Source organism: Streptosporangium sandarakinum (genome assembly GCF_050942225.1).
GTDB classification, from domain to species: domain Bacteria; phylum Actinomycetota; class Actinomycetes; order Streptosporangiales; family Streptosporangiaceae; genus Streptosporangium; species Streptosporangium nondiastaticum.
Window position 1 is genome coordinate 3,631,459 of record NZ_CP192034.1, and the last position, 55,201, is coordinate 3,686,659.

Genomic DNA, 55,201 nt, shown 5'->3' on the forward strand with positions numbered 1-55,201 from the left:
CCGGTGCGCCGTGCTCCCGTGACCGGTGCGCCGGTTTCGGCGCGTCGGTTTCGGTGCGTCGGGTTCGGTGCGTCTCCCTTCGAGGAGGGAGACGCACCGGCCACCCCTACCTCATCCGGCCCGCACGGCATGGGCCGCGGTGAAGGCCAGGAGGGAGGCGGCGGTCCGCTGCGGATCCTCCAGGATGGGGGAGTGCCCGAGCAGGTCGATCCGGATGACGCGGTAGTGTCCTGAGTCAGGAGTTCTGTCCATATATGTAGGCTGGGTTCATGACGTGTGATATTCGCGCATACCGAGGCCCAGATGACGCCACAGCGACCTTCGATGTCTTCCAAGCCGCGATTCGCCAAACGGCCTCGTTGGTTTACGGACCGCGCCAGGTGGACGCATGGGCTGGCCCCGCTCGCACCGACCTGAGCGATTGGGACAGGCGGCGGCAAGAAGCGTCGACCCTGGTGGCAGAAGTTGATGACACTGTCGTGGGGTTCACGGACCTGCTGCCGGACGGCTTGGTTGACATGCTGTTCGTTCATCCACGATCAGGGGGCAGGGGTGTTGCACGCGCCCTGCTCACTGCCATCATGCGCGAGGCGCGTGCCCGTGGGCTCACCGAACTGCGGACCTTGGCCAGTCGGAGTGCTCAGCCTGCGTTCGAACGCCTCGGATTCACTGTGGTCGCCCATCGCCCGGACAACACGGTCCGTGGGGTCGTCGTCCCCAACGTAGAAATGCGTCGCCGCCTCTAGCATCCTGAGTCAGGAATTCTGTTCATAACTCTATGCTGGTGTCATGGCGAGTACGGGGCGGCCGAAGGCCGAGCTGGTGTTGTCCGAGGACGAGCGGGCGGCGCTGGAGGGTTGGGTGCGGCGCAGGTCGACGCCGCAGTCGTGGGCGTTGCGATGCCGGATCATCCTGGAGTGCGCGACGGGCGCGACGAACAAGGACGTCGCGCAGCGGCTCGGGTCGATGCCTCACGCGGTCGGGCGGTGGCGGGCCCGGTTCGTCGAGCATCGGATCGCGGGCCTGGGTGACATGCCACGCTCGGGCGGGCCCCGGTCGGTGACCGACGAGCAGGTCGCGGCACTGGTGACCAAGACCTTGGAGAGCACACCGAAGAACGCGACGCACTGGTCGACCCGGTCGATGGCCAAGGAGATCGGCATGTCGCAGTCGACGGTCTCGCGGGTCTGGCGGGCGTTCGGCCTGCAACCCCACCGGGTCGAGGAGTTCAAGCTGTCCACCGACCCGTACTTCGTGGACAAGGTCCACGACGTCGTCGGGCTCTACCTGGATCCGCCCGAGCGGGCGCTGGTGTTCTGCGTGGACGAGAAGTCGCAGATCCAGGCGTTGGACCGCTCCCAGCCCGTGCTGCCGATGATGCCCGGAATCCCGCAGCGCGTGACCCACGACTACGTCAGGGCCGGCACCACGACCCTGTTCGCCGCCCTGGAGATCGCATCCGGCAAGGTCATCGGGTCCCTGCACCGCCGTCACCGCGCCGAGGAGTTCAAGAAGTTCCTGATCACCTTGGACAAGCAGACCCCCGCGGACCTGGACATCCACCTCGTGCTCGACAATTACGCCACGCACAAGACGCCCGCGATCCGCACCTGGCTGGTCGCCCACCCGCGGTTCCATCTGCACTTCACCCCGACCGGGTCGTCCTGGCTCAACCTCGTGGAGCGGTGGTTCGCCGAGCTGACGAACAAGCAGATCCGTCGCGGCGTGCACAAGTCCGTCCAGGCCCTGGAGAAGGACATCCGCGACTGGATCTCGACCTGGAACACCGAGCCGCGGCCCTACGTCTGGACCAAGACCGCCGACGAGATCCTCGAACGCCTCGCCGGATATCTGAACAGAATTCCCGACTCAGGACAGTAGGAACCGGTCAGCAATGGGACCATCGGGTCCCACGAGCGGGTCGAGGAGGCGGACCCGTGGATGAGCAGGAGAGCGGGAGCGTCGCGGGGGCCGTCCTGACGCACGTGGATGTCGCCGTCGTCCAGGGACAGGATCGACCTCGACGACCTGTGGGGGCGGGAGGCGGCGCGGATCCTTGAACGGCTGGGCGAGGTCTCCTCGTGGGAGGACCGCTTCGCGCTGATGGACACGCTGCTCGCCCGGCGGCATGCGGCGGAGGCGTCCGTGGACCCGGAGGTGGCCTGGGCCTGGGAGCGGATCGTCGCCGGTCGCGGGATGGTCCGGATCGACGGGCTGGCGGCCGAGACCGGATGGAGCCGCAAGCGCCTGTGGTCCCGGTTCCGGTCGCAGATCGGCCTGTCGCCCAAGCGCGTCGCCAAGCTGGTCCGCTTCGACCACGCCGCCCACCGCCTGGTCGCGGGTGAGAGCACGGCCGGGGTCGCGGCGGAGGCCGGCTACGCCGACCAGTCCCACCTGCATCGGGACGTCATGGCGTTCACCGGGGCGACCCCGGCGGCCGTGGCCGGCGAGCCGTTCCTGGTGGTCGACGACATCGCGTGGCCGGGGGCTCATCCCGGCTGATCAGCCTCCCCGGAGTCCGGCCCGCCGGAGCCCGTCCGGCCGGCGTCCGCCCCGTCGGGATCCGCCTCGCCGACGCCGAAGGGCAGGGCGTCGAAGTGGACGACGACCTGGGCGGTGTCCGGCGTGTCACCGGGGCGGTCCCGGGCCCGCTTCCGGTAGGCGTCCAGGACGGCGGAGACCTCACCGACCAGGTCGGCGAGTTCCTGGCGGGTGAGGCGCATGCCGCTGCTGGAGGTGACACTGGCCTCGATCCACGCCCGGGGCGTGGTCCGTGACTCCTCCAGCCAGCGGGTGAGCTCGGCCCCGCGCTGGCGGACCACCTGGGCGAGCACCATCTCGGCGGCCTGGGCCGTGTCGGGGTCGCGGCGGAAGCGGTCGCCGTCCATGGAGAAGCTGCCCGCGCGCCACCAGCGTTCCTTGCCCCTGCCGCGTCCCGGGACGTCCTCGATGAAGCCGTACCGTTCGAGCTGTCGCAGGTGGTAACTCGTCGCGCCGGTGTTCTCCCCGGTCAGGGCGGCCAGCTGGGTCGCGGTCGCCTCGCCGCGCTGCTCCAGGAGCTCCAGCAGGCGCAGCCGGGAGGGGTGCGCCAGCCCTTTGAGCGCGGCGGCGTCGATGGAACGGGTCTTGTCATCCGTCATGTGCAGCCATATCTTTGCAAAGAATCGTTTGCAAACTTCTCTTTCCACGATACCGGGAGCGCACATGACCGGACGACCCTTCCGCCGGCTGGTGGCCGCCTCCGGCCTGTCGAACGTCGCCGACGGGATCACCGTCGTCGGCGTCTCGCTGGTCGCGGTGACGCTGACCCGCTCGCCGGTCCTGGTCTCCCTGGTCAGCGCGGCGGCCACGCTGCCGTGGCTGCTGCTCGCGCTGCACGCGGGCGCCCTGGCCGACCGGCACGACCGCCGCCGGATCATGGTCGCCGCCAACACGCTGCGGGCGGCCGCGCTGGCCGGGGTGGCGCTGACCGCCTGGCTGGGACTGCTGAGCCTGCCGGTGCTACTGGCCGGGGCGCTGCTGACCGGCGTCGCGGAGGTCCTCGCCGACACCTCCGCGCAGTCGGTGCTGCCGATGGTCGTGCCGCGAGAGCGGCTGGGCGAGGCCAACGGCCGGCTCGTCGCGGTGCAGACCGTCGGCAACAACTTCCTCGGCGCTCCGGTCGCCGGGGTCCTGGTCGGGATCGGCGCGACGGTCACGCTCGGGACGCCCGCCCTGCTGTACGCGGCGGCGGCCCTGACGCTGCTCGGCATGCGCGGGCGGTTCCGCGTCGAGACCCCCTCCACCCGGCCGCTGCGCGCCGACATCGCCGAGGGTCTGCGCTACCTGTGGGGTCACCGGGTGCTGCGGAGCCTGGCCCTCTTCTCGGGCGTGCTCAACTTCGCCAACGCCGCCTACTTCGCGGTGTTCGTGCTGTGGGTGGTCGGCGAGGAGTCCCGGGTGGGGCTGACCTCCGCCGGGTACGGCGTGCTCACCGCGGCGCTGGCGGCGGGCGCGGTGGCGGGCTCGCTGGTCGCCGACCGGCTGACGCGCCGGGCCGGCCAGGTCAGGACGCTGATCGTCGCCGACCTGGTCAACGGGCTCCTGCTGTTCGCGCCGGTCCTGCTGCCCACCGTGCCCGGTATCGCCGTCACCGCGGTCCTGCTCGGGGCGACCAACGCCGTCTCCAACGTCGTCATCGTCTCGCTGCGGCAGCGGATCGTCCCCGGGGCGATGCTCGGCCGCATCAACGCCACCGCCCGTCTGATCGGGATGGGGGCCACCCCGCTGGGCGCCGCGGCGGGCGGGTTCCTCGCCGACCGGGCGGGGCTGCCCGCGGTGTTCTGCGCCGCGGCGGCGCTGTGCGTCGTCGCCGTCGCCGTGGTCTCCCGCTCCGTCACGACCGCCTCGGTCGCCGCGGCGGAGGAGGCGGCCCGTGCGGCGGAGACGGCCCGGGTGGAGGAGATCCAGGCGGCGGAGACGGCCTGAGCGGCGGGGACGACTTCGGAGACGACCTCAGGACTCGATGATGTCCCGGTGGATGTCGGTCAGGGGGACGCCCCCGCGCCGCAGCCGCCGGACCGCGTCGCCGACCATGGCGGGCGGGCCGCAGACGTAGACCTCGTGGCCGGCCCAGGAGGGGAAGCGGTCCAGCACTTCGCTCACGGTGCCCCGCACCCCGTCGTGGCCCGGCTCGTCGGAGACGACCGGCAGCACCCGCAGCCAGGGGAACTCCGACTCCATCCGCACCAGGTCGGGCAGGTCGTACAGCTCCGCCGCGCGGCGCGCGCCGTACAGGAGGTGGATGCTGGACCGCCGCCCGGAGGCGATGACGTGCTCGATGATCGCCTTCAGCGGGGCCAGCCCGGTGCCTCCCGCGACGCACAGGACGTCGCGGCCGGAGGCGGGCGGGGCCATCGACCCGGACGCCGGGCCGAGCATGAGGGTGTCGCCGACGCGGGTGTGCCGGACCAGCGCGCCGGAGACCCACCCGCCTCGCACCGCGCGGACGTGCAGCCGGACGGTGCCGTCCGGCCGCGGGGCGTTGGCGATGGAGAAGGGCCGCCACACGCGCGGCCAGCGGGAGGTCTGCACGCTGACGTGCTGTCCCGGCAGGTACGGCAGGGGCTGGGCGGGCCTCAGGGTGAGGACGGCGACGTCCGGGGTGCGCAGCTCGTGGCCGGTGACCTCGGCCAGCCACCAGGCGGGGGAGACGCCCGCGTCGGCCTCGGCGGCCTTGATCATGAAGTCGGCGGCGACGGCGTACGCCGCCTCCCACGCCCGCTCGACCTCGGGGGTCCAGACCTCGGCGGCGAAGTGCCGTACGGTGGCCAGCAGCGCGTCGCGGACCACGGCGTAGTGCTCGGTGAGCACGCCGTACTTGCGGTGGTCGCGGCCCAGGCGGCCGAGGAACGGCGCCATGCCGTCGGGGCCGTCGATGCTCCAGACGATGCGGGTCAGCGCGCCGAACAGGCGGTCGCGCTGGGCGTCCATCGCCGGGGGGAACATGCCACGCATGTGCGGATTGGCGGCGAACAGCCGCCCGTAGAAGTATGCCGCGGCCCGGTCCGCGACGGGCTCGATGACGGCGAAGCTTTCCTTGACGAGACGCGGATTCAACGACATGTGATCGGACCTCACCCCACCGACCGGATCAAAGTCCGATCACGCAGACCACCTCCATGACGGTTCCGGGTGATGAGCGCCCGGTGACCCCGGCCCGCCGGTTCGCTCAAATTGAATTCTTGCAGTTTCCCATAGGCGTCACAACCGTTTCTCTGGAATATGGTGCGAAATCTGGCCTTCCGTAATTGCGAGGGCGTCGCGGATAATAACCTCTTGGTGGCCAGGTGTGCGGAAAATGAGGGATATTCGTAATATTTCGTATTTAATGTCGTGTCGAACCGTCCAGTCGGCTCTCGGGCCTTTTCCGGGGCATCTCCGGCAGGTGGATCGTTCCATCGCACCGGGACACCGCCGGCGGATGGAGCGCTCCATTCCCCAGGAGGGGACCGCCGCGGCGGGTTCGCCGTACCGGGCCGTTGAGATCTGATATGTGTGGCATAACCGAAATGGCGCGCAGCATGATAGGGATGTTGCCGAAAGACGGGACAGGTGCCGTCCGGGAACAGGGCGCCGCCTCCCGCACGGCCACTGGAGAGCCCATGCCCCGACCTCTGATCGGCATCACCTCCTACCTCGAGGCCGCCCGCTGGGGCGACTGGGTCCGCGAAGCCGTCCTGTCCCCGCCCGCCTACGCCCGGGCGGTGGAGCGGGCGGGCAGCGTCCCGGTGCTGCTCCCGTCGCTCGGCCCGGCCGTGGCCGCCGAGCACGCGCGTCACCTCTCCGGGGTGATCCTCGCCGGCGGCGGCGAGCTCGACCCCACCCTGTACGGCGCGGCCCGCGACGAACGGCTCGGCGAGCCCCAGCCCCACCGCGACCGCTTCGAGCTGGCCCTGGCCCGCGCCGCCGTCCAGGCCGGCCTGCCGCTGCTGGGCGTCGCCCGGGGCATGCACGTGCTGAACGTCGCCCAGGGCGGCAGCCTTATCCCGTGGCTTCCCGACGCGGTCGACAGCCACGAGCTCCACACCGGGGGCGGGCACGTCGTCCAGGTCAGCGTGTCGAGCAGGCTGGGCGAGGCGGTGGGCGACCGCGTCGAGGCGACCGCGCCGCACCGGCAGGCGATCCGGCGGCTCGGCGCCGGCCTGACCCCCGTGGCCTGGGCCGACGACCAGATCGTCGAGGGCGTCGAGCTGCGGGACCACCCCTTCGGCGTCGGGGTCCAGTGGCACCCCGAGCGCGGCGACGACGACCGGCTCGTCGCGGCGCTGGTCGAGGCCGCGGCGCGGTCCGGACCACGGTCCGAAGCCCGTCCCGGGGCGCGGGACCTGCCCGGCGCCGCCGCGCTGCCGCAGGAGGCCCGGCGATGAGGGGATACGAGGACTACGAGAAGCTGAGGATCGACTGGGCGGCCGACGGGGTGCTCCGGGTGACGATCAGCGAGCCGCGCAGGCTCAACGCCGTGGACACCGTCGGCCACCGCGAGCTGGCCGGCGTCTGGCTCGACGCCGACCGCGACGACGCCGTGCGCGCGGTGCTCGTCCGGGGCGAGGGCGAGGCGTTCTCCGCCGGCGGCGACCTCGCGATGATCGAGGAGATGACCCGTGACCACGCCACGCGCATGCGCGTCTTCACCGAGGCCCGCGACATCGTCTACAACGTGATCAACTGTTCCAAGCCGATCGTCTCGGCCGTCCAGGGCCCGGCCGTGGGCGCGGGTCTGGCGGTCGCGCTGCTGGCCGACGTCTCGGTGGCGGGCCGTACGGCGCGCGTCATCGACGGCCACACCCGCCTCGGCGTGGCCGCCGGCGACCACGCCGCCATCGTCTGGCCGCTGCTGTGCGGGCTGGCCAAGGCCAAGTACCACCTGCTGCTGTGCGAGCCGGTCACCGGGGAGCAGGCCGAGGCGATGGGGCTGGTCAGCCTGTGCGTGGACGACGACCAGGTGCACGAACGGGCACTGGAGATCGCCGTACGGCTGGCCGCGGGCTCGGCCGAGGCGATCCGGCTGACGAAGTACGCGCTCAACAACTGGCTGCGCCTGGCCGGCCCCTCCTTCGACGCCTCCCTTGCCATGGAGTTCCTCGGCTTCACCGGCCCGGACGTGGCCGAGGGGGTGCGGGCCGTACGGGAGCGCCGCCCGCCGGAGTTCACCTGACGGGCCGGGCGGCCCCGCCGAACCGGTCCGGGGCCGCCCGTCCGGGACACCCGGAGGCCGGTGTCAGCCGACCGGTTCGGCGCCCGCCGCGGGGCGGTGCCCGGCGTGCCGCTCGCCCAGGGCCGCCAGGCCGGGCGCGAAGATGTACCGGACCATGTTCCTGGTCACCTTGGCCTCGTCCGCCCCGCCGTCCGTCTCGAAGGCCGCCGACCACTCCACGAACGCCCGGCCGGTGTCGGTGACGGGGTGGACCCGGTAGACCGCCCGGTACTCCCGGACCGGCAGGGGGCTCTCCAGGATCTCGTAGGTCGCCGAGCGGGAGTCGTCGTCGAGGGTGAGCAGCCGCTCCCGGAAGAGCCCGCCCGCGCCCTCGATCCGGCGCACCGTGCCCGGACCGCCCTCGCCCTCCTCGAACACGCAGGAGGAGATCCCGGGCAGCCACTCGGCGAGGTTCCCGAAATCCCTCAGGTAGCTCCACACCTCGTCCGCGGAGGCGTCGATCACGGTGCTGGCGTAGGCGGGCATCGGCTGCTTCCCCTCGTCGCTGGTCTCACGCTCTTCGCCGTCGTCGGGCCCGGCGGTGATCGCCGGGCCCGAGGGGAGTCTGCCCCCCGGGACGGCTCCGCAACCGGGTCAGAAACTCCTGGGCAGTCCCAGCACCCGGGTGGCCAGGTGGTTGAGCAGGAGCTCCTCGGTGACCGGGGCGACCTTGCCGATGCGGGCGTCGGCCAGCAGCCGCGCCACCGGGTACTCCAGCGAGTAGGCCATGCCGCCCAGCGTCTGGAAGGCCCGATCGGCGGCCTCCCACGCGGCCTGGGAGGCGGCCAGCTTGGCGATGCCGGCCTCGGTCCCGCAGGGCAGCCCGGCGTCGAACAGCCAGGCGGCCTTGTGGACCATCAGCCTGGCCAGCTCGATCTTCGCCTTGACCTGGGCGAGGGGGAAGGCGACGGCCTGGTTGGCGCCGATCGGCCGGCCGAAGACCTCCCGCTCCCCGGCGTAGCGCACCGCCACCGACAGGGCGACCTCGGCGGCGCCCAGCCCGCCGGCGGCGAGCAGGATCCGCTCGGGGTTGAGGATGTCCCACAGCACCCGCGACCCCTGGTCGACCTCGCCCACCACGTTCGCCGCGGGCACCCGCAGGCCGTCGACGAAGACCGTGTTGGAGGGGGTGGTGTTGGCGCCCATCTTCGGGATCGGCCGGTAGGACAGCGATCCGGCGGCGACCGCCTCGGGCACGTTCACCAGCAGGACCGTCAGGCCGTGGCTGCGCGGCTTCGCCTCGGCGGCCGGGACGGTCCGGGTGACCAGGAGCATCCAGGTCGCGCGCTGCACGCCGGTGATCCAGACCTTCCGGCCGTCGACCACGAACTCGTCGCCGTCGCGGCGGGCGAAGGTGGAGATGCTCAGGGAGTCGGACCCGGCGTCGGGCTCGGTGAGGGCGAAGCAGGTCTCCACCTCGCCGGTGGCCAGTTTCGGCAGCAGCTCCTCGCGCTGCCGGGGGCTGCCGTGCCGGGCCAGGGTGAGGGCGCCGAACCCGGGGGTGAGGACGTAGGTGAACGCCGAGCCGCCGGCCGCGCCGGACGCCGACAGGGCCTCGGTGGCCACGGCCAGCTCCAGCAGGCCCTGGCCGCCCCCGCCGTACTCCTCCGGTACGGCCAGGCCGAGCCAGCCGCCCCGGGCCAGGTCGTCCCAGACCTCCTGCGGCCAGCGTTTCTCGGACTCGCAGCGCTGCCAGTAGCCGAGGTCGTAGCGGGCGCAGACGTCGGTGACGCCGCGCTGGACGGCGAGCGCGCTCTCGGGAAGGGTGAAGTCCACGGGCGATCAACTCCATTCCGGTCGCGCGATCTTAGAACGAGGTTCTGTTCCCGATCCAGTGTCACGCCCCCGCCGCCCGTCTCCGCCGCCTCGGAGCCCGTGCCCGCCGCCCGCCCTCCGGGCCGCGCGCCGCCGTGCGGACTCAGCCGGGACGGCCCGCCTCGGCGGCGGGGCGCGGCCGGCGCGCGTGGTAGACGAAGGCCGGCGGCAGGTTGCCCCACACGGTCCGGCCCGTCACGACCTCCTCGAAGGCGTTCGACAGGCGCCGCCGGAAGCGCCGGGCGGGCGGCAGGTGGCGGGCGAAGCCGTAGGCGAAGGTGGTGAAGGCCGCGTCGGGCCCCATGACCGCGCGGACCGCGTCCAGCAGCCCCACCTGGACATCGTCGGGGAACGCCGCCCACGGCAGGCCGCTCACCACCACGTCGGCGCCGGTCAGCCCGCGCTCCCGCAGCAGGAAGGGCAGCCGCGCCGCGTCGGCGGCGACGACGTCCACCCGGGGATGCCGGGCGGCGAGGAGCCCGGCCATCCGGGGGTTGATCTCCACGGCCAGGTGGTGCCCCCGGCCGCCGAGCTGCCGCTGGATCTCCGCTGTGAACACGCCCGTGCCCGCGCCGAGCTCCACCACCACCGGGTCGCCCCGGCGGGGGATCGGCGCGGTCACCGCCTCGGCGAGCCGGCGCGAGCTGGGGGCCACCGCCCCGACGGTCGCCGGGGAGCGCATCCACTGCCTGAGGAAGAGTGCGGCGTCACTGCTCATGCAGTGCACCATAGGTGTTGTGAGCTGGGAAAGCGCCCCATCGGGCGGCCGGACCCGGCGGCCACTTGGAGGAGGCGGCCGTCCTTCCGGAGGAGGGACCTCCCCTCCTTGGGGCCTATACCGTGCTGTGTATGCGACTGCGTGGCGTGCCACATGAGATTCCGTGACCCGTCCGCGGCCCCGCCGTCCCGCGGCCCGGCGCCGGGCGTGGGGCGCCGCGGCTGGGCCGTGGACGTCTGCCTGGCCGCCGCGGCGGTCGCCCTGGACCGGCTCATCTCGGGCGGCACGTATTCCGGCGGAACCGTCCCGGCACTGATCACCTGGGGGTTCGCCCTGCTGGCCGGGGCGCCCATGGGGTTCGTCCGGCGGTTCCCCCTGACGGTCTGCGCCCTCCTGGCGGCCGTCCTCGTCGTGTGCGACCAGGTCGGCGCCTACACCGCCAACACCGCGCAGATCCTGCTGTCCGTCGCGGCGGGCGTGGCCGCCCACCGCGGCGGCCGGCGCCGCGCCGCGGCCGCCGCGGTCCTGACGGCGGCCGCCACCGCGGTCAACGTGGCCGACCCCGGGATCGCCCTCACCACCGCCTCCTGGTACGTCCCGGCCGTGGCGGGCGTCATCCCGGTGGCGGTCGGCCGCTACCTGCGCCACCCCATCGAGCCGATGGCGCTGGTGGAGCGGCGTCCCGGCCTCGACCTGCTGCTCGCGGGCGGTGGGGTGGCCTTCATGGTGCTCGACACCTGGACCAAGTGGCACGACGGGCCGCTGCCGGTGTGGGGGGCGGGCTGGTTCACCATCTGCTGCGGCCTCACCGCCGGGCTGGCGCGCACCCTGCCCGGCACGGCCTTCGCCGTACAGGCGCTGCTGGTGCTGATGGCCGACCGCACCGCCGGCTTCGCCGTCGGACCGATGCAGGGCCTGTTCCTCGTCACGCTGGGCGTGTTCGCGATGCGGGCCTCCTGGTCGTGGACGGGCGTCGCCTACGTGACCGCCTCCATCGTCACGGCGCTGAGCTTCGTGGGCGACGAACTGTCCCGGATCACCCCGCCCAGGGTGATCGCGCTGCTGGCGATGGTCGCCGCGCCGGTCGCCATCGGCCGCTACGTCGGCATCCGCCGGGCCACGACCGAGCTACGGCTGGCGATGGCCGAGGAGGCCAGGCTGCTCACCGCCGAACGGGCCCGGGCCGACCTGCTGGCCGAGCGCGAGCGCATCGCCCGCGACGTCCACGACATCGTGGCCCACCACGTCGGGGCCATGGTGCTGCGGGCCGGAGCCGCCCAGTACGTCGCGCCGTCGGGCCCGGTGGCCGAAGCGCTGGCCGACATCCGCGCCACCGGCCACCAGGTATTGGAGGACCTGCGCGGCCTGCTCAGCGTGGTGCGCGACCCGGACCTCGGCCACCCGCCGCTGCTCGACCCCGAGGACGTCGTGCGCGAGGCGGTGGAGCGGATGAACGCGGCCGGGCTGCGGGCGGAGCTGCGCCTCGACCCCGAGGTGGGGCGGCTGCCCCTGGTGAGCCGGGCCTCGGCGGCCCGGATCGTCCAGGAGGGGCTGACCAACGTCCTCAAGCACGCCGGCCCCGGCACCTCCGTCGCCGTCGAGCTCGCCGTGACCGGCGACGGGCTCGCGGTGGACGTGGTCAACGGCGCGCCCCCGGACCCCCGCGACGGTGCTCTCACAATCTCCCGCGACGGCGCTCTCACGGCCTCCTCCGACGGCGCGCCCCCGCGCCCCCCGGCGCATCCGGGCGCTCCGGAGCCCCCGGAGTCCGGGGCCCGGGGGCTCCGCGACGCCCTGCCCGGCGCCGGGCAGGGCGTCGCGGGGATGCGCGAGCGGGCCAGGGCGCTGGGCGGGCGGCTGTCCGCCGGCCCCGACGGGGCGGGAGGATGGCGTCTGGCGGTGACGCTCCCCGCCGACCCCGCGGACCCGGCGGCTCTGGAGGGACGGACCGGCCGGCCGGGATGGACGGGCTGGAACAGGGTGTGCCATGAGGACCGGACGGTCCCGGAGGAGGCAACGTGATCAGGGTGGTCGTCGCCGACGACCAGGCGCTCGTGCGCGCCGGCGTGCGGATGCTGCTGGAGGCGGCCGGTGACATGGAGGTCTGCGGGGAGGCGGTGGACGGCGCGCAGGCCGTACGGCTGGCCGAGGGGCTGCGCCCCGACGTGACGCTGATGGACCTGCGCATGCCCCGGATGGACGGCCTGGAGGCCACCCGGCGCGTCCTGGCGGCCTGGCCCGCGGCGCGGATCGTGATCCTCACCACGTTCGCCGAGGACGAGAACGTCTACGCCGCGCTGCGCGCCGGGGCGATCGGCTTCCTGGTCAAGGACGACGAGCCCGGCCGGATGGTCGACGCGGTGCGCCGGGCGGCCACCGGCGAGCCGCTGCTCGCCCCCTCGGTGCTGCGCCGCGTCGTGGAGCGGGCGCTGGCCGCCGAGGAGCAGGCCGCCGCGCACGTCCCGGCCGGGCTGACCGACCGGGAGCTGGAGGTGCTGGCGCTGGTCGGGGCGGGCCTGTCCAACGCCGAGATCGCCGACGCGCTGCACGTGGGCGTCACCACGGTCAAGAGCCACGTCTCCACCGCCATGGACAAGCTGGGCGTGCGCAACCGCACCCAGGCCGCGGTGGTCGCGCACCGGATCGGGCTGGTCGACGCCGGCTTCCGTCCGGTCGGGTATCCGCCCCGGGGCGGATCGGCGCATCCGCCCCGGGGGTGACGACGCGGCGGCCCCTGCTCCGCCACGATGTGTCCCGAATCGTTCATCCGAGGAAGGACACCTCTCATGCAGGAGGTCATCACCCGGCCGACGGCGGACGGCCGTCCCGTCCCCGCCGGCCTGTTGTACGGCCTGCGCGTCCTGGTCACCGCCCAGGCGGCCGGCCTGATCGTCGCGGCCTCGTTCGCCGGCCAGGCCGTACGCGGAGGGGAGGCACTGGCCGAGACGCACGTCATGGCCGGGATGGTGGTGCACCTGATCGCGCTGCTGCAGGTCGTCGCCGCCGTGCTGGTCTGGCGGCCCGGCCGGGGCGCCGGCTGGCCCGCGCTGGCCAGCCTGGGCCTGCTGCTGATCGGCCTGGGCCAGCACTTCAGCTGGGAGATGCTCGGCACGCACGTGCCCAGCGGGCTGGCGCTGTTCGGCCTGGCCGTGGCCGTGCTGATCTGGGCCTGGTCGTCCCGCGCGGCGGTGCGCCGCTCCTGACGGCCCCTCTCCTGACCGGTCCGCTTCTGGCCGGTCCGCCGCTGACCGAGTCCGCGTCGCGCGCCGTCCCCGGCGGGCGTGCGGAAGACCCCCGCGCCGCCGTGGTCCCCCCGGGACCACGGCGTTTCGGCGTTCCCGGGGCCGGGCCGTCCGGACCGGCGCGACCCGGTCGGACCGGGCGCCGTACGGGGCGGGCCGGGCGGGGACGCCGCCGGAAGGGAGGGGGGAGGCCGCGGGCCGTACCCGTAACAGGGATACGGTTCGCGCATGCCCCGCACAGGTAGGGTCGGCATCAAGTACGGGAGGGGAGACATACCGGTGAATCCGGAAGCATCGGAAACCGAGGACCGTATCTGGACGGTCCCCAACGCGCTCAGCCTGGCCAGGCTCCTGGGTGTGCCGGTCTTTCTGTGGCTGGTGCTGGGCCCCAAGGCCGACGGCTGGGCCGTCGGGCTGCTGATGCTGGCCGGCTTCTCCGACTGGCTGGACGGCAAGATCGCCCGCGCGTGGAACCAGACCAGCAGACTCGGCCGCCTGCTGGATCCGCTGGCCGACCGCCTCTACATCCTGGCGACCCTGCTCGGCCTGGCCCTGCGCGACATCATCCCCTGGTGGCTGGCGCTGGCGATCCCGCTGCGCGACGTCATGATGCTGGGCATCCCGCCCATCCTGCGCCGCCTCGGGTACGGCCCCGCGCTGCCGGTGCACTTCCTCGGCAAGGCCGCCACCGCCAACCTGCTCTACGCCTTCCCCCTGCTGTTCCTGGCCCACCACGACTCCTGGTACGCCGATCCGGCCCGGATCGTCGGCTGGTCGCTGGCCATCTGGGGAACGGGCCTGTACTGGTGGTCGGGAGTGCTGTATTGGGTACAGGTGCGGCAGCTCGTCAAAGGAGCCAAACGCCTTAAAACGCCTTAAGAGGTGATTCATGAAGGCCGTCGTGATGGCGGGCGGGGAGGGGACACGGCTCCGGCCGATGACCGCCAACCAGCCCAAGCCCCTGCTCCCTGTGATCAACCGGCCGATCATGGAACACGTGCTGCGGCTGCTGCGGCGGCACGGGTTCACCGAGACCGTCGTCACCGTGCAGTTCCTGGCCGTCCTGGTGCGCAACTACTTCGGCGACGGCGACGAGCTCGGCATGAGCCTGCACTACGCCACCGAGGAGACGCCCCTCGGGACCGCCGGCAGCGTCAAGAACGCCGCCGACAAGCTCCGCGACGAGCCGTTCCTCGTCATCTCCGGCGACGCCCTCACCGACATCGACCTGACCGACATGGTGCACTTCCACCGCGAGAACGGCGCCATGGTCACCATCGGCCTCAAACGGGTGCCCAACCCCCTGGAGTTCGGCATCGTCATCGTCGACGAGCACGGCCGGGTCGAGCGGTTCCTGGAGAAGCCCACATGGGGCCAGGTCTTCTCCGACACCGTCAACACCGGCGTCTACGTGATGGAGCCGGAGATCCTCGACGAGATCGCCCCCGGCGTGCCGGTCGACTGGTCGGCGGACGTCTTCCCACGGCTGCTGGCCCGCGGCGCCCCGCTGTACGGCTACGTCGCCGACGGCTACTGGGAGGACGTCGGCACCCACGAGAGCTACCTCAAAGCCCAGGCCGACGCCCTGTCGGGCCGGGTGAAGCTCGACATCGACGCCTTCGAGGTCTCACCCGGCGTCTGGGTGGCCGAGGGCGCCTCGGTGGACCCCGACGCCGTGCTCAAGGGCCCGCTGTTCATCGGCGACTACGCCAAGGTCGAACCCGGGGCCGAACTGCGCGAGTACACCGTGCTGGGCAGCAACGCCGTGGTCCGCGAGGGCGCCTTCCTGCACCGGGCGGTGGTCTGCGACAACGTCTACGTCGGGCCCGGCACCCACATGCGCGGCTGCGTCGTCGGCAAGAACACCGACCTGATGACCGGCGTCCGGATCGAGGAGGGCGCCGTCGTCGGCGACGAGTGCATCATCGAGGCCGGCGCCTACCTCTCCTCCGGCGTCAAGGTCTACCCCTTCAAGACCATCGAGGCCGGCGCGGTGGTCAACACCAGCGTCATCTGGGAGCCGCGCGGCCAGCGCGACCTCTTCGGTCCGCGCGGCGTCTCCGGGCTGGTCAACGTAGAGATCACCCCCGAGCTGTGCGTACGGCTGGCCAGCGCCTACGCCACCACGCTCAGCAAGGGCGCCTCCGTCGTCACCTCCCGCGACTCCTCCCGCGCCGCGCGGGCGCTGAAGCGGGCGGTGATCAGCGCGCTGAACGCCAGCGCCATCAACGTGCTGGACCTGGAGGCCACCCCACTGCCGGTGTCGCGCTTCCACACCGCCCGGGAGAACGCGGTCGGCGGCATCGCGCTGCGCACCACCCCCGGCGACCCGCAGAGCGTGGACATCGTCTTCATGGACGAGCACGGCGCCGACCTGTCGCAGGCGGCCCAGCGCAAGCTCGACCGGGTCTTCGCCCGCCAGGAGTTCCGGCGGGCCTTCCCCGGAGAGATCGCCGAACTGCGCTTCCCGCCCCGGACGGTCGAGGACTACACCCACGAGCTGCTGCGCCACGTGGACATGCGGGGAGTCCGCGACGCCGACATGAAGATCGTCGTGGACTGCGCGGGCGGCACCTCCGCGCTGGTGCTGCCGAGCCTCCTCGGCCGGGTCGGGGTGGAGGTGCTGACCGTCAACAACCGGCTGGACGATGCCTCTCCCACCGAGACCCTCGCCGAGCGCCGCCGCGACCTGCAGCGGCTGTCGGAGCTCGTCAGCTCCTCCCGGGCCGCCTTCGGGGTGCGGTTCGACCCGGTGGGGGAGCGGATCGCACTGGTGGACGAGCTGGGCCACCTGATCAGCGAGGAGCGCGCCCTGCTGGTGGTCCTGGACCTGGTGGCGGCCGAGCGGTGCGCCGGCCGGGTGGCGCTGCCGGTCACCACCACCCGGGTGGCCGAGCAGGTCTGCCGCTTCCACGGCGTACAGGTCGAGTGGACCGCCACCGCGGTCGACGCGCTCACGAGCGCCGTCCGGAACCAGGAGATGATCTTCGCGGCGGACGGGCGGGGCGGCTTCGTCGTGCCGGAGTTCGGCCCCACCGTGGACGGCCTGGCCGCGTTCCTGCGTCTGCTCGGTCTGGTCGCCAGGACCCGCCTGTCGCTCAGCCAGATCGACGCCAGGATCCCCGAGGCCAAGCTGCTGCGCCGTACGGTGCCGACGCCGTGGGCCGCCAAGGGCGTGGTGATGCGCTCGGTCATCGAGGCCGCCCAGCACCACCGCATCGACACCACCGACGGGGTGCGGATCGTCGCCGACGACGGAGCCTGGGCGCTGGTGCTGCCCGATCCGGCCGAGGCCGTCACCCACCTGTGGGCCGAGGGCAACGACGTCGACACGGCGCAGGGCATGCTGGAGCACTGGGCCCGGGTCGTGGAGGAGGCCGCCGGCATCTGAGCCCCGCGAGGGGGCGCCGGTGTCTGGACCGAGGAGTGAGCGAGCGAACGACGAGGGAAGGCACCGGACCAAGAGCCCCCGAGCCGCGACGCGCAGCGTCGCCGTGAATCCCGTGAGGGGGCGCCGGTGTCTGGACCGAGGAGCTTAGGAGCGAAGCGACGGAGTGACGAGGGAAGGCACCGGGCAAGAGCCCCCGAGCCGCGACGCGCCAGCGTCGCAATGAACACAGCGAGGGGGCGCCGGTGTCTGGACTGAGGAACGCAGGAGCGAAGCGACGGAGTGACGAGGGAAGACGCCGGGCAAGAGCCCCCGAGCCGCGACGCGCAGCGTCGCCGTGAACACAGCGCAGCGTCGCCATGAATACAGTGAAGTGCGACACTCCAGCGCGGCGGCATGGACCGGAAGTGCCACCCGGCGGTAACTTTGTCCCGACCGAACCCGCGGTCGAGCGTCGGCCTTGATCTTTGCGTCTCATTGGTGTATGTTGCGGCATTCGCAGTCAGAGAAAATACTTGAGAAGCGAAGAAGCGAGGCGCGCATCCCTGAGCACCGTTGCCGCGTCTTCGCGGTAGGAGGCCGAGCCGATCGATGCCGAGCGTCTACTGCACGCAGTGCGGGCATGCCAACCCTGAGGATGCCCGTTTCTGCTCCCAATGCGGTTCGCCGCTGACCAAGTACGAGTCACCCGGAGACAGCACGTCCACCATCTCCCTCTCCGGGATCGAGGCGTACGAGGCGGAGACCGGAGAGACGCTCCTCGCCGAGCGGCAGGCCGTCGAGCAGTTGCCTCCGGGCTCCGCTCTGCTCGTCGCCATGCGCGGCCCCAATGCCGGCAGCCGCTTCCTGCTGGACAGCGATCTGACCACCGTGGGGCGTCACCCCGACAGCGACATCTTCCTGGATGACATCACCGTCTCGCGCCGCCATGTGGAGTTCTACCGGCGCGGCGGCGGCATGTTCACCGTCCGTGACGTCGGCAGCCTGAACGGCACCTACGTCAACCGTGAGCGGATCGAGGAGGTGCCGCTCTACGGCGGGGACGAGGTGCAGATCGGCAAGTTCCGGCTGGTCTTCCTCACCCGCGGCGCCTCTGGAGGATGATGAGCTCGCAGGCCGCTCGTGCGCACATGAGCATCGGGGAGGTGCTCGCCCTGCTGCAGGGCGAGTTCCCCGACGTCAGCATCTCCAAGATTCGTTTCCTGGAGGGCGAGGGGCTGATCGAGCCGGAGCGCAGCCCCTCCGGCTACCGCAAGTTCACCTACGCCGACGTCGAGCGGCTCCGCTACATCCTCAGCGAGCAGCGTGACCGCTATCTTCCGCTGCGCGTGATCAAGGACCGGCTGGAAGCGGCGGACCGCGAGGAACGGCCCGTCGCCCCGCCCCGGGCCCTGCCCGACGAGCCGGTCAGGGAGGTCCGCCTCACCCGCCAGGAGCTGCTGGCCGCCGCCTCGCTCTCCGAGGAGGCTTTGACCGAGCTGGAGGACTTCGGCCTGGTGGAGGCCGTGGCCCGCCACTACGACGCCGAGGCCCTGGCGGTGGCCCGCAGCGTCGGCGCCCTGGCCGCCTTCGGCCTGCGCGCCCGCCACCTGCGGGTGGTCAAGGCCGCCGCCGAGCGCGAGGCCGGCCTGGTGGAGCAGGCCATCGCGCCGCTGCTGCGCCGCCGGGGCCCCGGCGCGATCGCCAAGGCCGACGAGACGGCCGGGGAGATATCCGGGCTCCTGCTGGAATTACACGCCTCGTTGCTGCGTTCCGGCGTTCGAGGGGCCCTGGGCCGGTGAGCCCTGGCCGGACGGCCGTAGCCCCCCGGATGTTACGTTGAACGAACCGGTCGAAATCCAGCGAAGATGGAGCAGCCCGTGTTGCAGATGGAGGTCGTGGGCGTTCGGGTTGAGATGCCTTCCAACCAGCCCATTGTTCTGCTCAAGGAGGCACATGGGGAGCGCTATCTGCCGATCTGGATCGGCATGACCGAGGCCACGGCGATCGCCATGGCCCAGGCCGACGAGCCGCCGCCGCGGCCGCTCACCCATGACCTTTTCCGCGACGTGCTCGACGCCCTGGGCGTCCGGCTGAGCACCGTCAACATCGTCGCCCTCCGGGACGGCATCTTCTTCGCCGATCTCGTGTTCTCCAACGGGGCCGAGGTCAGCGCCCGCCCGTCGGACTCGATCGCCCTCGCGCTGCGCACCGGCGCCCGCATCTTCGCCAGCGAGGACGTGGTCGCCGAGGCCGGGGTGGTCATCCCCGACGACCAGGAGGACGAGGTGGAGAAGTTCAGGGAGTTCCTTGACACAATCACGCCCGAGGACTTCGGCCGCGCGGGGTAGGTATTTCGGTGCATTTACGCTTCACGACGCGCCGGGTGGGGTCGTTGACTGGGCTTGGCCCCGAGCCTACGGTGCAAGTGAACCCCGGGGCCGCGCGTAAACCCCCAGATCAGGCCGCGGGATGAGAGAAAGCCGGAGGTCCGCGTGGCGGTCAGCAGCGGCGAGGGTAGAAACGCCGATCAGGATGACCCGGGACGGCGCGGGAAGGCCCACCAGCGTGCGGGTGAAGAGGGCCTGCTGTTCGACGGGGCACCGGTGAACCCGCCCGCCGACATCGGCTACCGCGGCCCCACCGCCTGCGCCGCCGCCGACATCACCTACCGCCAGCTCGACTACTGGGCCCGCACCGGGCTCGTCGAGCCCACCGTCAGGGCCGCCCAGGGTTCCGGCTCCCAGCGACTGTACGGCTTCCGCGACATCCTCGTCCTCAAGGTCGTCAAACGCCTCCTCGACACCGGCGTCTCCCTCCAGCAGATCCGCATCGCCGTACAGCACCTCCGTGACCGCGGGGTCAGCGACCTCGCCCAGATCACCCTGATGAGCGACGGGGTCAGCGTCTACGAGTGCACCTCGCCCGACGAGGTCATCGACCTCCTCCAGGGCGGCCAGGGCGTCTTCGGCATCGCGCTGGGCCGCGTCTGGCAGGAGGTGGAGGGCTCCCTGGCCGATCTGCCAGGCGAGCGCGCGGAGGCGTCCCAGAGCCCTTTAGGCGATCATCACGCGGATGAACTGGCCCGCCGTCGCAGAGCCCGGCGGACCGGGTAAAGTTGGTCTGGCCGCAGACGCCGTGCGGGAGAGTCCCCGGCTGGACCGGGGCGCCGAAGGAGCAACCCTCCCCGGAATCTCTCAGGCACCCTGTACCGCACGGACGAGGCGACTCTGGAAAGCAGGTGCGCCCGCCAGGCGTGTCTCACCGACGGTGAAAACCCTCCCCGGCGGGGAAGGTGAAGCTCTCAGGTGGAGATGACAGAGGGGGAGATCCGGCATACGCCCGCGCTCAGCGCCGGTCTCCACCAGCCCCGGGAGGCTTTCCATGACCGACCTGTCACCGCTCGGTGAGCTCAGCTCCCCGCCGTTCTCCACCCGCCACATCGGCCCGGCCGACGACGACCAGGCCCGCATGCTGGAGACCGTCGGCTTCGCCTCGGCCGCCGACCTCCTCGCGGTGGCCGTGCCGGAGGTGATCCGCACCGCCGACCGACTCGATCTCCCGCCGGCCGCGAGCGAGCCGGAGGCCATCGCCGAGCTGCGGGCCCTCGCCTCCCGCAACACGGTGCTCACCTCGATGATCGGCCTGGGTTACCACGACACGATCACCCCGGCCGTCATCCGCCGCAACCTTCTGGAGAACCCGGGCTGGTACACCGCCTACACCCCCTACCAGCCGGAGATCTCCCAGGGCCGCCTGGAGGCCCTGCTCAACTTCCAGACGGTCGTGACCGACCTGACCGCCCTCGACGTCGCCGGCGCCTCCCTGCTCGACGAGGCCACCGCCGTCGCCGAGGCGATGACCCTGGCCCGCCGCGCCGGCAAGGCCCCCTCCAACGTGTTCGTCGTCGACGCCGACGCCCTGCCGCAGACCAAGGCCGTGCTCGCCACCCGCGCCGAGCCGCTCGGCATCGAGCTGGTCGAGAGCGACTTCACCGCCGAGCTGCCCGACTGCTTCGGCGTGCTCGTGCAGTACCCGGGCGCGAGCGGCCGGATCAGGGACTTCCGCTCCATCGCCGACGCCGCCCACGCCCGCGGCGCCCAGGTCGTCGCCGCCGCCGACCTGCTGGCCCTCACCGTGCTGACCGCCCCCGGCGAGATGGGCGCCGACATCGCGGTCGGCTCCACCCAGCGGTTCGGCGTGCCGATGGGCTTCGGCGGCCCGCACGCCGCCTACATGGCGGTCCGCGACGGTCTGCAGCGGCAGATGCCCGGCCGCCTGGTGGGCGTCTCCCAGGACGCCGACGGCCGCCCCGCCCACCGCCTCGCACTGCAGACCCGCGAGCAGCACATCCGCCGCGAGAAGGCCACCAGCAACATCTGCACCGCGCAGGTGCTGCTCGCGGTGATCGCCGGAATGTACGCCGTCTACCACGGCCCCGAGGGGCTGCGCCGGATCGGCCGCCGCGTCCACCGCCACGCCGTCGTGCTCGCCGAGGGCCTGCGCCAGGCCGGCGTCGAGGTCGTCCACGACGCCTTCTTCGACACCGTGCTGGCCCGCGTGCCGGGCCGCGCCGCCGAGGTCGTCGCCGCGGCCCGGGACAACGGCATCAACCTGCGGCTGGCCGACGACGACCACGTCGGCGTCTCCTGCGACGAGAAGACCGAGCTGCCGCACATCGAGCAGGTGCTGGCCGCCTTCGGCGTCAGCGGCGCGGTCCTGGCCGACCTCGACGCCTCCGCCCACGACGCGCTGCCCGCCGCCCTGACCCGGACGAGCGACTTCCTGACCCACCCGGTCTTCCACAGCCACCGCTCCGAGACCGCCATGCTGCGCTACCTGCGCAGGCTGCAGGACAGGGACATCGCGCTCGACCGGTCGATGATCCCGCTGGGCTCGTGCACCATGAAGCTCAACGCGACCACCGAGATGGAGCCGATCACCTGGCCGGAGTTCGCCGGCCTGCACCCCTACGCCCCCGCCGAGCAGGGCGCCGGCTACGCCCAGCTGGTCGGGGAGCTGGAGGGCTGGCTGGCCGAGGTCACCGGCTACGACGCCGTGTCGATCCAGCCCAACGCCGGCTCCCAGGGCGAGTTCGCCGGCCTGCTCGCCATCCGCGCCTACCACCGGGCGCGCGGCGAGTCCGGCCGCGACGTCTGCCTCATCCCCTCCTCCGCGCACGGCACCAACGCCGCCAGCGCCGTCATGGCCGGCATGCGGGTCGTCGTGGTCGCCTGCGACGACGACGGCAACGTCGACCTCGACGACCTCGTCGCCAAGATCGAGAAGAACCGCGACCGGCTCGCCGCGATCATGGTGACCTACCCGTCCACGCACGGCGTCTACGAGGAGGGCATCACCCGGATCTGTGAGCTGGTGCACGAGGCCGGCGGCCAGGTCTACGTCGACGGCGCCAACCTCAACGCGCTGGTCGGCCTGGCCAAGCCGGGGCAGTTCGGGGCGGACGTCTCCCACCTGAACCTGCACAAGACCTTCTGCATCCCGCACGGCGGCGGCGGCCCCGGCGTCGGGCCCGTCGCGGTCCGCGCCCACCTCGCCGAGTACCTCCCCGGTCACCCGCTGCGCGACGGCTCGCCGGTCGGCCCGGTCTCGGCCGCGCCGTACGGCTCGGCGGGCATCCTGCCGATCTCCTGGGCCTACATCCGGATGATGGGCGCCGAGGGTCTCCGCGCGGCCACCGAGCAGGCCATCCTGTCGGCCAACTACCTCGCCCGCCGCCTGGCCCCGCACTACCCGGTCCTCTACACCGGCCGCGGCGGGCTGGTCGCACACGAGTGCATCATCGACCTGCGCCAGATCACCAAGGAGACCGGCGTGACCGTGGACGACGTGGCCAAGCGCCTCATCGACTACGGCTTCCACGCGCCGACGATGTCCTTCCCGGTGGCCGGCACGCTGATGATCGAGCCCACCGAGAGCGAGGACCTGGCCGAGCTCGACCGGTTCTGCGACGCCATGATCGCGATCCGCGGCGAGATCGCCAAGGTCGCCTCCGGCGAGTACGACAAGAAGGACAACCCGCTGCGCAACGCCCCGCACACCGCCGACTGCCTGGTCACCGACGACTGGAACCACCCCTACGGCAGGGTGGAGGCGGCCTACCCGCTGCCGTCGCTGCGCGAGGACAAGTACTGGTCGCCGGTCCGCCGCATCGACCAGGCCTACGGCGACCGCAACCTCGTGTGCTCCTGCCCGCCGCTGTCGGCCTACGAGGACTGACCCGCGAGGGGGCGCCGGTGTCTGGACCGAGGAGTGAGCGAGCGAAGCGAGCGAGTGACGAGGGAAGGCACCGGGCAAGAGCCCCCGAGCCGCGACACGTAGCGTCGCCATGAATACCGTGAGGGGGCGCCGGTGTCTGGACTGAGGAACGCAGCCGCGAAGCGGCGGAGTGACGAGGGAAGGCACCGGGCAAGAGCCCCCGAGCCGCGACGCGCAGCGTCGCAATGAGCCCGTGAGGGGGCGCCGGTGTCTGGACTGAGGAACGCAGCCGCGAAGCGGCGGAGTGACGAGGGAAGGCACCGGGTCTGAGCCCCCGAGCCGCGACGCACAGCGTCGCAATGAACACAGCGAGGGGGTCCCGGCGCCGGCCCGGGGCTTCCTCGCCGTCGCCCCGGCGCCGTTCGGGGAATGATCGACAAGAGATGCCGGCACCGTCCGTCCGCGGGACGCGGGACGCCCCGAGTCGTTAGGCTCGGGGCGTTTCCCTCACCCGGAGAGGACCCCGCATGCCAGAGGTGGACACGCGTCCCTTGGAAACGGCGCGCAGGCTGGCCGAGGACGGCGACCTGGACGCCGCCGCGGCGATCTTCGCGGAGCTCGCCGCCGACCCCGCCGATCCCGACCGCGCCCAGGCGGCGGTGGGGCTCGCGGTGGTGCTGGAAGAACGCGGCGACGTGCCCGGCGCCCGGTCGGCCGCGCGCACCGCGCTGGCGACCGGGCACCCGGAGTTCGCCGCCCAGGCCGCCTGCCTGCTCGCCCGCAGCTTCGAGCGCGAGGAACTGCCGGACCAGGCGCGGGCCGCCTGGCAGGCCGCCCTCGGCATCGGCAACCCGGCCTACGTGCCGCTGGCGCACATGGCTCTGGCCCGGCTGGCCACGGGGGACGAGGAGGCCGAGGAGGCGCTGCGCGCCGCACTGGCCACCGGGGACCCGGAGATCGCCTCCCGGGCGGCTCAGCGGCTGGCGGAGTTCTTCCTCCAGGAGGGCGAGGCGGGGCAGGCCGCCGACGCGGTCCTCGCGGCGCTGGCCGTACCCGACGTCGCCGACGCCGCCCGGCTGCGGGTGCTGCTCGGCATCGCCCACCTCGACCTGGCGTGCGCGGAGTTCGCCGCCGCCGTCGAGGAGGACGGCGACGTGGAGACCAGCGCGCTGGCCATCGAGCTGCTGGCCCGCACGCTCCCGCTCCGGGGCCGCGACGAGGACGCCGAGCGGGTGTGGCGCTACGGCCTGGACGGCGACGCCGACCTCGCCGCCGAGGTCCGCCTCCGGCACGACCGCGACATCTGACGGCCCCTTCCCCCGGGGACGCGGCGATCGGAGCCCCCGGGGGAAGGGCCACTCCCGTGTCCCGCCCGCCGGTCCCTTCCGGCATCCGCCCGCCGGTGTGTCTTCGCCCGTCGCGCCGTTCCCGCCCGGCGGCGTGCGAAGGTGACCTGCGAAGATATGTGATCGGTCGCCGGCCCGGCCACGCCGGCGAACCGATCGTTCACGGCCTGCAGGCCGTCCGGAAGGAGAAGACGATGGGACCGAGCAAGCTGCTGCACAACCACCACCACGACCACGGCGCCGGGACGATGGACCGGCCCCGCGCCTACGACGTCGTGACCGGCGTGGGGATGCTGGGACGGCGGCGCGAGGCGTTCACCCGCCTGGCCGCGCTGTCCGGGGTGCGCCGGGGCGACCGGGTGCTCGACGTCGGTTGCGGCACCGGCTACCTCACCCGGATCATGGCCCCGGTCGCCGGCCCGGAGGGGCACGTGACCGGCGTCGACCCGTCCGAGGCCATGATCGGCCACGCCCGCCGCCGCGCCCCGGCCAACTGCTCCTACCTGGTGGGCGAGGGACAGCGGCTCGACCTGCCCGACGCCTCCTTCGACGTGGTGGTCTCCAGCCTGGCCGTCCACCACGTGCCGGCCGCCGAGCGCGGCGCCGCCGTACGGGAGATGTTCCGCGTGCTGCGGCCGGGCGGGCGCCTGCTGGTCGCCGAGTCCCGCCGGCCCACCGGCCGCCTGACGGCCCGGCTCGCCGACGCGCTGGGCAGTCCCGCGATGCGGCACGACCCGCGGGAACTGCTCGGGGACCTCATCCCGGCCGCCGGGTTCCGCGTCGAGGAGGAGGGGGAACTGCCGGTCCTGCTCTACTACGTCCGGGGCTCGCGGGCTTAAGCCCGGTCTTCCCTCGTCGTTCGCTCGCTGCGCTCTTTGTTCATTGCGACGCTGCGCGTCGCGGCTCGGGGGCTCTTGTCCGGTGCCTTCCCCCGTCACTCCGTCGCTCCGCTCCTGCGTTCCTCAGTCCAGACACCGGCGCCCCCTCACGGCTCTCCTCGGTCCAGACACCGGCGCCCCCTCGCTGTGTTCATTGCGACGCTGCGCGTCGCGGCTCGGGGGCTCTTGTCCGGTGCCTTCCTTCGTCACTCCGTCGCTCCGCTCCTGCGTTCCTCAGTCCAGACACCGGCGCCCCCTCACGGCTCTCCTCGGTCCAGACACCGGCGCCCCCTCGCTGTGTTCATTGCGACGCTGGCGCGTCGCGGCTCGGGGGCTTGGGTCCGGTGTCTTCCCTCGTCGTTCGCTCGCTGCGCTCGCTCGCTCCTCGGTCCAGACACCGGCGCCCCCTCGCGGGGTCAGTCGCGGGTGCGGCGGCGGCCCAGTGCGTGGGCGATGTTGACCGTGACGATGCCGCCCCAGGCGAGCAGCAGCCCCGCGGCCCCCGCCTCACCCGCGGCGATCGCGGTCAGCGGGACGCCGATGCCCAGGGAGCCCAGCGCGATCGCCACCGTCCCGTCGCCTTTGCGCCGGCTCCTCGGTGACTGGGGGTCGGCGTCCGCAGCGCGCACCTCGGCACGAACCTCGGCGCGCACCCGGGCGGCGATGGTGGCGTCGATCCGGTCGACGAAAGACTCCACCAGCGCGGCCTCGTACTCGGGACCCAGGTCCCGGCGGGCCTCCAGAGTGGCGCGCATGTCCTGTCGGATATCGTGATGCTCCTGCACGCTTCGATTCTCTACCCGATTCCGGCTCCCGGGATCGGCCTTTAGGACGACATCCGTGTCCCTGCGCCAAGCGACCACCCTGGAGATCCCGACCCCGCACGGCCCGGCCGTGGCCGAGATCGACGGGATCGCCCGTCCGCGCTTCCTGCTGGTGCTCACGCACGGCGCGGGCGGCGGGGTGGAGGCCCCCGACCTGCTGGCCGTACGGGACGCCGTGACGCCGATCGGCGGCCTGGTCGCCCGGGTGACGCAGCCGTTCCGGGTGCGGGGCGCCCGCGCGCCGGGCTCGGCCGTCAAGCAGGACGAGGCGTGGACGACCCTGGTGGCCGCGCTCCGCGCCCGCCACCCGGATCTGCCGCTCGTGCAGGGCGGGCGGAGCAACGGCGCGCGGGTCGCCTGCCGTACGGCGCGGCAGGCCGGGGCCGGGGCGGTCGTCGCGCTGGCGTTCCCGCTGCACCCGCCGGGCAAGCCGGAACGCTCCCGCGCGGGGGAGTTGCGTGCCGCCGGGGTGGACGTCCTCGCGGTCAGCGGAGACCGCGACCCGTTCGGCGTGCCCGAGGCAGCCGACACCGCCCGGCTGGTGGTGCTGCCGGGTGAGAGTCACGAGTTCAAGAAGGACCCCGGCCGGGTGGGCGAGGCCGTCGCGGAGTGGCTCGGCGCGAGGATGCCGCCGGCCCCGGTATGACTCCCGATGCGGGAAGGTGAGGGATCAGGACACCCCGGCCAGCGGCCGATGCGGCTCGATGACGGCGCCGTCGGGGAGGAGCTCGCCGGTGTCCTCGAACAGCACCACACCGTTGCACAGCAGGGACCAGCCCTGCTCGGGGTGCGATGCCAGCGTGCGGGCGGCCTCGCGGTTCTGCGCGTCGGCGGACGGACAGGACGGCTCATGCGGGCACATCGGCGTGCCTCCGGATCTCTCTTCTCGGCTCGCCGGGACCGTTCCGCCGGACGACCGGCGTCGGGCTCCGATACCCGCGCATGCGGGACGAGCGTCTGGTGGACATGTATGGTCGTGCGCGTCTCGGCGCTGAGGCGCGCACATCAGGCAGATCAAGTGTGCGATCCGCACGCCCCAGGCGACATAGCCCGTTAGGACTGTTTGCACCCTGAACAGGAGTGGGCCCCGCCGGTATGTCGAGGGTGTGTTCTATGACACAGCATGCCTTATAGGAAGATACCCGGCCAACCTCGACACGCCTGGGACCAGGTAAAATCCCTCGCCCGTGCGGGAGGCGGGGCGGCCGGCCGGCATCGCCGCCTTGACGCCGCCCGCATCCCCGGCCGCGCGGGAGGCGGAGCGGTCAGCGGGCGGCCAGCCCGGTCAGGAGCGCCTCCAGCCCGACCTCGAAGTCGGCGTCGGACGCCGGGTCGCCGCCGCCCGCCGACGGCGGGCGCCAGGGCTCGTCGTCCTCGCCCATCGGCTCGGCCCAGCCCGACTGCTGCACCTCCACCGCCACCGCGCCGAAGACGTAGGCGCGCAGCGCCCGGACGGCCTGCGGCGCGTCCGGCAGCCCCGCCTCGGCGAGCTGGTCGGTCTGCTCGCGCAGCGCCATCGCCGCCCGCCCCTTGGGGGGCCTGGTGAGCGCCAGCGCCAGCACGCCCGGGTGCTCCCGCAGCAGGGCCCGGCTGGCCCGGCACCACTGCCGGGCGCCCTCGCGCCAGTCGGGGGAGGGGTCCACGTGGACGGCGGTGACGTGCTCGGCCAGCGCGTCCATGAGGGCGTCCTTGCCTCGGGGCAGGTGGTGGTAGATGGCCATCGCCTCCACCTGTAGGGCGTCTCCCAGCCGGCGCATCGTCAGCCGTCGCAGGCCCTGGGTGTCGGCGATGTGCAGGGCGGCGTCGATGATGCGTTCCCGGGACAGGGGGATGGGCGGTCGTTTGGCTGGCATGGCGGCCATCCTGCCAGCCGTGACCTTACTGCGTAAAGGCAGGCGCGCCGTGGCGCCGGTCCCTGGATGTGTGGGTCGGACGGGAACGGCGTAGGCTACGAGCCGTGATCAGCCGGGGAACGCCCGGCGATAGAGAGAGGGCAGACGATGGCGTTTTTCCGACCGGGCGTGAGCCGGGAGGCGGAGGTTCGCTACCACGCTGACCAGGAGGTCGGGAAGAGCTTCCCCGAGCTCCTGAGGAAGGCGCGGGCCGCCGAGGCCGAGCTGCGCCGCGCCCAGGCCGCCGGGGTCTCCACCGAGGAGCTGCGGGTCGCGGCCCGGGCCTTCGACATGGCGCTCACCGCGGCGCTGCGTGCCGCCGAGGCCAACCAGCGGGCGACGTTCGGCGTCCGGTCCTACGACGACCGGATCCGCCGCCGCAAGGCCAGGGCCACCCCCAAGGGCGCCGAGTGGACCGACGAGGTCAACCGGTTGCGCACCCTGCGTGAGCGCAACCGCCTGACCGGTCTCATCCGCGTCCCCCGGCCGGCCGGCTGGGTGGGCTGACGCCCGCACGCCCGGCCGCCTCCCGTGCGGCCGGGCGTCTCCCGCACAGGCCGCCGTCTCGTACGGCCGGCCGCCTCCGCACCCGTCGCGCCCTTCGCGGCGGGTGTTTTCATGCCGGGAAACCCGTATATTCCATTGCGGTTATATATCCGGGAGAGTATGTTCAGGGGGTGTCATCACCGCTCGACGTGCTCGCCGAACCCGTCCGGCGCCGCATCCTCGACCTGCTCCTGGAGCGTCCCCGGCTGGTCGGGGAGCTGACCGACGAGCTGGGCCTGACCCAGCCCGGCACCTCCAAGCACCTGCGGGTGCTGCGCGAGGCCGGCCTGGTGACGGTGCGCCGGGACGCCCAGCGCCGGTGGTACGAGCTGCGCCCGGAGCCGCTGAGCGAGCTCGACGCCTGGCTCGCGCCGTACCGGCGGCTGTGGGCCGGCCGCCTGTACGCTCTGGAAGATCACCTCGACGCGATGCCGGACGAGGACGGCGAGCCCTGTCCGAAGGAGTCCCCGTGAACGAAACCCCGGTGTCCCCGACGTCCTCGCGGTCCCCGGAGTCCCCGGTGAACGAGACCCTGGCCGTGGACGGCGACCGCACCGTCCTGCGGATGGAGCGCCGCCTGGGACACCCGCCGGAGAAGGTCTGGCGGGCCGTCACCGACCCCGCGCACCTCGCCCAGTGGTTCCCCGCCCACGTCGAGGCGGACCTGCGGGCCGGAGGAAGGATCCGCTTCGACCCCGGCGGCGGGCACCCGCCGACGGACGGCGTGATCACAGAGTTCGACCCGCCGCGGGTCATCGCCTACACCTGGGGCGACGCCCTGCTGCGCTGGGAGGCGCGGCCCGACGGCGCGGGCACCCTGCTGATCCTCACCCACACCTTCGCCGACCGCTTCGGCGCGGCCAGCTTCGCCGCGGGCTGGCGGACGTGCACCGGCATGCTGGTCCAGGCCCTCGACGGCGGGCCCGTCCGCGCGCCCGGCCGCGCCGAGGGCCTGCACGAGGAGCTGGTCGCGAAGTTCGGCCTGGACGAGGGGACGAGCGAGGACGTCGCGGGCGGCTGGCGGGTGCGGTTCGAGCGTCAGCTCGTCCGCCCGGCCGAACGGGTCTGGGCCGAGCTGCACCCGGGCACCGCCCCCACCCCCGGCGAGGCCGTGCCGGTCGGCTTCACCGTCCCCGGGGTCACGCCGGGGGCGGTCACCGAGGTCCGCGCTCCCGACCTGCTGGAGTACGGCTGGCACCACGGCGGCCGGTCCGCCGGGACCGTCCGCTGGGAGCTCGCGCCCGGCACCGGACACGGCGCCCGCCTCGTCGTCACCCAGACCGGCCCGCACGACCTGCCCGGGGCCCGCGACGAGGCCCTCGCCGCCTGGCGGACCCGCGTCGGCGACCTCGCCAAGCGGCTCCTGGACACCGCCTCCTGACGCGGCCCCGGCCGCGTCCGGTGGCGGCGCCCCGTGTCCCGGGACGGTCGCGCCGGCGTGCCGGCACGCCGACATGGAGACGCCGCCCCCGGGGGACCCGGGGGCGGCGCGTCGTCCGTACGGTCAGCTGGCCCAGTCGAGCAGCGGCCGGGTGTTGCTGGGGTGGCGCAGCTTGGACAGCGACTCCTTCTCCAGCTGCCGGATGCGCTCGCGGGTCAGGCCGAGGTGCTTGCCGATCTCGTCGAGGGTGTGGGGCTTGCCGTCGACGAGGCCGAAGCGCAACGCCATGATCTTCGCCTCCCTGGGGGAGAGGTTGCCCAGCACACCGCGCAGCTGCTCGCCGAGCAGCTGCCGGTCGACCACCTCCGAGGCCTCGGGCGAGTCGACGTCCTCGATGAGGTCGCCGATGGTGGTCTCGCCGTCCTCACCGATCGTGGCGTTCAGGCTGATCGGCTGGCGGCTGGTGCGCAGCAGCTCCTCGATCTGGTCGGGGGACTTGTCCAGCTCCACCGCCAGCTCCTCGGGGGTGGGCTCGCGGCCGAGACGCTGGTGCATGTCACGCTCGACGCGCGACAGCTTGGACAGCATCTCCAGCACGTGCACCGGCAGGCGGATGGTGCGGGCGGAGTCGGCGAAACCACGCTGGATGGCCTGCCGGATCCACCACATGGCGTAGGTGGAGAACTTGTAACCCTTGGTGTAGTCGAACTTCTCCACCGCGCGGATCAGGCCGAGGTTGCCCTCCTGGACCACGTCCAGCAGGGCCATGCCGCGGTCGGTGTACTTCTTGGCGACCGAGACCACCAGGCGGAGGTTGGCCTCCAGCATGTGGTCCTTGGCCCGGCGGCCGTCCTCGGCGACCCACTCCAGGTCGTCCCGCATGGCGGCGGACAGGCCCGGCTCGGCCTCCAGCTTGGCCTCGGCGTACAGGCCCGCCTCGATCCGCTTGGCCAGCTCGACCTCCTGGGCGGCGGTCAGCAGCGTGCGGCGGCCGATGGACTTGAGGTACGTGTGCACCGAGTCGCCCATGACCGAGGACTGGTCGTCCAGGTCGAGCGCCTGCTCGGCGTCGGCCTCCAGCTCGGCGTCGTCCGGGGCGGTCCACTCGTCCTCGTCGAACTCGTCGGCCGGTGCCTTGTCCTTGGCGGCCGTCTTCGCCTTGACGCCCTTCGGCGCCCTGGTGGTCTTCGAGCCGGTGGTCTTCGAGGCGCGGGTGGCCCTGGTCGTGGGGGTGGGCTCCGGGTCGTCCCCGGACGCCGGCTCCGCGAGCTCGGCGGCGGACCCGGCGGCGGTCTTCGCGGCCGTCCCGGTCTTGCGCGCGCCGGTCTTGCGGGCGGGCCTGGCCGTGGCCTTGGCGAGCGTGGGCTCGTCCTCGGCCGACAGGCTGACGCCCGCCTCGGTGAGCTCCCGCAGGATGGCCCTGCCCTCGGTCGGGCTGACCCCTGCCTCGGCGAACGCGTGGCGCAGCTCCGCGAGGGAGAGGTTACCCTGAACTCGCCCTCGGTCGAGGAGCTGGTCGAGGGTCGTCGGGGCCTCAGGTGAGGTCGCCGCGGCGGTTGGGGGCATGAGGACACCTCCTCCATCACGGAGTCGTCTGCATACGGTTTGTCTGTCGGGTGGGGCGGCGTGGGGGCCGCTCAGCGCACCAGTACCAATAACCCCATCCAAGAACTTTCTGTTCCCGACTTGACGGGGAAAATATGATGGGCAGTTCGTGGCCCATTGTGACCCGCCGCTCCGGGCGCCCGTACGGCGGGCCCGGTGGCAGGCCGGTGACCTGCGAGGAGACGGCCCGCTCCGGGCCTATTCCGTCACGTTCACCGGGCCTTCGGCCGCGGGCATGGGAAACGGCTCCGCCTGCTCCAGGCGGCTCTCGGTCCAGTATTCCACGGCCTTGCCCGGGTCGGGGTTGACCTGGCGGGAGATCACGTAGTCCTCCGGGGAGGGCGCCGCCTCCGTGGGGGAGGGGAGGGGCCGGGCGGTCTCGCCCGGCGTCAGGGGCCGGACCGGAGCCACGTCCCCCGGCTCCGCGGCCTCCACCGGGAGGTCCGTGGACTTTCCGGGGTCGCCGGCCTCGCCGGCCCTCGTGGGTCCGGCGCCGTCGCCGAGCCTGCCCGCCGAGGCGGCCGCCGCGACGGACGCGCCGCCGGCCAGGACCACGCCGACGACCGCCGCCGAGACCAGTGTCCTGCGGTCGATCCTCATCCGTTCCGTCCCTTCCGTATCGGCTGTGCCGGTTGTCTCCGTTGACGCGCGCCGGCCCGCCGATGTCCGCCGGGAGCGCCCGGCGATGCCGGTTTCTCCCTATTGACGCGCGCCGCCCCGTAACGGTTCCGGGTCACGGCCATGACTCCGGACCGTCACGGTTCCGGATGACGACCATAACGGAGGGCGGCGAGATCCGGCTTCCCGTTGGACAGAAGAGGCATCTCCGGCAGCACGACGAGCTCGGCCGGGGCCGCGTGGGCCGGGAGCCGCTCCTTGACGAAGGCGCGCAGCTCGGCCAGGGACGGCGGTGCCGGGGAGACCACGACGGCGACCACCCGCTCGCCCCACTCGGGGTCGGGGCGGCCGACCACCGCGGCGTCGGCGACCGCGGGATGCTCGGCCACGACCGCCGCGACCTGCGCCGCGACGACCTTCTCACCGCCGGTGTTGATCATGTCGTCGGCCCGGCCGATGACCCGCAGCCGGCCCCGGGACACCTCGCCGAGGTCGGAGGTCAGGAACCAGCCGCCGTCGCGGGCGGCGGCGGTGAGGTCGGGACGCAGCCGGTAGCCGGAGAACAGCACGGGCCCGGCGAGACGGATCCGCCCGTCGCCGCCGATTTTGAGATCTACATTGTCAAGGGGCTCGCCGTCGTAAACGCATCCGCCGGAGGTCTCGCTCATGCCGTAGGTGGTGACGACCCGGACGCCCGCGGCGCGGGCGGCGGCGAGCAGGTCGGCGGGGGCGGCGGCGCCGCCCAGCAGGATCGTCCGGAAGGCCGCCGGACCGGCCGGGTCCGTGGCCAGCAGGCGGCGCAGCTGGGTCGGCACCAGCGAGACGTGGTCGGCCCCTGAGGACAGCACCGCCTCCGGCGAGAAGCTCCCGTGCACGATCGGCTCGGTCCCGCCGAGCAGCGACCTCACCAGCACCTGCAGGCCCGAGACGTGAGAGGGCGGCAGGCAGCACAGCCAGCGCTCGCCGGGCCGGGCGCCCAGCCGGCGCAGCGAGGCGGCGGCCGAGGCGCGCAGCGCGGCGGCCGACAGCTGGACCCCTTGGGGGTGCCGGTCGAACCGCTGGTGGCGATGACCACGGCCACCTCCGGCGCCGCCGGGACGCCGCCGGCGTACGGCGCGCCGTCGAGGTGGGTGGGGCGCAGCGTCGCGAGCGTCGCCCGCAGCGCCGGGGCGGGCAGGCCGGGCGGCAGGGGGAGGACCGCGGGGCCGTCCCCGTCGAGCGCCGCGGCGACGGCGGCGGTCAGGCGAGGGCCGGGGGGCAGCGTCAGGGCGTGCAGCTCCCGCCCCCCGGAAGGGGGCTCCACATGTGCGGGTCCGGTCGTCACGGTCGTAAGGTTAGTGCCGAATGCCGAGTGACGACCGGGGGAGACCCCGGTGAGGAAGGGGCGAGACGATCGTGAGCACCGAGCGGGCCGAGCCGGGCGGCAACGAGGCGGCGGCGGGCGAGGGGCGTCCCCTGCCGGAGAGCGTCCAGAAGAGCGCGGTCGACTGGAAGCGGTCGGGCGACTACGAGGACATCGTCTACGAGACCGGCGAGGGCATCGCGAAGATCACGATCAACCGGCCCGAACGGCACAACGCCTTCCGCCCGACCACGCTGTTCGAGCTGCGCCGGGCCTTCGACGTCGCCCAGGAGGACGGCGAGGTCGGTGTGATCATTCTCACCGGAGCCGGCGACCGCGCCTTCTGCTCCGGCGGCGACCAGAAGATCCGCGGCGACGACGGCTACGTCGACAAGTCCACCCCGCACGTCGGCCGGCTGAACGTGCTGGACCTGCAGGTGCAGATCCGCCGCTGCCCCAAGCCGGTCATCGCGATGATCGCCGGTTACGCCATCGGCGGCGGCCACGTGCTGCACGTCTGCTGCGACCTGTCCATCGCCGCCGACAACGCCGTCTTCGGCCAGACCGGCCCGAAGGTCGGCTCCTTCGACGGCGGTTACGGCTCCTGGCTGCTGGCCGAGACCGTCGGCCTGAAGCGGGCCCGCGAGATCTGGTACCTGTGCCGCCAGTACGACGCGAAGACCGCCCTGGACTGGGGCCTGGTCAACGCCGTCGTCCCGCTGGCCGAGCTCGAGACCGAGACCGTCAAGTGGGCCAAGGAGATGCTGGAGAAGTCGCCGCTGGCGCTGCGCATGCTCAAGGGCGCGCTGAACGCCGTCAGCGACGGCGCCGCCGGCATGCAGCAGTTCGCCGGGGACGCCACCCTGCTGTTCTACATGAGCGAGGAGGCGCAGGAGGGCCGCGACGCCTTCAAGGAGAAGCGCAGCCCCGACTTCGACAAGTTCCCGCGCCGGCCGTAATGGACGAGACGCTGTCGCGCCGCCCCGGCGGCCGCGGGGCGGGTGCGGTGCGGCACCGCGCCCGCCGGCCGCGGAGGGCGGCGCGGTGAACCCCGCCACCGCGCTCGCGACCGTGCTGGTGGACGAGCTCGCCCGCTGCGGCCTGACCGACGTGGTGCTCGCACCCGGGTCCCGCTCGACCCCGCTCGCGCTGGCCGTGCACGCCGACAGCCGGCTGCGGCTGCACGTGCGCGTCGACGAGCGGTCGGCGTCCTACCTGGCGGTGGGCCTGGCCCGCCGCGGGGAGCGGCCGGTCGCGCTGGTTTGCACCTCCGGCACCGCCGCGGCCAACTTCCACCCCGCGGTGATCGAGGCGCACGAGTCGGGGGTGCCGCTGCTGGTGCTCACCGCCGACCGGCCGCCCGAGCTGCGCGACACCGGCGCCAGCCAGACCGTCGACCAGATCAAGATGTACGGCACGGCGGTCCGCTGGTTCAGCGAGGTCGGCGTGCCGGAGAACCGCCCCGGCCAGGTCGCCTACTGGCGTTCGCTGGCCTGCCGCGCCTACCAGCGCGCCCTGGGCCCGTCCGATCCCGGGCCGGTCCACCTGAACGTCCCCTTCCGTGAGCCGCTCGTCCCCGACGGCGACACCTCCTGGTGCGAGCCCCTGGACGGCGGCGCCGCCGGGCCGTGGGTCCGCACCCGGGTGGCGCCCCCGGCGTCGGCGCTGCATCTGCCGCCGACCCGGCGCGGGGTGCTGGTCGTCGGCGACGGCGCCGCCAACGTGCGGCGGTACGTCGCGGCGGCGGGCATGGCGGGCTGGCCGGTGCTGTCGGAGCCGCACGGCAACGCCCGCTACGGCGACCACGCGATGTCGGCCCACCACTTCCTGCTCGGCGCCCCGGAGTTCACCGAGGGGCACCGGCCCGAGGTGGTGGTCACCCTGGGCCGCCCGAGCCTGTCACGGTCGCTGCTGGGCTGGCTGGGCCAGGCCGCCGAGCACATCGTGGTCACCGGAGACCTGACCCGCTGGCCCGACCCGACCCGCTCGGCCACCCAGGTGGCGCAGGCGGTGGAGATCCCGGTCGCGGCCGGCGACGACGCCTGGCTGCGCTCCTGGCGCCGCGCCGACGCCGCGGTCCGGGCCGCGGTCGACGAGGTGCTGGACGGCGCCGGGTTCAGCGAGCCGCGCCTGGCCCGTGACCTGGCCGAGGCGCTGCCCAACGGGTCGCTGCTGTTCTCCGGTTCCTCCATGCCGATCCGCGACCTGGACCAGGCGATGCGGCCCCGCCGGGGCCTGCGGATCATGGCCAACCGGGGGGCCGCCGGAATCGACGGCGTGGTCTCCAGCGCGATCGGCGCGGCGCTGGCCCACAACGGCCCCGCCTACGCGCTGCTGGGCGACCTGACGTTCCTGCACGACCAGAACGGCCTGATCCTCGGGCCCCGCGAGCCCCGCCCCGACCTGTGCCTGGTCGTGGTGAACAACGACGGCGGCGGGATCTTCTCGCTGCTGCCCCAGGCCGCGCTGCGCGAGCCGTTCGAGCGGGTCTTCGGCACCGCGCACGGGGTGGACCTGGCACACGTGGCCGCGGCGACCGGCACGCCGTACACCTTCGTGGACGAGGCCGGGCAGCTGCCCAAGGCGCTGCGCGGGGAGGGGATCCGGATCGTCGAGGCCCGCACCGAGCGGGAGCCCAACGCGGCGCTGCACGCCGCGATGCGCGAGGCGGCCCACGCCGCGATCCGCGGGGCCGTCTGACGGTCCCCGCACCGGGACCGGCGCCCGGGTGCGGCGGCGCGGTCCGGCGCGCCCGGCCCCGTCCCGGGTCCACCCGCCGGTACGGCCGGCCCCGCGCCGTGCCCGGCCCCCGGTTCCGCCCGCCCGGTACGGCGGGTCCCGTCGTGCCCGGACGGTCCGGATGGCGAAGATCGCGGCACCGGACCCAATAGGGTGGCATCCATGCATGTCGACGCGTTGCTCCAGTCGATCCCGCCGCTGTGGGTCTGCCTGATCGTCGGCCTGGTGATCGGGGTGGAGAGCCTGGGCATCCCGCTTCCGGGGGAGATCGTCCTGGTCAGCGCCGCGCTGCTGGCGGCCAAGGGGGTGGTCGACCCGGTGTGGGTCGGCGTCTGCGCCAGCACCGGGGCGATCATCGGCGACTCGATCGGCTACGCCATCGGCCGCAAGGGGGGCCAGCCGCTGTTCGACCGGCTGGGACGCAGGTTCCCCAAGCACTTCGGTCCGGAGCACATCGCCAGGGCCGCGCACTACTTCCACCGCTACGGCATGTGGACGGTTTTCTTCGGCCGGTTCATCGCGTTGCTGCGCATCCTGGCCGGGCCGCTGGCGGGCGCGCTGCGCATGCCGTACTGGCGGTTCCTGGTCGCCAACGTGCTGGGCGGCATCGTGTGGGCGGGCGGCACCACCGCCGCGGTCTACTCGGTGGGCCGGGTCGCCGAGCAGTGGCTCAAGGGCTTCTCCTGGGTGGGGCTGGTCGCGGCGGTGCTGTTCGGCTTGGCCACCACGGTGTTCGTCAAGCGGCGGGCCGCCAGGGCGGCGGCGAAGGAGGAGCACGGCAAGCCGGTCGGCGCCGCCTGAGCCGGGCCGGCCGGTGCTTCCCTGGCTCTGCGGGTCTTCAGGGCTCTGAGGGCCGTGTCCGGCGTCTGACTACCAGATCTGGGGATGTGGTGTCGTCGCGGTCCGGTCACGGTGGGTGTACGACCTACCTGAGGAGGGCCATATGCGACCCGCCGAGACGCCGCCGGCCGCCCGCGAGCCGGTGGCGAACTACCGCACCTACGCGGAGGCCCAGCGCGCCGTGGACTACCTGTCGGACCAGAAGTTCCCGGTCGAGAACACCTCGATCGTCGGAGTGGACCTCCGGCTCGTGGAGAAGGTGCTCGGACGGCTGACCTACCTGCGCGCGACCGGGATGGGCGCGGCGTCGGGCGCCTGGATCGGACTGCTGGTCGGGCTGTTCCTGGCGATCTTCGTTCCCGGGCGGTTCGGCCTCCTGCTGATCCTGTGGGGCCTGATCTGGGGTGTGATCGCCGGTGCGATCTTCGGCCTGGTCGGTCACGCGCTCACCGGGGGCAAGCGCGACTTCATCTCCTCCAGCGAGCTGGTCGCCGACCACTACGAGGTGCTGGCCACGGCGCCGCACGTCGTCGAGGCGCGCAGGGTCCTGGAGTCGATGTCTCCGGGCGGGACGCCCATGGGGACGATGCCGCCCGGTTCGGCCACGCCCGGCGGGACCGTTCCCCCTCCGGCGACCGGCGGGCCCGGGACGATGCCGCCGGGAGCGCACGGGGCACCGGGGGCGATGCCGCCCGGCGCCGTTCCGCCGCGTCCCTGAGACAGCGTCCCTGAGACAGCGTCCCTGAGACAGCGCCCACGAGACGGCGTCCCTGGGACCCCGCGTCCCCGGGACCGGCCGATCGGCCGAACCGTCAGGTCTGAGGATGTGGCGGCGGGCCGTGTGGAGCGATTGTGGGCCGCGTGGGGCGAGACCCTGCCCCGCGGTGTCCCGCGGGGCGCCCGCCGGAGGCCAGAGCGCACTCGTCGGAGGTCAGCATGGCCAAAGCAGTCGGGATCGACCTGGGAACCACCAACTCGGTGATCGCCACGATGGAGGGCGACACGCCCACGGTCATCCCCAACGCCGAAGGGTCGCGGACGACGCCGTCGGTCGTGGCCTTCACCCCGGAGGGCGAGCGCCTGGTCGGCCAGCTGGCCCGGCGGCAGGCGATCCTCAACCCCAAGGGGACGATCTACTCCGCCAAGCGGTTCATCGGCCGCCGCTACGACGAGGTCTCCAGCGAGATCAACGCCGTCTCCTTCGACGTGGTGTCCGGCCCGGACGGCGCGGTCCGCTTCGACGTGCGCGGCAAGCCGTACGCGCCCGAGGAGATCGCCGCCCAGGTCCTGCGCAAGCTCGTCGACGACGCCTCGAAGTTCCTGGGGGAGAAGGTCACCGAGGCGGTCATCACCGTACCGGCCTACTTCAACGACTCCCAGCGCCAGGCGACCAAGGACGCGGGGAAGATCGCGGGCCTGGAGGTGCTGAGGATCATCAACGAGCCCACCGCGGCGGCGCTCGCCTACGGCATGGACCGCAAGGAGAACGAGACCGTCCTGGTCTTCGACCTGGGCGGCGGCACGTTCGACGTCAGCGTGCTGACCGTCGGAGAGGGCGTCGTCGAGGTGCGGGCGACCGCCGGCGACACCCACCTGGGCGGCGACGACTTCGACCGGCGCATCGTCGACCGGCTGGCCGACGAGTTCCAGCGCGACACCGGCATCGACCTGCGCGGTGACCCCCAGGCGCTGCAGCGGCTTTTCGAGGCGGCGGAGAAGGCGAAGGTGGAGCTGTCGGCCGTCACTCAGACGCAGATCAGCCTGCCGTTCATCACCGCGGACGCGAGCGGGCCCAAGCACCTGAACACCACGCTGCGGCGGGCGACGTTCGAGGAGATCACCGCCGACCTGCTGGAACGGTGCCGGGGGCCGGTGGAGCAGGCCATGTCCGACGCCCGGCTCACCGCGGCCGACATCGACGAGGTGATCCTGGTCGGCGGCTCGACCCGGATGCCGGCCGTACAGGAGCTGGTGCGCCGCATGACCGGCGGCAAGGAACCCAACATGACGGTCAACCCCGACGAGGTCGTGGCGCTGGGCGCCGCGGTCCAGGCGGCCGTCATCAAGGGCGAGCTGAAGGACGTCGTCCTGCTCGACGTGACCCCGCTGTCGCTGGGCATCGAGACCCTCGGCGGGATCATGACGAAGGTCATCGACCGCAACACGACGATCCCGGCCCGCCGTACCGAGGTGTTCAGCACCGCCGAGGACGGCCAGAGCGCGGTGGACGTGGTGGTGCTGCAGGGGGAGCGCGAGCGCGCCGCCGACAACCGGGTGCTGGGCCGGTTCCGGCTGGAGAACATCAGGCCGGCGCCGCGCGGCGAGCCGCAGATCGAGGTGACCTACGACATCGACGCCAACGGCATCCTGAACGTCTCCGCCCGGGACAAGGACACCGGCGCCGAGCAGCGCATCACGATCAGCGAGAGCTCGACCCTCGACCAGGGGGAGATCGAGCGGATGGTGAGCGACGCCGAGCGGCACCGCGACGAGGACCGGCGGCTGCGCGAGGCGGTAGACGCCCGCAACACCGTCGACAGCGCCGCCTACCAGGTGGAACGCCGCCTGCGGGAGCTGGGGGACGCCGCCCCGGTGCACGAGAAGGCGCGGGCCGAGATGCTCGTCTCCGAGGCCCGCGGGGCGATCGAGCGGCAGGACACCCCGCTGGAGCGGCTGCGGTCGCTGGCCGAGGACCTGCGGCAGGTCTACCAGGGCCTGAGCGCGGCCGGGGTCGGGGCGGGGCCGGGGGTCGGCACGGGCACCGCCGGTGCCGCGCCGGGTGCCGGTGCCGGTGCGGGCGCCGGTGGGGACGAGGACGTCATCGACGCGGAGTTCACGACCGATGAGTGATCCGCTGGAGTGGGAGGGCACCGCCGCGGGACCGTCCGCCGGGCCGCCCGCGGAGCCGTCCGAGGAGCGGGCCACGGACCGGGCCGCGGGCCAGGGCGCGGATCGGAGCGCCGGCCGGGCCGGGGGACCGGCCACCGGCGCGGAGACCGGGGCCGAGGCGGCGGCTGAGGCCGAGGCGGCCGGGCTGCGGGACCGGGTCGCCGAGCTGGAGGACCGCTGGAAGCGCGCCCTGGCCGACCTCGACAACCTCCGCAAGCGCGTCAGCCGCGACGCCGAGCGGGTGCGGCTGGAGGAGCAGGTCAGGGCGGCCGGGGAGTGGCTGCCCGTGCTGGACAACCTGGAACGCGCCCTGGAACACGCCGAGGGCGACCCCGCCTCCCTCGCCGAGGGCCTGCGGGCGGTGCTCCAGCAGGGCCTGACCGTCCTGGCCCACCTGGGGTTCCCGCGCCGGGACGACACCTGGGAGACGTTCGACCCGGCCCGGCACGAGGCGGTGGCGGCGGTCCCGCGCGAGGACGTCCCCGCCGGGACGGTCGTCGCCGTCGTGCGGCCCGGCTACGGCGACGGCGAGCGGCAGCTGCGGCCCGCCCAGGTCGTGGTCTCCAAGGCGGAATGATGCCGCCCGCCCGCGACTTCTACGAGATCCTCGGGGTCCCCAGGGGAGCGGGCCAGGAGGAGATCCAGCGCGCCTACCGCAGGCTCGCCAGGGAGAACCACCCCGACGTCAACAAGGACCCGGCGGCCGAGGACCGGTTCAAGGACATCTCCGAGGCCTACAGCGTGCTGTCGGACCCGGCGACCCGCCGCCGCTACGACGCCTTCGGCCCGGAGTTCCGCCAGGTGCCCGAGGACGTGGACCCGGAGACCTGGGCGCGCGCCAGGGCGGCCCGCGCCGGGCGGGGCACGCGGACCGGCGCCGGGGGCATGGGACCGGAGGGCTTCGGGCCGGGCGTGGAGTTCGGCGAGGGCATCGACCTCGACGACCTGCTGCAGGGCCTGTTCACCGGCCGGGCGGGCGGTGCCGGGCGGGCGGGCCGCGCGGGCCGGGCCGGGCGGGGCTGGGGGCCGATCCCGGGCGCGGACCAGGAGGCCGGGATCGAGCTGACCGTCGAGGAGGCCTACCGCGGCGGCCGCCGGTCCATCGCCGTGGGCGGCCGTACCCTCCAGGTGGACATCCCGCCGGGGGTGACCGACGGGCAGCGCGTCCGGCTGGCCGGGCAGGGCGGCCGGGGCACCGGCGGGGCGCCGCCGGGCGACCTCTACCTGATCGTCTCCATCGCGCCGCATCCCCGCTACCGGGTCGAGGGGCGCGACATCCACGTCCGGCTGCCGGTCACCCCGTGGGAGGCGGCGCTCGGCGCGGCCGTCACCGTCGACACCCCCGGCGGCGAGACCAAGGTCAAGGTGCCCGCGGGCACCTCCAGCGGGCGGCGGCTGAGGCTGCGCGGCCGGGGGATGCCCAACCCCCGCGGCACGCCCGGGGACCTGCTCGCCGAGGTGCGGATCACGGTTCCGCCGCATCTGTCCGGCGAGGAGCGCGAGCTGTTCGAGCGGCTGGCCGCCGCCTCGTCCTACGACCCGAGGAGGCGGCGGTGACCTACGCCCTGGCCCGGCCCCGGCGGCTGGACCTGGAGACCTTCGCCCGCGCCGCGGGCGTCCACCCGGAGCTGCCGCGCCGCCTGGTCGTCCTCGGCGCGCTGCAGGCCCGCACCGACCCGTCGGGGACCCTGTGGTTCGAGGAGTCCCAGCTGCGGGCCATGGCGCGGATCCAGCGGCTGCGCGCCGGGTTCGCCCTCAACTACGCCGCCCTCGGCCTGGTGATCGACCTGCTCGACCGGATCGCCGAGCTGGAGGCCGCCGCCCGCACCCGTTCCCGGCCCGCAGGAGGCACACCGTGGATCTCAACCGGCTGACGGAGAAGTCGCAGGAGGCGCTGCACGACGCGCAGACCGCCGCGCTGCGTCACGGCCACCAGGACGTCGACGGCGAGCACCTGCTGCTGGCGCTGCTGGACCAGCCCGAGGGGCTGGTGCCCCGGCTGATCTCACGCGCCGGCGCCGACCCGGGACGGCTGCGGGAGGAGGTGGAGGCCGATCTCGCCCGCCGCCCCCGGGTCGCCGGGCCCGGCGTCGAGCCCGGGCAGATCCGGGTGACGCAGCGGCTGTCGCGCCTGCTGGAGGCGGCCAGGCGGGAGTCCGACCGGCTGAAGGACGAGTACGTCTCGGTCGAGCATCTCCTGGTGGCCCTGCTGGAGGAGGGATCGGAGACGTCCGCCGGGCGGCTGCTGGCCGGGCAGAGGCTCGACCGGGAACGCTTCCTGCGGGCGCTCACCGAGGTCCGCGGCCACCAGCGGGTCACCTCCGCCATGCCGGAGGCCGCCTACGAGGCGCTCGTCAAGTACGGGCAGGACCTGGTGGCCGCCGCCTCCTCCGGGCGGCTGGACCCCGTCGTCGGCCGCGACACCGAGATCCGCCGCGTCATCCAGATCCTGTCGCGCAAGACCAAGAACAACCCGGTGCTGGTCGGCGACCCCGGCGTCGGCAAGACCGCGATCGTCGAGGGGCTGGCCCAGCGGATCGCCGACGGCGACGTACCCGAGGGCCTGCGGGACAAGACGATCTTCAGTCTCGACATGGGGGCACTGGTCGCCGGAGCGAAGTACCGGGGCGAGTTCGAAGAACGCCTCAAGGCGGTGCTCACCGAGGTCGCCGCGGCCGAGGGCCGGATCCTGCTGTTCGTCGACGAGCTGCACACGGTCGTCGGCGCCGGCGCGGCCGAGGGCGCCATGGACGCCGGGAACATGCTCAAGCCCATGCTGGCCCGCGGCGAGCTGCACCTGATCGGCGCGACCACCCTCGACGAGTACCGCAGGCACATCGAGAAGGACGCCGCCCTGGAGCGCCGCTTCCAGCCGGTGATGGTCGACGAGCCGTCGGTCGAGGACGCCATCTCGATCCTGCGTGGCCTGCGCGAACGGCTGGAGGTCTTCCACGGGGTGACCGTCCAGGACGCCGCGCTGGTCGCCGCCGTCGTGCTGAGCCACCGCTACATCTCCGACCGGTTCCTGCCCGACAAGGCCATCGACCTGGTGGACGAGGCGTGCGCGATGCTCCGTACGGAGATCGACTCGATGCCCGCCGAGCTGGACGAGCTGACCCGCAGGGTGACACGGCTGGAGATCGAGGAGGCCGCGCTGAGCAAGGAGGAGGACGCCGCCAGCGCCGCCCGCCTCGCGGAGCTTCGCGGAGAGCTCACCGGCCTGCGCGCGGAGGCCGACGCGATGCGCGCCCAGTGGGAGGCCGAACGGCAGGTGCTGCGCCGGGTGCAGTCCCTGCGCGAGGAGATCGAGCGGGTCCGCACCGAGGCCGAGCGGGCCGAGCGCGACTACGACCTCAACCGCGCCGCCGAGCTGCGCCACGGCCGGCTGCCCGACCTGGAACGCCGGCTGCGCGCCGAGGAGGAGAGCCTGCGCGAGAAGCAGGGCGCCGGGCGGCTGCTGCGCGAGGTCGTCACCGAGGACGAGATCTCCATGATCGTCGCCCGGTGGACGGGCATCCCGGTGAGCCGGCTGAAGGAGGGCGAGCGCGAGAAGCTGCTGCACCTGGACCAGGTGCTGCACGAGCGGGTCATCGGCCAGGACGAGGCGGTGCGGCTGGTGGCCGACGCCGTCATCCGGGCCCGCTCCGGCATCAAGGACCCGCGCCGGCCGATCGGGTCGTTCATCTTCCTGGGCCCGACCGGCGTCGGCAAGACCGAGCTGGCCAAGGCCCTGGCGGAGGCCCTGTTCGACACCGAGGACAACATGGTGCGCGTCGACATGAGCGAGTACCAGGAGCGCCACACCGTCAGCCGCCTGGTCGGCGCGCCGCCGGGATACGTCGGCTTCGAGGAGGGTGGGCAGCTCACCGAGGCGGTGCGGCGCAAGCCGTACTCGGTGGTGCTGTTCGACGAGGTGGAGAAGGCCCACCCCGACGTCTTCAACACCCTGCTGCAGGTCCTGGACGACGGGCGGCTCACCGACGCCCAGGGCCGCACCGTCGACTTCCGCAACACCGTGCTGATCATGACGTCCAACATCGGCTCGATGTACCTGCTGGAGGGCGTCACGCCCGGCGGGGAGATCAAGCAGGACGTGCAGGAGCAGGTCATGGCGGAGCTGCGCGGGCACTTCCGCCCGGAGTTCCTCAACCGCGTCGACGACATCGTGATCTTCAAGCCGCTCACCATGGGGGAGATCGAGCACATCGTCGACCTGATGTTCACCGAGCTGCGCGTGCGCCTCGGCGAGCGCGGCATGCGACTGGAGCTGTCCGCCGAGGCGCGCCGCCACATCGCCGAGCGCGGCTACGACCCGGTGTACGGCGCGCGGCCGCTGCGCCGGTTCATCTCCCGGGAGGTGGAGACCCGCATCGGGCGCGCGCTGCTGACCGGGGACGTCGGCGAGGGCACGGTGGTGCGGGTGGAACTGTCCGGCGGGGAGCTGACCGTCTCCTTCGGCTGACCGCGTCCGGGTTCGGCTCCCGCGCGGGTCCCGTCGGTGGTCGGTGGCGGCCGGCGGAGCCGCCGGGTCAGCCCCCGTCCGGGCCGGCGGCCGACAGGGCGGCCAGCCGGGCCAGCTCGACCCGGGAGCGGACGCCGAGCTTGCGGAAGATCTGCCGCAGGTGGAAGGCGACGGTGTGCTCGCTGACGAACATCTGCTCGGCGGCCTGCCGGTTGGTCAGCCCCTGGGACACCAGGTCGCAGACGGCGCGCTCGGTGCCGGTGAGGCTGGACCAGCCGGAGTCGGGGTGGTCGACGCGCTCCCAGTGGCGCCGCCGCTCGCCCAGCTCGCGCAGCCTGCGCCGTACCCGGGCCGCGTCCCGGCGGGCGCCCACGCCGCCGTAACCGGAAAGGGCGCCGTCGAGCGTCCCGACGGCCGCGTCCCGGCGGCCGGGGGCGGCGCCCAGCAGCACACCCAGGTCCTCGGCGGCCGACGCCCTGGCCCACGGGTCGGCGTACCCGGCCGCGGCCCGGCCCAGCGCCGCGAGGTCGCGGTCGCGCAGGCCGCGGGCGTGGGCGGCCGCCACCGGCGGGCCCGGCAGGCAGGGGTTGCGCCCGGCCAGGTCCTCGGCGGCGGCCACCACCTCGTCGGCCCGGCGGCGGTCCCCGGCCGCCAGGGCCGTGCGCACCAGCCACGCGGCCGCCGCGGGCTCGCCGGTCAGCACTCCGGCGTGCCCGGCCAGGCCGTCGTAGAGCCCGCCGAGCCGCGTCATCGCGGCCGTCGCCCCGTCCCGCGCCTCGACGATCCGCCCGGCCGTGAGCTCGGCGCGCAGCCGCCCGTACGGCGTGCCCGCCGACCGCGCGGCCTGGCCGGAGGCGAGGGCCCGCACCGCCCGCGGCAGGTCGCCCGCGCGCAGCGCCGCGGCGCCGAGCGCCGACAGCGCCAGGCAGGCCAGGTCCGGGACGTCCAGGCCGGCGGCGGTCGCCAGCGCGGCCTCGGCCTGCTCGGCCGCGTCGTCGGCCCGGCCCGCCGCGAGGTCGAGCCGGGCGCGCAGCACCAGGACCGCGGCGGCCCACGCGGGCCGGCCCGCCGCCTCGGCCGCGGAGCCCGCGGTGATCTTCTCCGCCTCGTCGAGCAACCCCAGGTCGATGAGCATCGCCGCGAGCACGGCCCGCGGCTGGGGATCCCGGCGGCCGGACGGTCCGGGGATTCCGGGTAGCGGCTCGGCGGCCTCTCGGGCCAGCTCCAGACCGCGTGAGAGGCGGCCCTCGTCCCAGGCGATCAGCGCGGCGGCCACGGGCGCGGCGGGCGGCGGGACGCGCTCGGCCTGCCGGCGCAGCGCCTGCCGTACCGGGGCCGGGACCGTCTCCAGGACCGACCGCCACAGCAGCTCGTGGCGGAAGGCCAGTTCCTCGGGCGTGACCACCAGCAGCCCGGCGGCCAGGGCCTCGTCCAGGGCGGGCAGCAGCGCGGCCGGGGGCTCGCCGAGCAGTTCGGCGGCGTAGGAGGGGCAGAAGGACCGCCCGAGCACCGCGACGGCCTCCAGCAGGTGGCGGGTCCGGGGGCTCACCTCCTCCAGGCGCCGCCGGACCGCGGCGTGCAGCCGCCGGGGCAGCGTCCCCGCCACGGCTCCGGTCTCCGCGAATCCCGCGGTCGCCTCGGCTCTCCCGCATCCTCCGGCTTCCCCGGTCTCTCCGGCATCTCCGGTCTCTCCGGCCTCCCTGGCTCCCGCCGGAGCCGATTCTCCCGCGGGTCCCGCCGCATTCGCCGGCCGGGCCACGCCGGTGTCCACCCGGACGACGCCCTCCTCGCGCAGCCCGGTCAGCAGCGCCAGCAGCAGCGCCGGGTTGCCGGCGGCCTGGGCCGCCAGCGCCGTCAGCTCCGCGTCCGGCACGGCGCCCAGCGCGTCGGCGGCCACCCGCGCCACGGCGGCGCCGTCCAGCGGGCGCAGCGCGATCCGGGTGGCCCCCTCCTGCTCCAGCAGGCCGAACAGCCGCTCGCCGTCGTCGTCGCCGGTGGTGCGGCGCGCCAGCAGCCACGCCAGCGGATGACCGGCCAGCCGCGACGGCAGCGTCCGCAGCGCCATGAGCGTGACGGGATCGGCCCACTGCAGGTCGTCGAGGGCCACCAGCAGCGGCCCGGCGGCGGCGCGCCGCTCCAGCGTGGTGCTCACCCGCTCGGCCAGCCACATCAGCAGCCCCGGCCCCCCGGGGAAGGCGCTCCGGGCGACCGCGGCGCGGGTGGTGGTCTCCTCCAGCGCCGACAGCAGCGGCGCCAGGGGCATCATGCGTTCCAGCTCGTCGGCCCGGCCCGTGGCGACGCCCGTCCCGAGGGCGGACGCCGCTGCCGCCGCCTCGGCCAGCAGGATGCTCTTGCCGATCCCCGGCTCACCCTCCACCAGGAGCACGTGCGCGCCCGGGCCGGGGGCGCCCGCCAGCAGGCGGAGCACCTCCGCCCGCTCGCGCTCCCGTCCGCGCATCGGCGTTCCCAGCGTTTCCGGAATCGCAGGTCACCTCGAGGTCATGTCGCGGCACGCGGCCGCTCTTCCATGACCGGGTTCCTGCGCCGCAGACCACCCGGGAAAACCCATTTAGGCGGACGAATACCCAGATCAACGGTCTTTTTGCCGGAAAGGGAGCGCCCGGGCACACGGCGGGGCTCTCCACTCGGGTCCGTGCGGTGAGCCCCGAAGTGGCTCTGGGCGACGAAGGCAACGATCGACGCCACGACGGGTCCACCGGAATACGGCGGAAAGGGGCCGCCGGGTGGCGTGGCGGCTGTTCAGCGGAAGTCGGAGATGCGCAGCACCGCCAGCATGTCCGTCGCCCGGGAGCCGGTCGAGAAGGATGCCTCCGCGCCGACCCAGCCGCGGAAGGCTCCCGTGTCGTCGATGATCTGCATGAGCGGTTTGACGTGGGAGTTGCCGGTGTAGCAGAACTCACCGCGCTCCATCGCCAGGCAGGTGCACCAGTGCCACAGCGTGTCGCGGCGGTCGGTCTTGGAGATCATCGTGAGGTAGTACTGGATGGAGCTGACATCGGAGCGCGTTCCGCCACCGTATCTGGGGCAGCCGCCCGACTTCTGGCACGCGCCGCGCGAGGACGGCTGCAGGTAGGTCAGGCACGAGGTGGTGGCGGCGCAGGAACGGAAGGCGGAGTGGCCGAACGGCTGATCGCCGGACGTGACGAGTTCGCCGCCCGCCCAGCTCGTCAGATCCTGCCTGAGGGAGCCGGGAAACGCCTTCACCGAGCTCATCGCGCGGCGGGTGCTGAGTGCGGCGTTGCTGCCGTAGCCGTACCCGTGCGTGGCCAGCGTGCTCTGCTTGAGGTCCAGGCGGGCCAGCCTGCCGTCAGGCGAGGGCCGCACGTACCACTGCTCCGTCCATGCCTGGGCGATCTTCCAGCGGATGGTGAGCACGTCGCCCGCCACGGTGTACGTCCCGGTGCGGCTCTCGTCGGGGGCGCCGGTGAAGCCCCCGGCGGTGAGCACCTCGCAGGCGCGGGGTCGTGATGCGACGCCGCCCGCCCTGGTGGTGCAGCTCGGATCGGGGACGGTGCCGGTGCGCTGCCTGGCCCTGGGATGACGCTGCCACCATAGGTACAGGGCGGCGCTCACCGTGCCGTCCGCGGCGAAGCGGTAGCTGCCCAGGCGTACCCAGTTCTGCTGGGAGGCGGCCTTCAGATGTCCCTGCGAGATGACATAGGTGGTCTTGCCGCCCGGCAGCGGCGAGGCGGAGACCGCGGCGGTGGCCGGCCGGGCGGGCAGGATGGTGATGGCGAGCACGAAGGAGAGGATTGCCGCTGCGATACGCATGGAGAGGCTCCGGAGGCTTACGGGCTTAGCCGATCGTCAACTAGCCACCGTATTAGGCCCGGACCGGGTATGTCCCCGAAACCGTGGTCATCCGGAAAGTGCCCGGGCCGCTGGTACGCCTTCGCCCGTACCGGCGGTGTCCTGCCGTGGGCCCACTCCACCCCGTCGGCCGGGGGGGGGGTGAACGCCTCCGCCGCCTCCCGCGCCGACGCGGTCCGCGAAGGGCGGCCCGTCAGCGCTCGATGAGCGTGAACTCCAGGGAGTAGTGGGAGGCCCGGTAGACGTGGGAGCCGTGCTCCACGGCCCGGCCCTGGTCGTCGTAGGTGGTGCGCAGCATCGTCAGCAGCGGGGCGCCGCGCCGCTCGTCCAGCAGCCTGGCCTCGGCGGCGGTGGCCGCCCGCGCCCCCATCCGCTGGTTGGCCACGCGCATCCGCACTCCCGCGGCGCGCAGCAGCTCGTACAGGCCGCGCTCGGTGAGCCGTTCGGTGGTCAGCGGGGCCACCCCGACGGGCAGCCAGTTGTGCAGCAGCGCCAGCGGCGCCCCGGCGGCGTAGCGGATCCGCTCCAGGCGCAGCACCTCGGTGCCGTCCGGGACGCCGAGGGTCGCGGCGAGGGCCCCGTCGGCCGGGACCGGCTCCAGGGCCAGCACCCGGGTGGCGGGCTCCTGCCCGGCCCGGCGCAGGTCGTCGTAGAGGCTGGTGAGCTCCACCGTGCGGTTGACCCGGCCCTGCACGACCTGGGTGCCCACGCCGCGCTTGCGCACCAGCAGGCCCTTGTCCACGAGGTACTGGATCGCCTGGCGGACGGTCGGCCGCGACAGCCCCAGGCGATCGGCCAGGTCGATCTCGTTGTCCAGGCGCGCCCCCGGAGCGAGGTCACCGCGCCCGATGGCGTCGGAGATCTGCTGGGCCACCTGGAAGTACAGCGGGACCGGGCTGGATCTGTCCAGCTCGATGCCGAGCTCGGCGCTCATGCCGCCCTCCCCTGGACTTCTGTCCTGGTCAGGGTAGCGGACATCAGAATGTCATGACCAACTCGCCCAGGTCCCGCCCCGGGGGCTCCGAGCGGAGTGAAAGGGACGTATCAGGGAAAATGGGATGACCATGCGGGTGCCGAAGGCCGGCGCGGCCCGCAGACGCCGCTGGAGGATTCGATGGACCTGAGCACCTCGCGTGAACTGTGCGACGTCGCGGCGGAGGCCGCCCGCGCGGTCGGCGAGCGGCTCCGCAAGGCGTTCCGGTCCCGGCCCGAGGTCGAGACCAAGCGCGACTTCCACGACCCGGTGACCGAGCACGACCGCGCCGCCGAGGAGACCATCCGGGAGATCATCTCCCGGCGGTTCCCGGACAGCACGATCATCGGGGAGGAAGGCGGCACCACCGGCTCGGGCGAGCCGCGCTGGTACGTCGACCCGATCGACGGGACGGCCAACTTCGCCGCCGGGCTGCCGTTCTTCTGCGTGTCGGTGGCCGCCGCCGTGGGGGAGGAGCCGGTGGCGGGGGTGGTCTACGACCCGGTGCGCGACGACGAGTTCCGCGCCGACCTGGGCGGCGCCTGGTGCAACGGCGTACGGCTGCGCAGCCGGGGCGCGACGGGTGACCGGGAGGCGATGCTGCTGAGCGGCTACCCCACGGCCGGTGACCTGGCCGCCGACCGGGCCGGATCGCTGGACCGGTTCGGCCGGATGCTGGAGGCGTTCGCCTCGGTGCGCCGGCCGGGCAGCGCCGCGCTGCACCTCGCGCACGTCGCCGCCGGCTGGGCGGACGTGGCCTACGGTTCCGGGGTCAAGCCGTGGGACGTCGCGGCGGGGGTGCTGCTGATCCGGCAGGCCGGCGGCGTCTACCTGCCGCTGGGTGACTCCCTGTTCGCCCCCGGCGGCTACCTCGCCCACGTCGGCGGGTTCGACCTGGCCGGCTCGGTGATGGCCGAGGTGTGCCGCCCCGCGCCGGCGGCGTAGGACGGCGCGCGGTCGCCGGGCGCCGTGCCCCCGGGGGACCTCTTATTAATCTACATTGTAAAGGCGGGTAGCCTGGTGCGATGAGCCAGCCGTACCTGACCGTGGAGGAGATCGTCGAGCACGAGACGGAGGTCAAGCGGTCGCGTTTCCTGTGCGCGGTCGCCCCGGCGGGCTCGGAGGAGGCGGCGCGGGAGTTCGTCGCCGGGCGCAGGCGCTCCCACGGCGACGCCACGCACAACTGCTCGGCCTACGTGATCGGCGGGGACCGGGGGGTCCAGAAGGCCGACGACGACGGCGAGCCCGGCGGCACCGCCGGCACTCCCATGCTGGAGACGCTGCTGCGCCGGGGGCTGTCGGACGTGGTGGCGGTGGTGACGCGGTACTTCGGCGGGGTGAAGCTGGGCGCGGGCGGGCTGGTGCGGGCCTACGGCTCGGCGGTCGGCAAGACGCTCGACCGGGCCCGCCTGGTGGAGATGGTCCCGGCGCGGCTGGTGGCGGTGAGCGTGGACCACGTGCGGGCCGGACGGCTGGAGAGCGACCTGCGGGCCTCGCCGTACGAGGTGCGGGAGGTCGGTTACGGGGCGGGGGTCCGGTTCACGGTCGTGGTGCGGGAGGCGGACCTGCCGGTGTTCGGCGGGTGGGTGGCGACGCTGACGGCGGGCCGGGCGGAGGTCGAGGAGGGGGAGGCGGTCCACCTGCGGGCCGGGTGACGCGCGGCCCGCAGCCGGCGGGGGCGGCCGGGCCGGTGGGCCGGTGGGCCGGTGCGGGGATGTGGGATGGATCACATGGTTTCCCGGAACTTTCCGGGCGGCCCCATGGCCGGGCCGGTCGGCGCGGTGCTGGGGTTTTCCGCGGCCCCGGGGCGGGGTGGGGCCAGCGTGTTCCCGCATTCTCGCGGGTGCTCACGGCTTCGTAGGGTTCGGGGCATGAGCACCTCAACGACTGTCGACGGAGTCGCCGGCTGGGCGGTCAGCCTGATGGAGACCTTGGGAGCCCCGGGAGCGGGGTTGGCGATCGCGCTGGAGAACCTGTTCCCGCCGTTGCCGAGCGAGGTGATCCTGCCGCTGGCGGGATTCACCGCGAGCAAGGGGGACATGACGCTGTTCGAGGCGATCTTCTGGACCACGCTGGGGTCGGTGGTCGGCGCGGTGGCGCTGTACGGGGTGGGGGCGTTGCTGGGCCGGGCGCGGGTGGTGGCCATCGCGCGGAGGCTGCCGCTGGTGGACGTCTCCGACATCGAGAAGACCGAGGCGTGGTTCGCCCGGCACGGCCGCAAGACCGTGTTCTTCGGGCGGATGATCCCCATCTTCCGCAGCCTGATCTCCATTCCGGCGGGGGTGGAGCGCATGCCGGTCCCGGTGTTCCTGGTGCTGACCACGCTGGGCAGTCTCATCTGGAACACGGTCTTCGTGATGGCGGGATACCTGCTGGGGGAGAACTGGGAGCTGGTGGAGGGCTACGCCGGGATCCTGTCCAAGGTGGTGCTGGGCGTGGTGGCGCTGGCCGTGGTGGTGTTCGTCGTGCTCCGGGTGCGACGCCGGGGCAGGCACCACGCGGAGCGTTGAGCTGAGGACGGCGGCCCGGGTGTTCGAGGTGGCGAGCCCGCCCGGCGGGCCGGCCATGGTCACCGCGGAGCCGCCGTGCGGGTGATTCCGGCCGGGGCTCCGTGCCGCCGCGGGGCCCCGGGGAAGGGTCAGCCCTCCAGGGCGTACTGCATGACGCGCAGCTTGGCCTGGGCCTCGGCGAGCTCGGCGGCCGGGTCGGAGTCGCCCATGATGCCGCAGCCGGCGAACAGCCGGGCCCGGGGTCCCTCGATCTGGGCGCAGCGCAGCGCGATGCCCCACTCTCCGTCGCCCCGGGCGTCGATCCAGCCGACCGGGCCGGCGTATCCGGCGCGGTCCATGCCCTCCAGCTCGCGGATGACGTCGAGCGCCGTGTGGGTGGGGGTGCCGCCGACGGCGGCGGTGGGGTGCATGGCGGCCACCACGTCCAGGACCGACGCGCCGTCGGCCAGGCGGCCGGTGACCGGGCTGGCCAGGTGCTGGACGTTGGGCAGGACCAGCAGCTCGGGTTCGGTGGGCACGGTCAGCTCCGCGCACAGCGGGGCCAGCGCCTCGCGCACCGACTCCACCGCGCAGGTGTGCTCGTAGCGGTCCTTCTCCGAGGCGAACAGGCCGGCGCCTCGCGCGTCGTCGTCGGCCTGGCTGGTGCCGCGGGAGACGGTGCCGGCCAGCACCAGCGACTCGATCGTCTCGCCGGTGCGGCGGACCAGCAGTTCCGGGGTAGCGCCGACCAGACCGGCGCAGGAGAAGGTGTAGCACTCCGGGTAGCGGGAGGCCAGGCGCGACAGCAGCAGCCGGACGTCGATCGGCCGCTCGGCGACGGCGGTCAGGTCGCGGGCCAGCACGGCCTTCTCCAGCCGCCCGGACCTGATCTGCCGTACGGCCAGCGCCACGGCGTGCTCCCACTCCGGGGCGGTCAGGCTGCCGTCGCCGTAGCGGATCCGGCCGGGGTCGGCGGGCGGGGTGACCAGGTCGAGGTGTTCGTCGCCGACGGTGGTCAGCCAGGAGCGGCCGCCGCGGCGGGCGAGGACGACCTGGGGGACGACGAGGACCGAGCCGTGGGCGTCCGGGTCGAAGGTGAAGGAGCCGAAGGCGACCGGCCCGGAGCCGGGGACGCCGACGCCGTCGTCGACGTGGGCCTCTCCGAGGATCGCCGAGAGCCACCGGCGGGCCCAGTCGAAGCGGCCGGGGCCGGGCGGCACGGCCACGCGCGCGGCCTCACCCCAGGCGACCAGCCCCTCGCCGCGCCTGATCCAGGCGTAGGGGGCGGCCTCCGGAAGTCGCGCGAGCAGGTCGCCGGGGTCACCGACGAGGGTGGTTCTCACCACGAGGGGGCGGGTCAGTCCGAGCGCGACACTCACCCGGAACACTCTATGCCGGAAACTGAACGTGTTCGACGACGGCCCCGGTATCAGTGCCTCCGCCACGTTACGTCAAGAAAGCCATGGTGCTCGGTCAACGAAGGGCGCCGCGGTGTCCTGCGGTGATACATCCCATGACAGGGGTGATCGACCGCTCGGAGGTGCCATGGCCGGCAGGATTGTGACAGTGCTCACAGGCGTGGTGACGCTCGTGGCCGTCTGCCCGGCGGCGCCGGCGCGGGCGGCCGGGTCGCGGCCGGTGGAGGCGGGGACGGCGAAGCGGCCGGTGTCGGCGCCGGTGCGGGTGGTGACGGCCGGTCGCGGCGCGCCCGCCGGGTGGCGGCCGGTGGTGATGGTGGCGGTCGGCGACTCGATCAGCTCGGGGTTCAACGCCTGCGGCTGGTACGTGCCGTGCCCGGCGCGGTCCTGGGCGACGGGCGACGACGAGCGGGTGCGCAGCCACTACCTGCGGCTGCTGGGCGGCGGCGCCCCGGTCGCCGGGCACGGCGTCAACCTGGCTGTGCCCGGGGCGACCAGCGCCGACCTGGCTCGGCAGATGGCCGGGGCCGTCGCCCGGCGCGCCGACTACGTCACCGTGCTGGTCGGCGCGCAGGACGCGTGCGTGGCCGACGAGCGGCAGATGACGCCGGTGGACGTCTACCGCAGGCGGGTGGCCGGGGCGCTGGAGACGCTGCGGGCCGGGCGGCCGGACGTCCGGGTGTTCCTGGCCAGCGTCCCCGACCTCAGGCGGCTGTGGCAGGTGGGCAGGAACAGCGTGGCGGCGCGGGCGTTCTGGGCGGTGGGCCGCATCTGCCCGAGCATGCTGGCCCGGCCGCGTTCGACGGCCCCGGCCGACCGGGAGCGCCGGGACCGGGTTCGGGCCCGGGTCGCCGGCTACAACTCCGCGCTGGCGCAGGTGTGCGCCGCCTACGGCCCGGCCTGCCGGTTCGACGGCAACGCGCTGTTCGACTGCCGCTTCACCCGGGACCAGTTGAGCAAATGGGACTTCTTCCACCCCAGCGCCTCCGGGCAGCGGCTGATCGCCCAGCTGACCTTCCCGCTGATCGAGGACTGGCTGCGCGAGCCGGCCGGGGAGCGGGCCACCTGAGCGGGTCCCTTCAGGTGAGGACCTTCTCCAGGAACGCCGTCAGCCTGGTCCGGGTGCGGTCGATCTGCTCCTCCACCGTCAGCGACTCCTGCAGCCGGCCGCCCAGGCCGGGCAGCTTCCTGCCGCGCACGTACAGCGAGCAGTCCAGGTCGGTGCAGGCGTACAGGCCGACGGAGTTGCTGTCGCGGCCGGCCGGACCCGCCCTGCGGGCGGTCATCAGGGAGACGCCGGTGCCCGGGTGCATGGTCAGGCACAGGGAGCACATGCCGCGGTGCAGGCCGCCGCGCTGCCGGGCGGCCAGCCGCAGCGCCACGCCGACGACCTCGCCGCCGTGCTCGGTGACGAGGTAGCCGCGTTCGGGGGCGGCCGGATCGAGCCACCCCAGGAAGTCCAGGTCGTCCCAGGGACGCTCGGCCAGGTCCCGCGGGAGCGTCAGCCGTTTGGCCTCTCCCTTGGAACAGTTGACGAACGAGCCTCGGATCTCCTGTTCAGAGACTGCTTTCATGCCGCGGAACGCTACCCTGCCTAAAAGATATAGGCAAAGGATTAATCAGCCTAGGAAAGGCGGGGGCAGGTCCCCGGTCGCATCGGTCTCTCGGCCGTGCCGATCTCTCAGCCGCGCGGCCCGCCGGGCTCGCCGAGCTCGGCCAGCGCCGCCGCGGTGGCCGCGGGCGCGGAGAACATCGGCCAGTGGCCGGTGGGCACCGCGGCGAAGCTCCACTCGGGCCCGGCGAGCGCGGCGAAGTACGGGTGACCGGCCTCGACCAGCGCGCGGACCTGCTCCAGGGGGTAGGAGCAGGAGATGAGCGTCTTGGGCAGCCGGTCCGCGCCGCCGCCGAGCTTCAGCGGCCGGGTGAGCGTGCCGTACGGCTGCGCGGTGGCGCGGGCGGTGAACCTGGCGCGCTCGGCGGCGCCCATCCCCTCCAGGCTGACGCCGGAGCGCTCGTGCTGCTCCCAGGAGGG

At 73.5% G+C, this 55,201-nt stretch carries 52 protein-coding genes, 1 pseudogene and 1 riboswitch (1 of these 54 cut by a window edge); of the genes and pseudogenes, 35 read left to right on the forward strand and 18 right to left on the reverse strand.

The genetic code is table 11. The features are described from left to right. Nucleotides 1-111: 111 nt before the first annotated feature. On the reverse strand, nucleotides 112-252 hold the full coding sequence (locus ACQP10_RS16670; RefSeq protein ID WP_433541676.1) for a hypothetical protein: 141 nt from the start codon (nucleotides 250-252) through the stop codon (nucleotides 112-114). Nucleotides 253-269: 17 nt separating this feature from the next. Between ACQP10_RS16670 and ACQP10_RS16675 the strand changes: the two genes are divergently transcribed. From ACQP10_RS16675 to ACQP10_RS16685, 3 genes are all read left to right on the forward strand, one after another. After that, nucleotides 270-746, forward strand: coding sequence for a GNAT family N-acetyltransferase (locus ACQP10_RS16675; RefSeq protein ID WP_352356362.1), 477 nt, complete (start codon nucleotides 270-272; stop codon nucleotides 744-746). A gap of 43 nt (nucleotides 747-789) precedes the next feature. Then, nucleotides 790-1,881 carry an IS630 family transposase gene (locus ACQP10_RS16680; RefSeq protein ID WP_433541677.1) on the forward strand — a complete coding sequence of 364 codons (1,092 nt, stop codon included), beginning with the start codon at nucleotides 790-792 and terminating at the stop codon, nucleotides 1,879-1,881. Between the two features lie 108 nt (nucleotides 1,882-1,989). Beyond that, nucleotides 1,990-2,502, forward strand: a complete 513-nt coding sequence (locus ACQP10_RS16685) for a helix-turn-helix domain-containing protein (RefSeq protein WP_433541678.1) — start codon at nucleotides 1,990-1,992, stop codon at nucleotides 2,500-2,502. Here ACQP10_RS16685 and ACQP10_RS16690 read toward each other — a convergent pair. Next, nucleotides 2,490-3,140 (reverse strand): winged helix-turn-helix domain-containing protein, encoded by a 651-nt coding sequence (locus ACQP10_RS16690; RefSeq protein WP_346019815.1) that lies wholly within the window; start codon nucleotides 3,138-3,140, stop codon nucleotides 2,490-2,492. The genes ACQP10_RS16685 and ACQP10_RS16690 overlap by 13 nt on opposite strands. 64 nt (nucleotides 3,141-3,204) lie before the next feature. Here ACQP10_RS16690 and ACQP10_RS16695 point away from each other — a divergent pair, with 64 nt between their 5' ends. Continuing rightward, nucleotides 3,205-4,467 carry an MFS transporter gene (locus ACQP10_RS16695; RefSeq protein WP_433541679.1) on the forward strand — a complete coding sequence of 421 codons (1,263 nt, stop codon included), beginning with the start codon at nucleotides 3,205-3,207 and terminating at the stop codon, nucleotides 4,465-4,467. A gap of 27 nt (nucleotides 4,468-4,494) precedes the next feature. Here ACQP10_RS16695 and ACQP10_RS16700 read toward each other — a convergent pair whose 3' ends face one another. After that, nucleotides 4,495-5,604 (reverse strand): globin domain-containing protein, encoded by a 1,110-nt coding sequence (locus ACQP10_RS16700; protein ID WP_433541680.1) that lies wholly within the window; start codon nucleotides 5,602-5,604, stop codon nucleotides 4,495-4,497. A gap of 539 nt (nucleotides 5,605-6,143) precedes the next feature. On the opposite strand from ACQP10_RS16700, the gene ACQP10_RS16705 reads away from it, so the two are divergent. Together ACQP10_RS16705 and ACQP10_RS16710 are read left to right on the forward strand one after the other, a co-directional pair. Continuing rightward, nucleotides 6,144-6,908 carry a gamma-glutamyl-gamma-aminobutyrate hydrolase family protein gene (locus ACQP10_RS16705; protein WP_433541681.1) on the forward strand — a complete coding sequence of 255 codons (765 nt, stop codon included), beginning with the start codon at nucleotides 6,144-6,146 and terminating at the stop codon, nucleotides 6,906-6,908. After that, nucleotides 6,905-7,696 (forward strand): enoyl-CoA hydratase/isomerase family protein, encoded by a 792-nt coding sequence (locus ACQP10_RS16710; RefSeq protein WP_179823828.1) that lies wholly within the window; start codon nucleotides 6,905-6,907, stop codon nucleotides 7,694-7,696. The genes ACQP10_RS16705 and ACQP10_RS16710 overlap by 4 nt, the downstream gene beginning before the upstream one ends. Nucleotides 7,697-7,759: 63 nt before the next feature. Here ACQP10_RS16710 and ACQP10_RS16715 read toward each other — a convergent pair whose 3' ends face one another. From ACQP10_RS16715 to ACQP10_RS16725, 3 genes are all read right to left on the reverse strand, one after another. Beyond that, complete coding sequence (locus tag ACQP10_RS16715) at nucleotides 7,760-8,221, reverse strand: SRPBCC family protein (RefSeq protein WP_346019811.1); 462 nt, start codon at nucleotides 8,219-8,221, stop codon at nucleotides 7,760-7,762. 108 nt (nucleotides 8,222-8,329) lie between these two features. After that, nucleotides 8,330-9,511 carry an acyl-CoA dehydrogenase family protein gene (locus tag ACQP10_RS16720; RefSeq protein ID WP_433541682.1) on the reverse strand — a complete coding sequence of 394 codons (1,182 nt, stop codon included), beginning with the start codon at nucleotides 9,509-9,511 and terminating at the stop codon, nucleotides 8,330-8,332. Between the two features lie 142 nt (nucleotides 9,512-9,653). Beyond that, a complete protein-coding gene (locus ACQP10_RS16725) occupies nucleotides 9,654-10,268 on the reverse strand; it encodes a class I SAM-dependent methyltransferase (RefSeq protein ID WP_433541683.1) in 615 nt (204 codons plus the stop codon). Nucleotides 10,269-10,421: 153 nt separating this feature from the next. Here ACQP10_RS16725 and ACQP10_RS16730 point away from each other — a divergent pair, with 153 nt between their 5' ends. The 12 genes from ACQP10_RS16730 to ACQP10_RS16785 all read left to right on the forward strand — a co-directional run bounded on the left by ACQP10_RS16730 (nucleotide 10,422) and on the right by ACQP10_RS16785 (nucleotide 25,281). Next, nucleotides 10,422-12,290, forward strand: coding sequence for a sensor histidine kinase (locus ACQP10_RS16730; protein ID WP_399500617.1), 1,869 nt, complete (start codon nucleotides 10,422-10,424; stop codon nucleotides 12,288-12,290). Beyond that, the gene (locus ACQP10_RS16735; RefSeq protein WP_346019808.1) at nucleotides 12,287-12,988 is read left to right on the forward strand and encodes a response regulator transcription factor; all 702 of its coding nucleotides are present in this window, start codon (nucleotides 12,287-12,289) and stop codon (nucleotides 12,986-12,988) included. Before ACQP10_RS16730 ends, ACQP10_RS16735 begins: the two co-directional genes overlap by 4 nt. Nucleotides 12,989-13,054: 66 nt before the next feature. Beyond that, on the forward strand, nucleotides 13,055-13,471 hold the full coding sequence (locus ACQP10_RS16740) for a hypothetical protein (RefSeq protein WP_346019807.1): 417 nt from the start codon (nucleotides 13,055-13,057) through the stop codon (nucleotides 13,469-13,471). A 318-nt stretch (nucleotides 13,472-13,789) separates the two neighbouring features. Continuing rightward, nucleotides 13,790-14,389: a CDP-alcohol phosphatidyltransferase family protein gene (locus tag ACQP10_RS16745; protein ID WP_179823816.1), complete on the forward strand. Its 600-nt coding sequence runs from the start codon at nucleotides 13,790-13,792 to the stop codon at nucleotides 14,387-14,389. Nucleotides 14,390-14,399: 10 nt separating this feature from the next. After that, nucleotides 14,400-16,901 (forward strand): sugar phosphate nucleotidyltransferase, encoded by a 2,502-nt coding sequence (locus ACQP10_RS16750; protein WP_433541684.1) that lies wholly within the window; start codon nucleotides 14,400-14,402, stop codon nucleotides 16,899-16,901. A gap of 588 nt (nucleotides 16,902-17,489) precedes the next feature. Next, nucleotides 17,490-18,002: an FHA domain-containing protein gene (locus ACQP10_RS16755; RefSeq protein ID WP_179823806.1), complete on the forward strand. Its 513-nt coding sequence runs from the start codon at nucleotides 17,490-17,492 to the stop codon at nucleotides 18,000-18,002. Nucleotides 18,003-18,028: 26 nt separating this feature from the next. After that, entirely contained in the window at nucleotides 18,029-18,679 is a 651-nt protein-coding gene (ftsR, locus tag ACQP10_RS16760; RefSeq protein ID WP_346019805.1) for a transcriptional regulator FtsR, read from the forward strand. 78 nt (nucleotides 18,680-18,757) lie between these two features. Continuing rightward, nucleotides 18,758-19,228: a bifunctional nuclease family protein gene (locus ACQP10_RS16765; RefSeq protein WP_179823802.1), complete on the forward strand. Its 471-nt coding sequence runs from the start codon at nucleotides 18,758-18,760 to the stop codon at nucleotides 19,226-19,228. 144 nt (nucleotides 19,229-19,372) lie between these two features. Then, on the forward strand, nucleotides 19,373-19,993 hold the full coding sequence (locus tag ACQP10_RS16770; RefSeq protein ID WP_386149288.1) for a MerR family transcriptional regulator: 621 nt from the start codon (nucleotides 19,373-19,375) through the stop codon (nucleotides 19,991-19,993). Nucleotides 19,994-20,008: 15 nt separating this feature from the next. Next, a riboswitch (glycine riboswitch) is annotated at nucleotides 20,009-20,101 on the forward strand. A 160-nt stretch (nucleotides 20,102-20,261) separates the two neighbouring features. Beyond that, on the forward strand, nucleotides 20,262-23,117 hold the full coding sequence (gene gcvP / locus ACQP10_RS16775) for an aminomethyl-transferring glycine dehydrogenase (protein WP_433541685.1): 2,856 nt from the start codon (nucleotides 20,262-20,264) through the stop codon (nucleotides 23,115-23,117). 506 nt (nucleotides 23,118-23,623) lie between these two features. After that, entirely contained in the window at nucleotides 23,624-24,403 is a 780-nt protein-coding gene (locus ACQP10_RS16780) for a hypothetical protein (protein ID WP_390001543.1), read from the forward strand. Nucleotides 24,404-24,636: 233 nt separating this feature from the next. Further along, the gene (locus ACQP10_RS16785; RefSeq protein ID WP_433541686.1) at nucleotides 24,637-25,281 is read left to right on the forward strand and encodes a class I SAM-dependent methyltransferase; all 645 of its coding nucleotides are present in this window, start codon (nucleotides 24,637-24,639) and stop codon (nucleotides 25,279-25,281) included. A gap of 455 nt (nucleotides 25,282-25,736) precedes the next feature. On the opposite strand, the gene ACQP10_RS16790 is transcribed toward ACQP10_RS16785, so the two are convergent. Next, the gene (locus ACQP10_RS16790; protein WP_433541687.1) at nucleotides 25,737-26,075 is read right to left on the reverse strand and encodes a hypothetical protein; all 339 of its coding nucleotides are present in this window, start codon (nucleotides 26,073-26,075) and stop codon (nucleotides 25,737-25,739) included. 109 nt (nucleotides 26,076-26,184) lie between these two features. Between ACQP10_RS16790 and ACQP10_RS16795 the strand changes: the two genes are divergently transcribed. Next, nucleotides 26,185-26,790 (forward strand): alpha/beta hydrolase family protein, encoded by a 606-nt coding sequence (locus ACQP10_RS16795; RefSeq protein WP_433541909.1) that lies wholly within the window; start codon nucleotides 26,185-26,187, stop codon nucleotides 26,788-26,790. A gap of 24 nt (nucleotides 26,791-26,814) precedes the next feature. Here ACQP10_RS16795 and ACQP10_RS16800 read toward each other — a convergent pair whose 3' ends face one another. Then, complete coding sequence (locus ACQP10_RS16800; protein WP_179823793.1) at nucleotides 26,815-27,006, reverse strand: DUF5999 family protein; 192 nt, start codon at nucleotides 27,004-27,006, stop codon at nucleotides 26,815-26,817. Nucleotides 27,007-27,409: 403 nt separating this feature from the next. Further along, a complete protein-coding gene (locus ACQP10_RS16805) occupies nucleotides 27,410-27,997 on the reverse strand; it encodes a TetR/AcrR family transcriptional regulator C-terminal domain-containing protein (RefSeq protein ID WP_433541688.1) in 588 nt (195 codons plus the stop codon). 147 nt (nucleotides 27,998-28,144) lie between these two features. Between ACQP10_RS16805 and ACQP10_RS16810 the strand changes: the two genes are divergently transcribed. The 3 genes from ACQP10_RS16810 (at nucleotide 28,145) to ACQP10_RS16820 (ending at nucleotide 29,963) form a co-directional block, all read left to right on the forward strand. Next, nucleotides 28,145-28,543, forward strand: coding sequence for a hypothetical protein (locus ACQP10_RS16810; protein WP_179823789.1), 399 nt, complete (start codon nucleotides 28,145-28,147; stop codon nucleotides 28,541-28,543). 170 nt (nucleotides 28,544-28,713) lie between these two features. Next, entirely contained in the window at nucleotides 28,714-29,055 is a 342-nt protein-coding gene (locus ACQP10_RS16815; RefSeq protein WP_179823787.1) for an ArsR/SmtB family transcription factor, read from the forward strand. After that, nucleotides 29,052-29,963: an SRPBCC family protein gene (locus ACQP10_RS16820; RefSeq protein ID WP_433541689.1), complete on the forward strand. Its 912-nt coding sequence runs from the start codon at nucleotides 29,052-29,054 to the stop codon at nucleotides 29,961-29,963. Before ACQP10_RS16815 ends, ACQP10_RS16820 begins: the two co-directional genes overlap by 4 nt. A gap of 123 nt (nucleotides 29,964-30,086) precedes the next feature. On the opposite strand, the gene ACQP10_RS16825 is transcribed toward ACQP10_RS16820, so the two are convergent. From ACQP10_RS16825 to ACQP10_RS16835, 3 genes and pseudogenes are all read right to left on the reverse strand, one after another. After that, nucleotides 30,087-31,529 carry an RNA polymerase sigma factor gene (locus ACQP10_RS16825; protein WP_346019798.1) on the reverse strand — a complete coding sequence of 481 codons (1,443 nt, stop codon included), beginning with the start codon at nucleotides 31,527-31,529 and terminating at the stop codon, nucleotides 30,087-30,089. A 237-nt stretch (nucleotides 31,530-31,766) separates the two neighbouring features. Beyond that, a complete protein-coding gene (locus tag ACQP10_RS16830) occupies nucleotides 31,767-32,168 on the reverse strand; it encodes a hypothetical protein (protein WP_346019797.1) in 402 nt (133 codons plus the stop codon). Between the two features lie 155 nt (nucleotides 32,169-32,323). Then, a pseudogene (locus ACQP10_RS16835) lies at nucleotides 32,324-33,462 on the reverse strand (AMP-binding protein). 179 nt (nucleotides 33,463-33,641) lie between these two features. On the opposite strand from ACQP10_RS16835, the gene menB reads away from it, so the two are divergent. The 9 genes from menB to clpB all read left to right on the forward strand — a co-directional run bounded on the left by menB (nucleotide 33,642) and on the right by clpB (nucleotide 44,458). Continuing rightward, nucleotides 33,642-34,487 (forward strand): 1,4-dihydroxy-2-naphthoyl-CoA synthase, encoded by an 846-nt coding sequence (gene menB, locus ACQP10_RS16840; protein WP_346019916.1) that lies wholly within the window; start codon nucleotides 33,642-33,644, stop codon nucleotides 34,485-34,487. Nucleotides 34,488-34,572: 85 nt separating this feature from the next. Next, entirely contained in the window at nucleotides 34,573-36,228 is a 1,656-nt protein-coding gene (gene menD, locus ACQP10_RS16845; RefSeq protein ID WP_346019796.1) for a 2-succinyl-5-enolpyruvyl-6-hydroxy-3-cyclohexene-1-carboxylic-acid synthase, read from the forward strand. A gap of 201 nt (nucleotides 36,229-36,429) precedes the next feature. After that, complete coding sequence (locus tag ACQP10_RS16850; protein ID WP_179823779.1) at nucleotides 36,430-37,068, forward strand: DedA family protein; 639 nt, start codon at nucleotides 36,430-36,432, stop codon at nucleotides 37,066-37,068. A gap of 142 nt (nucleotides 37,069-37,210) precedes the next feature. Continuing rightward, on the forward strand, nucleotides 37,211-37,825 hold the full coding sequence (locus ACQP10_RS16855; protein WP_218912321.1) for a general stress protein: 615 nt from the start codon (nucleotides 37,211-37,213) through the stop codon (nucleotides 37,823-37,825). Nucleotides 37,826-38,043: 218 nt separating this feature from the next. Next, nucleotides 38,044-39,957, forward strand: coding sequence for a molecular chaperone DnaK (dnaK, locus tag ACQP10_RS16860; protein ID WP_346019795.1), 1,914 nt, complete (start codon nucleotides 38,044-38,046; stop codon nucleotides 39,955-39,957). Further along, a complete protein-coding gene (locus ACQP10_RS16865; protein WP_346019794.1) occupies nucleotides 39,950-40,573 on the forward strand; it encodes a nucleotide exchange factor GrpE in 624 nt (207 codons plus the stop codon). Before dnaK ends, ACQP10_RS16865 begins: the two co-directional genes overlap by 8 nt. Next, entirely contained in the window at nucleotides 40,570-41,553 is a 984-nt protein-coding gene (locus tag ACQP10_RS16870; RefSeq protein WP_346019793.1) for a J domain-containing protein, read from the forward strand. Before ACQP10_RS16865 ends, ACQP10_RS16870 begins: the two co-directional genes overlap by 4 nt. Then, entirely contained in the window at nucleotides 41,550-41,870 is a 321-nt protein-coding gene (locus ACQP10_RS16875; RefSeq protein WP_179823764.1) for a chaperone modulator CbpM, read from the forward strand. The genes ACQP10_RS16870 and ACQP10_RS16875 overlap by 4 nt, the downstream gene beginning before the upstream one ends. Next, a complete protein-coding gene (gene clpB / locus ACQP10_RS16880; RefSeq protein ID WP_346019792.1) occupies nucleotides 41,852-44,458 on the forward strand; it encodes an ATP-dependent chaperone ClpB in 2,607 nt (868 codons plus the stop codon). The genes ACQP10_RS16875 and clpB overlap by 19 nt, the downstream gene beginning before the upstream one ends. A gap of 67 nt (nucleotides 44,459-44,525) precedes the next feature. Here the strand turns inward: clpB and ACQP10_RS16885 are convergent, their stop codons facing one another. From ACQP10_RS16885 to ACQP10_RS16895, 3 genes are all read right to left on the reverse strand, one after another. Further along, nucleotides 44,526-46,916, reverse strand: coding sequence for an AAA family ATPase (locus ACQP10_RS16885; protein ID WP_433541690.1), 2,391 nt, complete (start codon nucleotides 46,914-46,916; stop codon nucleotides 44,526-44,528). A 302-nt stretch (nucleotides 46,917-47,218) separates the two neighbouring features. After that, entirely contained in the window at nucleotides 47,219-48,250 is a 1,032-nt protein-coding gene (locus tag ACQP10_RS16890; protein ID WP_346019790.1) for a hypothetical protein, read from the reverse strand. A gap of 232 nt (nucleotides 48,251-48,482) precedes the next feature. Further along, nucleotides 48,483-49,223 carry a GntR family transcriptional regulator gene (locus ACQP10_RS16895; protein ID WP_346019789.1) on the reverse strand — a complete coding sequence of 247 codons (741 nt, stop codon included), beginning with the start codon at nucleotides 49,221-49,223 and terminating at the stop codon, nucleotides 48,483-48,485. Between the two features lie 180 nt (nucleotides 49,224-49,403). Between ACQP10_RS16895 and ACQP10_RS16900 the strand changes: the two genes are divergently transcribed. The 3 genes from ACQP10_RS16900 to ACQP10_RS16910 all read left to right on the forward strand — a co-directional run bounded on the left by ACQP10_RS16900 (nucleotide 49,404) and on the right by ACQP10_RS16910 (nucleotide 51,772). Continuing rightward, nucleotides 49,404-50,207 (forward strand): inositol monophosphatase family protein, encoded by an 804-nt coding sequence (locus tag ACQP10_RS16900; RefSeq protein WP_346019788.1) that lies wholly within the window; start codon nucleotides 49,404-49,406, stop codon nucleotides 50,205-50,207. A gap of 80 nt (nucleotides 50,208-50,287) precedes the next feature. Continuing rightward, nucleotides 50,288-50,917: a YigZ family protein gene (locus ACQP10_RS16905; RefSeq protein ID WP_433541691.1), complete on the forward strand. Its 630-nt coding sequence runs from the start codon at nucleotides 50,288-50,290 to the stop codon at nucleotides 50,915-50,917. 216 nt (nucleotides 50,918-51,133) lie between these two features. Further along, the gene (locus ACQP10_RS16910) at nucleotides 51,134-51,772 is read left to right on the forward strand and encodes a DedA family protein (protein WP_355646372.1); all 639 of its coding nucleotides are present in this window, start codon (nucleotides 51,134-51,136) and stop codon (nucleotides 51,770-51,772) included. A 128-nt stretch (nucleotides 51,773-51,900) separates the two neighbouring features. On the opposite strand, the gene ACQP10_RS16915 is transcribed toward ACQP10_RS16910, so the two are convergent. Then, entirely contained in the window at nucleotides 51,901-53,130 is a 1,230-nt protein-coding gene (locus tag ACQP10_RS16915) for an isochorismate synthase (RefSeq protein WP_386148751.1), read from the reverse strand. 187 nt (nucleotides 53,131-53,317) lie between these two features. On the opposite strand from ACQP10_RS16915, the gene ACQP10_RS16920 reads away from it, so the two are divergent. Next, nucleotides 53,318-54,238, forward strand: a complete 921-nt coding sequence (locus ACQP10_RS16920) for a GDSL-type esterase/lipase family protein (RefSeq protein WP_433541692.1) — start codon at nucleotides 53,318-53,320, stop codon at nucleotides 54,236-54,238. 10 nt (nucleotides 54,239-54,248) lie between these two features. On the opposite strand, the gene ACQP10_RS16925 is transcribed toward ACQP10_RS16920, so the two are convergent. Continuing rightward, a complete protein-coding gene (locus tag ACQP10_RS16925; protein ID WP_179823746.1) occupies nucleotides 54,249-54,743 on the reverse strand; it encodes an FBP domain-containing protein in 495 nt (164 codons plus the stop codon). A 107-nt stretch (nucleotides 54,744-54,850) separates the two neighbouring features. Next, a protein-coding gene (locus ACQP10_RS16930; protein WP_346019784.1) for an alpha/beta fold hydrolase crosses the window boundary here: on the reverse strand, nucleotides 54,851-55,201 show its end. The gene runs 411 nt beyond the window's last position; the window shows 351 of its 762 coding nt (coding positions 412-762); its start codon lies beyond the right edge, outside the window; it ends in the stop codon at nucleotides 54,851-54,853.

Coding starts and splice junctions, on each gene's coding strand:
- ACQP10_RS16685 (WP_433541678.1), top strand. CDS start 1,990: ATGTCGCCGTCGTCCAGGGACAGGATCGACCTCGACGACCTGTGGGGG.
- ACQP10_RS16850 (WP_179823779.1), top strand. CDS start 36,430: ATGCATGTCGACGCGTTGCTCCAGTCGATCCCGCCGCTGTGGGTCTGC.
- dnaK (WP_346019795.1), top strand. CDS start 38,044: ATGGCCAAAGCAGTCGGGATCGACCTGGGAACCACCAACTCGGTGATC.
- ftsR (WP_346019805.1), top strand. CDS start 18,029: ATGAGCATCGGGGAGGTGCTCGCCCTGCTGCAGGGCGAGTTCCCCGAC.
- ACQP10_RS16790 (WP_433541687.1), bottom strand. CDS start 26,075: ATGCGCGCCACTCTGGAGGCCCGCCGGGACCTGGGTCCCGAGTACGAG.
- ACQP10_RS16855 (WP_218912321.1), top strand. CDS start 37,211: ATGCGACCCGCCGAGACGCCGCCGGCCGCCCGCGAGCCGGTGGCGAAC.
- ACQP10_RS16885 (WP_433541690.1), bottom strand. CDS start 46,916: ATGCGCGGACGGGAGCGCGAGCGGGCGGAGGTGCTCCGCCTGCTGGCG.
- ACQP10_RS16785 (WP_433541686.1), top strand. CDS start 24,637: ATGGGACCGAGCAAGCTGCTGCACAACCACCACCACGACCACGGCGCC.
- ACQP10_RS16670 (WP_433541676.1), bottom strand. CDS start 252: ATGGACAGAACTCCTGACTCAGGACACTACCGCGTCATCCGGATCGAC.
- ACQP10_RS16725 (WP_433541683.1), bottom strand. CDS start 10,268: ATGAGCAGTGACGCCGCACTCTTCCTCAGGCAGTGGATGCGCTCCCCG.
- ACQP10_RS16900 (WP_346019788.1), top strand. CDS start 49,404: ATGGACCTGAGCACCTCGCGTGAACTGTGCGACGTCGCGGCGGAGGCC.
- ACQP10_RS16730 (WP_399500617.1), top strand. CDS start 10,422: ATGAGATTCCGTGACCCGTCCGCGGCCCCGCCGTCCCGCGGCCCGGCG.
- ACQP10_RS16800 (WP_179823793.1), bottom strand. CDS start 27,006: ATGTGCCCGCATGAGCCGTCCTGTCCGTCCGCCGACGCGCAGAACCGC.
- ACQP10_RS16740 (WP_346019807.1), top strand. CDS start 13,055: ATGCAGGAGGTCATCACCCGGCCGACGGCGGACGGCCGTCCCGTCCCC.
- ACQP10_RS16710 (WP_179823828.1), top strand. CDS start 6,905: ATGAGGGGATACGAGGACTACGAGAAGCTGAGGATCGACTGGGCGGCC.
- ACQP10_RS16680 (WP_433541677.1), top strand. CDS start 790: ATGGCGAGTACGGGGCGGCCGAAGGCCGAGCTGGTGTTGTCCGAGGAC.
- ACQP10_RS16865 (WP_346019794.1), top strand. CDS start 39,950: ATGAGTGATCCGCTGGAGTGGGAGGGCACCGCCGCGGGACCGTCCGCC.
- ACQP10_RS16675 (WP_352356362.1), top strand. CDS start 270: ATGACGTGTGATATTCGCGCATACCGAGGCCCAGATGACGCCACAGCG.
- ACQP10_RS16925 (WP_179823746.1), bottom strand. CDS start 54,743: ATGAAAGCAGTCTCTGAACAGGAGATCCGAGGCTCGTTCGTCAACTGT.
- ACQP10_RS16755 (WP_179823806.1), top strand. CDS start 17,490: ATGCCGAGCGTCTACTGCACGCAGTGCGGGCATGCCAACCCTGAGGAT.
- ACQP10_RS16715 (WP_346019811.1), bottom strand. CDS start 8,221: ATGCCCGCCTACGCCAGCACCGTGATCGACGCCTCCGCGGACGAGGTG.
- ACQP10_RS16780 (WP_390001543.1), top strand. CDS start 23,624: ATGCCAGAGGTGGACACGCGTCCCTTGGAAACGGCGCGCAGGCTGGCC.
- ACQP10_RS16870 (WP_346019793.1), top strand. CDS start 40,570: ATGATGCCGCCCGCCCGCGACTTCTACGAGATCCTCGGGGTCCCCAGG.
- ACQP10_RS16695 (WP_433541679.1), top strand. CDS start 3,205: ATGACCGGACGACCCTTCCGCCGGCTGGTGGCCGCCTCCGGCCTGTCG.
- ACQP10_RS16750 (WP_433541684.1), top strand. CDS start 14,400: ATGAAGGCCGTCGTGATGGCGGGCGGGGAGGGGACACGGCTCCGGCCG.
- ACQP10_RS16895 (WP_346019789.1), bottom strand. CDS start 49,223: ATGAGCGCCGAGCTCGGCATCGAGCTGGACAGATCCAGCCCGGTCCCG.
- ACQP10_RS16805 (WP_433541688.1), bottom strand. CDS start 27,997: ATGCCAGCCAAACGACCGCCCATCCCCCTGTCCCGGGAACGCATCATC.
- ACQP10_RS16810 (WP_179823789.1), top strand. CDS start 28,145: ATGGCGTTTTTCCGACCGGGCGTGAGCCGGGAGGCGGAGGTTCGCTAC.
- ACQP10_RS16890 (WP_346019790.1), bottom strand. CDS start 48,250: ATGCGTATCGCAGCGGCAATCCTCTCCTTCGTGCTCGCCATCACCATC.
- ACQP10_RS16905 (WP_433541691.1), top strand. CDS start 50,288: ATGAGCCAGCCGTACCTGACCGTGGAGGAGATCGTCGAGCACGAGACG.
- ACQP10_RS16910 (WP_355646372.1), top strand. CDS start 51,134: ATGAGCACCTCAACGACTGTCGACGGAGTCGCCGGCTGGGCGGTCAGC.
- gcvP (WP_433541685.1), top strand. CDS start 20,262: ATGACCGACCTGTCACCGCTCGGTGAGCTCAGCTCCCCGCCGTTCTCC.
- ACQP10_RS16825 (WP_346019798.1), bottom strand. CDS start 31,529: ATGCCCCCAACCGCCGCGGCGACCTCACCTGAGGCCCCGACGACCCTC.
- ACQP10_RS16830 (WP_346019797.1), bottom strand. CDS start 32,168: ATGAGGATCGACCGCAGGACACTGGTCTCGGCGGCGGTCGTCGGCGTG.
- ACQP10_RS16700 (WP_433541680.1), bottom strand. CDS start 5,604: ATGTCGTTGAATCCGCGTCTCGTCAAGGAAAGCTTCGCCGTCATCGAG.
- ACQP10_RS16705 (WP_433541681.1), top strand. CDS start 6,144: ATGCCCCGACCTCTGATCGGCATCACCTCCTACCTCGAGGCCGCCCGC.
- ACQP10_RS16690 (WP_346019815.1), bottom strand. CDS start 3,140: ATGACGGATGACAAGACCCGTTCCATCGACGCCGCCGCGCTCAAAGGG.